The following is a 57,671-nucleotide window of genomic DNA, read 5'->3' as shown; positions in this document are numbered from 1 at the left end:
TCGATTGGGGAAGCAATCGGGGGACACTGGACACTTCTGCAGGACTAGTGAAGCATTCCAGCAAAGAATTCAGAATTGTAATGACAAACAGATGCCAGACTTCAAGTTGGCCCAATCCAAACAGCAGAGCTGTAATACCCACCAACAACCCGCGACCGGTATTCGTAATCACAATCACTTTCTTGGGAGACATGCGATCAACCAAAGCCCCGGCGAACAGACCCAGAAGGATATTGGGCAAAAAATTCACCGCCAGCAACGTACCCATCAACACTTTCGAACCGGTTAGAATGTAAACCATCCAACTGTAGGCAATCGAGTCAATCGAATCACCAAATCTGGATACAACTTTACTAAGCATAAATTGCATGTATGGTCTGATTCGTATTAACTCACCCATACCTTGCTTACCAACTGCTGTGTTATCACTCATCCCTTTTCACTCCTCAACGTTAAAATATTTTTCATGTTAATTTTATTTTAACGTAAGTTATGCAGAAATCAATACCTCCGTGAAAATAATTTTAACGACAAGTAAGTAAAGTAAAAAATCCGCTATTCTTTCAGAGAATTCGTAATCAACACAGGGACTTTTGGGACAACCTTTTTGAACAACCTCCTATAACACAAAAAAACAGACCACAAGTGGTCTGCTCGGCTGGACGTATTGTATTTGAACTGTCTTTATTTGCTGTCTACTTCTCAACACGCAATTGAAACCCAACCTGTTCAGCCTGTACCTCCAACATCAAATCACGTACCCGGCCTGCTTCATTCCCCAGTCGTTCTTCGCTGATTCGGTAGTTGGTCCATCTTAACTCTAGTGGAAGTTCAATCGTACCCGTCAGGCAATCCCACAATGCATCGAGATTACCGCCATAAAAATCCGGCAGTTTCAGCTTAACCTTTAATTGTTGATGAAGTTCAGCGCTACTCGCAAAGTCTTCTCCATCCAGAATCACGGTATTCATGGCTGCTCCTTCCTCTATTTCAAACGTGTAAATGATGCATAGTGATCTGTCGTTTTGTAGATGAGTCCATCATTGGAGTACACAATCCGATCCGAATTACGGAAGCCGGAAGTATAGTTAATATCCGCTTCGCGCCATGTACGTCCGCTGGCCGAAGGCAGAAGCCCCTCCCGATTGCCAAATGTATCCCCACCGATGCTTTTGCCAGGAGCAACTACAGCCAAGTTTCCTTTTGACGCTACCCAGCCAAGTCCTGTTGCCTGTGATTTGGTAATAAAGTTACATGGCAACGTTCCGTTTGCACTCAAATAATTTGCTACACCCGTAAACGTATTGATGATGGTACATGTTGCAGCAGATGCCTTCTGCTGTCCGACTGGAGTGAACTGTGAACCTGTGAGGAAAACAAACGTTAACAACAATGCCAGTAATGCGGTGGATATCAACTTTTTCATCAATCCGGCCTCCCGATCCCTCAAAGTAGATGAACGTTGTCACGATATGCGTTCTGCAAGCTGTAACAGTCTAGTTGTATGTTCTGCTAGATTATAGTAAACAAGTCATCTCATGACTATTTATATCACATCATTTTGGTAGAAATATCAAATGAAGACGTTTAAATTGTAAAATATTATAATTGTAACATTTTAAGACAGAAAAAAAGACTCTCATCCCTGAAGATGGAGTCTACTTTTCTAGTATGTTTAAACTGATTTGACCTAATCTAATCGATCAATTGCACACGTTGACGAGTTCGAGCCGATTCCAGGCATGCATCAATAACGCGCATGTTTTGAATGGTATTTTCCGGACTGAAAGGTAAGGCCTCTCCTTCAAGCACAGCCGTTGCAAACGTCTCCACCTGAAGCACATAGGAATTCGACACGGATACACGTTCCTCACGGCTGACCGAATCGGTGTGCACAATAATCTGAGGTGGAATATCGCTGTTCTCCCAGCCAAATACTTTTGGCAGTTCAATCCGCCCTTCCGTCCCGAGAATCTCCATCTCCGCTCGACCTGAAGCCCACATGCCACAGTCAAAAGTTAAAGCTACCGAATTCGGAAACTCTACCAGTCCCGACGCCATCATATCCACGCCATCATGCTCGTCCGAGAATAGAGCGTGAACTGTCACCGCTTCCGGTTCCTGTCCCAGATACATCCGGGCCGCCGAGATCGGATACACGCCAAGATCGAATAATGATCCGCCGCCCATCTCTCTTTTGAACCTTACATTCTCCTTGTCATCAGCGGTATTACAGGTAAAATTACCATGGATGGCTCTGACGATGCCAATCTCTCCACTAGCTATAATCTCTTGCACACGTCTGTGCTTGGGATGATATCGATACATAATCGCTTCTGCAAAAAGAACACCATGCTGATGACATACCTCGATCATTTCTGCCGATTCATCTGCATTCAAGGCAGCCGGTTTCTCACACAACACGTGTTTGCCAGCCTGTGCCGCTTTGATGGTCCATTCTTTGTGCATATGGTTAGGCAAAGGAATATAGACGGCTTCAATGTCCGGATCAGCGATGAGCTCTTCATAACTGCCATACGATCTGGCAATGCCGAGTTCTTCGGCAAGGGTTTCCGCTTTTTCTTTGCTGCGGCTGGCGATCGCCAACACCTCACCACGTTCAGACTGCTGGATCGCCGGAATGACTGCATTTTTGGCAATGGTTGACGTACCGAGTACACCCCACTGTAACTGTCTGTTCATGCTCATCTTCCTTTCGTACCGTAATTGTCCTCTTCTGCCTTGTGTAACATGCCGAGACAACGATCCAGATCCGTTTTGACCTGTTTCTTGTATAACTCAGCTTTTTCCGCACCATCATCCGTAAAATGATATAAAACGATTTCCTGAAAATCGACCTTTGGATCATTGCCCTTCAGCTTCTTTGTGCGATAAAATACACCCTGTTGTACCAATTCATGTAATGCCCGATATACCTCGCTCTGGGGTGGTACATAACCGTAGTCTTTGAATTCCTGCTTCATCGCCTCCAGCATCTCGTAACCATACCCCCTGTGCTGTTCAACCATCGTAATCAGATACAGCTTGATAAATGCCCGCTGTGCAATCATAAAAGCCACGTTCTTTCCCCTCCTGTCAGAACCTATATATCTAGTATTATAAAACTTATGTTCGGGTTCTGCCATCTTTCTCCGCTTTGCCTTCCTTTTATCTATCTTCAAGGAGGGCGAGCAAGAAATCGTGTGAATACGCGTTGACCTGGGGGAAGCACGGAAAAAGGTTTACTTTTGTGAATTTTTCATGTAATGAAATTTTAATTTATATTCAAAAGAATCAATTTCATAATACCTTTAGCTGCTTCAATCAAGGCTGGATATCGATCGAAACGGTTCAATTTGTCTATATCCAGTTACAGAAATTCATTTTTAGTGAGTTATGAAATTGATTCAAAAGTTGTTTATTTCAGGGCTCAGGGTGTCGTGAGATCGAATTTTAATGACAAGAAAGTCTGTGCAAAAGCTGTAAAAGCTGTAATACCTGTGCTCTGTATCTTGTGTTCGTATACTCTCGTACTCCCGTACACTTCTGTGCGGCTGTGGTGATCTATTGTGGATTTTTCATATGTTGATGGATTCATTTATCGCGGACAGACTTCGGTACGGTTCCCACAATCCATTTGCCCCAGCTTACACGCGAGATAAGCCATGTCACTACACAGGATAATGTAAGAGCCAACAACCAGGTGATGATCATTCGAACGACAGGGTTCCAGCCCATAGCAACGTAAAACAACTCATCCGGAATGTAGCTATACCGCAGCATCAACATATGCATCAGATAACCGCCATACGATACACCACCAATCCATCCCAGCAATCGTGTAGCCCTGAGGTTATGAAGTTTTCCGGCCAACTGGTACATGACCATAATGGAAGCGATCAGAAAGAGTGCCATATCAGGGCGGATCAAGCTGACCGTGTAGAACGTAATTTTGATTCCTTCCGGCTTCTGAAACTCTAGCATTAATAAATAAGTAAACCGCAGACCCAGAACAATAAACACTGTCCAGTATATCCAGCGCAATCGATGAATCCATTCATTCCAGTGCTGGACAGATAACCCCGCTGCTGCACCAAGTACAAAATAAATAAAGAAATAAAGGAAATTACGGTCTGCATACGTTGTAAATGCATCTGTCAGCACCGGGATATTCACCCGTTCCATGAACTTGGCGATGTTTCTTAATTGATCCGCAAGTACAAGATACACCACACCAGAAATCAATAATGCGATCAAGCGCCCCTTGGCCTCATATCGGTTATATACATAACGAATGGCTCGCAAAAAGAGCGGAAATAACAGATAAAACTGAATCAACATAATGATGTACCAAAAGTGTGAAGTCGTTTTGCCCGTAAGCAACTTCAGGCCCAGGTCTGGGATGTCATTCCATCCAAATCCGGTCCAGCCTCGCGGTGCAAGTGTAAAATAAATGAGTGACCAGATCAGGTAAGGCACGATCACGTCGTTTACTCTTTTTCTCATAAACTTGCCGTAATGCAGCTTGTCTCCCGTGTTATAAAACAGCACCATACCTGTTATGAATATGAATAAAGGAACTGCAAATTTGGAGAGCATCAGCAGTATGGCCAGTAACACGCCATCCTCCAGTCTCGTTTCCGGGACCAATGAGTAATGTGCGATGGAATGCTGGAGAACCACCGCTCCAAAGGCAATTCCCCTTAAGCTCTCTATTTCTGTAATTCGTTCTTTGCGAGGCATACATTCAGCCATCCTTTCTTGGTTTTGCGATAAAAACAAAGTACAATGAAGCCGTATATTTAATGAACGGAGTTGATTCACATTTCTTTAACAGACAAAGACGTAACCACTACCGATTCCAAGTATGTCCAGCAACATCTGGCTAACGAGCGAACTTTTCTGGCCTGGGTGCGCACGGGTATTGCCATGGCGGGCATAGGCTTTCTTGCTGCCGGATTTGGTTTCAATTCGTCGGCGTATGATCAACTTGCACATGTTGCGGCGATTATTACGGGTATCACTTCTCTGATTGGCGGCATATCCATCATTGTGTATTCGGCAGCAGCGTATCATCGGAAGCGTACACAAATCAATGAACAGACGTTTCAGGCATCGACCGGATTAATCCGGTTTCTTACCATGATGTTACTGGTGATTGGACTCGCTTTGGCTGTACTGTTATATGTATTGTTATTCCCTGCTTGACTGGGTAAAAACACCATCCGACATTATTGACACCCACCTATATGCAACACAGGGACAAAAGCCGGCTTCCCTTAAGGAAACCGGCTAATGACCATCTGGTGGATCATATATGTCATTCCATTTTGCAGATAATAAGTCCTTGGGTTTATTTCATATCGATTAAATTCGCGGCAAGATTACAGGAATGTATTGTTACCGAATCGCGCTGCCTTGTTTTGGGCTTCCAATCTGCGTTCTTCCATATCCAGATCCGGACGTTCGGCTGGCACATCTCCGCGATGAGCTGCTTCGGCTCTGTCTCGGTTAAGCTGGCTGTTGCCACTGAACACATCGTACACATCGGAGTCCCGATCCGTAGAATCTACGAGCAGCAGGATTTTACCATTCTGTACATACTCCTCATACTGTTTAGCGTCCTCTTCCGGAATACCAAGACCCACAAGTCCACCCACCAATCCGCCAGCTCCTGCACCCACAGCTGCACCGGTAAATGCTGCTGCGATAGGGCCTGCGGCCAGAATCGGTCCTATGCCGGGTATGGCTAGTGCACCGATACCTGCGAGCAGACCGGCTACGCCACCAAGGACACCACCTGTTGCTGCACCCGCAGCCACGCCTTCAGGGGCTTTGGTACCTGTCTCTTCCCGAATTGCCTTCAGTTCATCCCGATCCTGTGTAACAACGGAGATTTCGTCTGAAGTGAATCCTTGTGCTTTCAAACCCTCGATAGCCTGCGATGCTTCACGTTCTGTATTAAACACACCTACGATTTTCTTCTGCATAGTGAATCCCTCCTCATATTATTGAGTGGTTCGCTATGTTATTACCCGCCTAAGTTTCTTTTAAACGTTTGCAAGTCAATATACTATGTGTTGATAGTAAAAAATTGCTGAAGTTCATTCCTTATTAATCCTCATCAAGGTGTGCCTTCAAACTCAGGTATGTGATACGTTGTCAGGCATACTCTTACGTGGAAGGACGTCGGCGTCCAGAATATCTTGAAGTCCAGACTGGCTGATCCTGGCGGATTGTCCCAGGCAATTTTCTAAGGAACCGAGGACGTCTTATTTATCCTTCGGGCCCTCCTTATATTTTGTAAGGAACATGAGACACGTTATTTACCAAAATCACCTGACAAACCCGTTGTAAATGGCTGGTTATTCAAATATAGCGTGTTTTAGATTCCTTAGGTTACTGTGGGCGCTTCAAATCGCTGAATAAGACGTCACAAGTTCGTTAGCGCTCCGCTCCATGGTTCTGCTCCATGTTCAGCTCCCCAGGCACGTGCAGTTACGCTTCGGCTTCGGCAGGTTTGAAGATACGCTCTGGGGTGTACCTTCAACCTCTAAAGAAGCAGATTTTGCCGAATTCTCGTCCCATGCCGGAAGTTTTCGGCAGGCGTGCCGGGGCACGTCAAAGGAAAGTGACGCAGCATGGGACGAAAAGGCAAAGTGACGTAACATGGAGCGAAAAGATAGTAGAAGATGCACGTTAGCGAGTTTGGAGACACGTCCTGGTTAAAGGGTGATTCTTTAAGACAGAGAATGATTCGATCAGCTACAAAACTGACTGTTGTTCAGCAGAGTCTAACCCTGATGAAGAGCGCCCTTTGGGAGCCAAATCGTTGATGTCTTTAAAAATGAAATAATTCATCTATTTCCCCCGTGGTTTGGCCCGATTTGTGGCGACCGCTTCAAGTGGATTATCCGGCCAGTAGTGCTTCGGATAACGACCTTTCAGGTCTTTTTTGACGTCAAAGTACGTCTCTCGCCAGAAATTGGCCAAGTCTCGTGTAACCTGTACAGGTCGCTGAGCCGGTGATAACAAGTGGATGGTCAACGGGACTCGCCCACCCGCTATACGCGGTGTCTCCTGTTGTCCAAACATCTCCTGTAATCTTACTGCCAGCGCCGGGTCCTCTGGACGACTGTAGTCCACAGGAATACGTGAGCCACTGGGCACCTGTATATGCGTCGGCGCTTCATCGTCCAGTTGTTGTCGTTGCGTCCAGCTCAATCCACCAAGTAATACATCCTGCATCGACAATCTCTTCAGGTCGGCTGCCGAACGCATGCCTGTCAGATAAGGGGTAAGATGTTCTGCCAACTCTTCGGTCAGATCATCTTCAATCAGGTCAGGCCACTCAGGTAGATGGAGATGCAGGAACCGCAGCCTGTCCGCAAGTTGTCTGGATGTTTTTGTCCAAGGCAGGCAATCCAGCCCTTCCATTCGTATTCCGGTTAACAGCGCTTCCAGCACCTGATCTTCAGGTGGCTGTGCAATACTGCTCTCTTTAATCACAAGGGCTCCAATACGAAGTCTCTTATGTGCCCGCACGCTGCGGGTATTGGAATCCCAGGCCACTTGCACTTCATTGTGCAGCAAGTGCTGACCTGCCTGCACCAATGTCTGCTCCTGCAGCGGCGCAGCCAGCAGGATGCGCGCATCTGCGCCCTGGTCGTCTGCCTCAGCTGCGACCAGATACGCTGAACGGCTCAGCGATTCTGTCGCTGCGAGCCGTACGCCGCGGCCGCTGCTCAGCAGATAGCGGCCGTCCTCCCGGCGTTGCCCGATCCGGTCCGGATAGGCGAAGGACAGCAGCAATCCGCAGCTGTCCTCATCCGGCCGCACCGGATCGGCCGCCGGGCCGAGCGCCGAGCGTAGCTGGCGGCTCTCCTGGAGCATGCGCCGCACGGCCGCGCCGTCTGCGACAGCCGCTGCCGCTTGCGGCATGCCGCTGCTGTCCGCGGTCAGCAGCGCTTCTACGCGCGGGCGAAGGTCCGTGCCCGCGCCTGCACTGCCACTGCTGCGGAGGCCGGCAGGCTCCTGCAGCAGTGCCGCCAGCATGCTGGCGTAGCTGGCCAGCCCAAGCTCCGCTGCGCGGAGCAACATGCTGGCCAGTCGCGGATGCACACCAAGCGTGTTCATCCGCCGCCCGAAGGGCGTGATGCGGCCTGCGTCGTCCAGGCCGCCCAGCTGGCGCAGCAGCGCCTGTGCCTGGCCGTAGGCGGCGTCAGGCGGGGTGTCCAGCCATTGCAGCTCTGCTGGGGACTGGACACCCCAGACGGCAAGCTCCAGCGCCAGCGGCGCAAGATCCGCGGAGGTGATCTCCGGGCGAGCTGCCTCAGGCAGTCCCCCGTGAACCTCTTCGCTCCATAGCCGGTAACACACCCCCGGGGCAATTCGCCCTGCACGACCCCGCCGTTGATCGGCTGACGCCTTGGACACCGGCAGAGTGACAAGCCGGCTCATGCCCGTGCGCGGCGAAAATGCCGATGCACGACTCAGCCCTGCATCCACCACAATCTTAACCCCAGCGAGTGTAAGACTGGATTCCGCAATGGAAGTGGACAGCACAACTTTGCGCGACCCCTCAGCCGCCGGCCGTATGGCCTCATCCTGTTGTTCCACCGGCATACTGCCATACAGGGAATGAACTTTCACATGTCCAGGAAGAGAACCATTCGATAACTCCCGCTCTGTACGGTGTATCTCTCTTGCGCCAGGAAGGAAAACAAGCACGTCCCCCTCCTGTTCGGCTAATGCCTTGGTCACCGTCTGAGCCGTAAATTGTTCCAGTGGCATGGCTGCTGGTCTAGGCAAGTAACGTGTTTCTACAGGAAATGTACGGCCCGGACAATGAATTGATTTTGTGCCTTCACCTAGCAATGCACAGACCGGAACAGGATCAAGGGTCGCCGACATGACCAACAGTTTCAGATCCGGACGTAACATCGCTCGCGATTCCAAGGCTAGAGCCAGACCCAAATCCCCATGTAGATGCCGCTCATGGAATTCATCAAATATAATCATCGCCGTATCCTCAAGCCCCTGGTCCTGTTGCAACATCCGGGTCAATACCCCTTCCGTCACAACTTCAATACGCGTCGCCTGACTCACCCGGGTATCCATGCGTACACGATATCCTACGGTCTGACCCGCTTTTTCTCCAAGCGTAGCCGCCAGTCTCGATGCCGCTGAACGCGCGGCCAGCCTTCGGGGTTCCAGCATAATGATTTTCCGTCCCGCAACCCACGGCTCCTCCAGCAAAGCCAGCGGTACAACCGTCGTTTTTCCCGCTCCTGGCTCTGCAATTAACACACCTGTATCTTGATCCCGAAATAACTGTCTTAACTCAGGAATAATCTCTTGTATCGGTAACTCTATATGCATATAATCGCTCCTAATGAATGTACCCTACTGCTCTTCAGTATCTCTATTCGAATGTTAGCATTATAACAAAAAAAGCCGTTCCAGAGGAACGACTATCGCAGACACACCCTAAGACACACCTAAGTAGAAATGTATCCAGAATACTCACTTAGCTGAGCAATGACTCGGCACCGTCAATGACGATCTCTGCTCCGGTAATATGTCTGGATTCGGACGATGCGAGGAAACTTACCAGATCGGCAACATGTTCCGGTTGACCCGGCCCGTCCGCAAGTGGTTGCTGTCCTTCCGGGAACTCCATCGGAATAATGATCTGCTGTAGATCATCCGTTTTGACCGTACTTTGATCGATATTTGTCGCAATCGCTCCTGGGCAGATCACGTTTACACGTATCTTGAACTTCGCCAGCTCAAGCGCAGCCATCTTCGCAAAAGCAACCTGTCCTGCCTTGGACGTGCTGTACGCCGACATGCCAAAGCTTGAGAAGCGTTGATTGCCGTTGATGGAACTCGTAATGATAATACTGCCGCCACCCCGTTTTTTCACGTGAGGCAATGCATATTTAATCGTGAAAAACGTACCATTCAGGTTGGTCGTAATAATCTGTTGCCAATCTTCAACCTGAATTTCCTCAATGGGTGCCGATACACCGTTAATGCCCGCATTGGCAAAAACAATATCCAAACCGCCGAATAACTCAACGGTTTCCAGTACAGCCTTTTCCACACGTGCCGGGTCGGAAATGTCTACATCAAATGCTCTTGCCGCACCGGGGTGCAGCGCATTAATCTCTGCTTCCGTTTCCGAGATCCGATCATTCACCAGATCAAACAATGCAACATGTGCACCCTCTTTAGCCAGCTTGACCGCAGTGGCCTTCCCAATTCCGGAGCCTGCTCCGGTAATAATCGCAACCTTGCCTTGGAACCGTGACTTGCCGTTATGTTGTGTCATTATCCATTCCACTCCTTCATTTTAGCAATTATGTAAGAATGTACGTTCATACTCATCGTGAAAGCCAATTCTTCACAAGATTACCCAAAAAGAGTGTCTTTTAAATCAACACCAACAAGTTTTTTCACAGTTGATCTTCGCCGCTGTCACAGCTTCATCCGGATAGATCCACAACTTGATATCCCGCACTCACCATTCCAGCTCAATGAAAGCGGCATCATCTTCAAGACCGCCGGTATGTGTCGCATCCAGCAATACCTGAATGTGTTCATCCGGGACATAGGCTTGAATGGCATCCAGATCGTTCAGTCCATCCGTATATAACTGAAGACGCAGTGAATCTCCTGCGGACCCTTTCATCTCGCAGATGTGCGGCTTACCACCAACTGGTCCTTCAAGTGTAGACCAACGCTCATTTGTCTTGCAGTGAGTCTGAAATAATTCAGACTGTTCCTGACCATTACGCCACAGGCGAATACGGGAATCTCCTTGCCATGCAAGCCATACCCGGCTTTTGCGGCCGCCTCCCGTGAGCTCGATCCGCCCACACACATACATGGCCTGACTGCCCCGACTTCGCTTTTCCATCAACACTTCACGCAGCAACAAAGGGGAACTTTCCAGTGGCTGTAATTTCTCCAATTGCTCCGATGCGGGAAGGGTAAGATCATGGAGAAGACGCTCAACACCCTCTACCGTTGTGTGTTGCGTCGTTTCCAACCAATCCAACAGAGCATTCCCTAGAAAACGCGCTGCAAAATCGCCCAGGTAACTCATGCCTACGCCATCACACAAAACAAAATTGCAGATATTCCCTTTCATACGTACCGCAGCAAAGTCCTGTCCGGTATCTCCCTGATGTACCGTCTCAGCCGCTCTGCCATAACCATATCTGCACTTGAATGTGCCTTGATAGCGAGTTAGCGGCTGTTCCCCGGTCTGTACACTCACATAGCGAAAGTTGCCATGCCGTTGCTCAGCATGGCCCCCCTTATCTCCAGCAGACAATGTTGCCAAACGCATCGCTCTCATGATTCCCCTCCTATCTCACAGGCGTAGCAGCGGACATCTGGAACCCGATTGATACCAATTCTGCACATGTACCTGGCAGCATCATGAGTGCACCGGGTGCAAGCAAATAATCAGCTTCAACAAGCATTTCCCGATAACTTTCGGGCAGAACGGATGACATATTCCGCAGCTTCTCTCCATGCTCATCCTGTAGATTCGTTTCCGAAGAGATTCCCTTCCATCTTCGAGGTTCAGCAATTGGCCCTTCCAGCAGATGATCCGATATAAAAATATTCTCGACCAACACATTGCCGTCCGGCACACTCATGCCCATGATTCTTTTGGCAATCGGCTCGGGATCTTCACCTGTAGCCACCCCGTCGGTCATGTGGCATACAAGTGGCGCAGGACAATCCTGCATATTCGGAATTTCGGCCTGTAGAATCTTTTCCGCCTGCAGGAAAGCCTTCGCAGAATCTGAAAACCGTCTCGGTGTCAGGTCAGGCAAAGAACCAACGGCAGCGATCTCGTCAATTCCTTTGATTCCGTTCAACAAGTCATATACATCATCGCTGTAAGCCAATATGGCTATACGATAGCGAGGTGTCAGACGATTTCCCTTGGTAGACCGAAACACCATTTGGCGGATCGCGAGAGATAAGGCATCATAGACGACATCAATCCGTCGACGATTTTCCAGAACCATATTCATGGAGGCGCTAATATCAATTAAATATATAATAAGTGCAGGTGTACGCTGTGATGCTTGAATCGTGTAGTTCATCTAGGGTGAGTCACCTCCATCATTCACGTTATTTATAAGTTGGGCAACTTGTAACTGTTGTTGCTCAGGAATTTGTTAATGGCACTCATTCGAGCGGCTACTTTGCCAACACCTTTGAAATAGGAAGCATCGGTATTGTAAAGATTTTTGAAATCACGGGCATATGCTTCCGCATTTTCAATTTTTCTGCCTTTTTGCGCGTTATACGTTTTATTGTAATGAGCAATCAGCGTGACCACATTCTGAGCACGTTTTTTCTTCAGAGCTGCTTTCTGAGCAATCTCCTGTTGACGTTTAACTTCAGCTGCCGCTTTACGCTCCGCTTCCTGTTTTGCAAGCTTGGCATCATTCTCTTTTTTCCAGACCAGATAAGCTTCATATTTCGCCTGTTTATCGTATTTTTCCTGCTCCGCTCTCTTAGCCGCTTCTTTCTTCTGCTGTTCCTGCTTCACCAGAAAGGCCTCATATTTCGCCTGTTTGTCGTACTTGGCCTGTAACGCCTTACGTTCTTCTTCTTTTTTCTTTGCTTCAGCTGCCTTCTGCTTGGCTTCAGCAAGTTTTTTCTTTTCCTCCGCGTCCAGTTTTGCAGCATCTGCGGCCTTTTGTTTCTCTTGTTCTTCCTGCTGTTTGAGCGCAGCTGCCTTTGCTGCTTCAGCCTCTTCCGTAGCTTTGATATCTGCCAGTCGTGTGGCTTCCTGCTGTTCTTTCTGTTTCACCTCTGCCTGATCGGCGAGTATTTTGACCGTTGGCACGCCACCTGCCAGCAATACAATAAGTACAGCGGAGGAAATCATGAACTTTTTGGATCTGTAGAATGGCACAGGTACAGGTTTGTCTGTGTCTTCTTTTGGATTAAGCTTTGCATCCAGTTCCTTAATTGCAGCCTCGACTTCCATCTGCATCGCGCTGTTATGAGGAATAAAATGATAAAGCGAGCGGTACACTTCCAGTGCTGCAGCCGGTTTATCTTCATCCTCCAGGGCTCTTGCTTGCAGGAACAGACGGTTCACAACCGCTTCCTGATCGGGAGAGTGCGGCGTTTGAGGACGGTTCCCGTCTTGCGTATTCACCGGTTCACTTACTGGTTCTGAGCTCTTTTTCAGATTCACATCAGCTTCGGACGAATTGGCAGCTTCTTCTTCCGCTGTCACAGCAGCCGCTGCATTGGCCTGATCCACGTCTACCGCAGCCAATGCAACATACCACTCACCAAACGTTGGACAACTGCTCAGATCGTGACTTTCCCAAGCTCGAATGAACAGATCGGACAGTTTGGAACCCCAACGCTTCTCAAGGGACTCCCGCATGGCATAATACCGTTCACTCACCGTTTGCATTTCATGCTGATCAAAATAACTTTCGCCCCACGCTTTCTCTACAATCACAGGGTCGGACCAACTTAACATTTCAGCAATGATAACCGCTCCGGCAAATCGGTCAGCATATGAACTCCACAAACCGCTGTGCACTGTTCGATGAGCTGCATAACCGGGTGAACCGGCAAGCAGGGCATCCGGACGATCCATCTTTGAACCGTACATCTGCTCGACATCCACAAGTTCTACCGCAGACATCTTCCCCAGGTTCTCCACTTCGGAAAAAAACGGAATCATTACATTGGGAGCGGACATATCGCAATGAGCCAGTCCACGTTGTTCCATAGCCGAACCTGTTCCAGCAAGCGCTCTAGCCAGCTTCAGGCTCTCCTCAGCCGTCAACTGTCTCTGATCACTGATCACATCGAACCAGGTCTGACCTTGCACCCATGGCATCAACACCGCATATAACAGATCGGGATGTTTTCCAATGAGCGCTCCGTTTCTTTCCGGAGTGAGCACATCACGCTTGCATACCTGCAAACCTGGCAGTTCACTATAAGACTCCATATGCTCAGACTGATATACCATAGCCGGAATACGGAATTTAGGAAAAAATACTTTTAGTGCTTTAGCCCCATGAATGGAACCATTTCGGGGTAACAACTGATAAACAATCCCCTGCCTCCCGGCTTGGGCATAAGCCAGACCCGGCGCAGCCGGATGTTGCCCAATCGTATAGGCAATGTCGTTAATCACCACTTCATCCCCGGGATTTGGTTGAAAAGACATGCTTATCCCTCTCTCTGTCCTAGTGTCATAGTTGCAACAAAAACCGGGTGTTGTGAAAACGCCCGGTTTTTGCTGTAGTTGTACATCTTCAGCTTGCTATCCACCTATAATTCAGGACGAATTCAGACTTCACATCGGCCTGATCTATGTAAAGCAGATTAACGAGCTTGGTCAGCTGTACGGAATTTGTTAGCAATAGCTGTAAGTTCAGCGCTGATACTGTTCAGCGTTTGAACGAATGATTGCATTTGTTTGCTAGCTTCTTGGAACTCTTGGAAGAAGCGTTGCTTTGTCATACCTTCCCATTGTCCTTCCATGCTTGTGATGGATTGAGTCAATGTAGATACGATTTGCTGACTTTGCTCACCGCTTTGTTTAAATTGGTTGGAAACCTGATCAAGCTGCTCTGGGGTAACTAAAATACGTCCTGCCATTTGTAAATTCCTCCTTGGTTTGTGCAATTAAATTTTTACTTGTTCAAATTGTACTATACCAGGATCGATCGGACAAAAGCCGAAGGACCTAATCCTATTTACCCCATTTTCAGCACTTGAAACTTCTCCTAACAGCCTATTTACAAAAAAATATTCACTTTCTGCTGTTACTTTTAATCACCCTGTTCAGGAAACAACAGGCTCGGTCCCTCTTCTTCCCCGAAAGGAAGGATCTGTGAATCTCCATGCTACAGGCTCAGGCTGCATAGCCTGCACCAGTGTAGCCGGGGAGCCATCAGGCGGAGCGGCATCCTGTACACGATATACGGCCGCCATTGCGGAAAGGGGATCGGATACTACAGCTACAGTTGCAGAATGTGCAGGCATGATTTCTCCTGTACGATTGTTCTGAAGAACATTCAGCATATTGACCGCATTACCATAGGCTGTGTTCACATGACTCAGCACGGAACGATACTCCATGTCTGCCTGCTGGAATAACAACGCTTTGCGTCCCAGCTGTACGCTTAAGTCCATTAATCGACGCAGCGCATCCTCGCCCAGTCGTTTACTGTGATTCCATTCATTCATCACCGCTGCGCGGGATTCAACCTCCCACTCCAGCGAATGAATCGCCTGATCCAACACTGTCATCTTTTGCTGTATTTGCTCCGCTGCATACTGAATCTGCTTGCTCAGTGCCCGAAGCACATCCGGTTCCACACGAATGCGCATTTACCATCACCTTTCCTCTTCCCCTGCAGGCTGTTTAAGCCAGTCCAGCAGCATCTCGTGAAACTGTTCTCTAGTCGTTAGTGCTGCAACAAGCCAATCATCTGAAGCCGCAGTGCTCATCCGGAACAACCAGTTGGATACCGCACTTGCAACAAATGCTGCCGACTGCGACTTCCACCCGTCTTCATTCCATACAAGCAACCTAAGCTCCCCGTCTGACTCCTTACCCACCAGACAGCGTGCCAGTGCAAGTGAGCCCTCAGGATCACTTGTCTCCTGTTCGAGTTCCGCTGCTACGGTCTGTACTCCGCTGTTTTCGAGCTCATTCATGACATCATAAAATTTTTTCTTGGAGCACATTAGGGCCGGTTTCTCCGCAGGAGAATGGCCGCTCCATTTCATCCGCTCTATCAGAACATCGATGGCTTCACGAACACTTCCCAGATCGCTGAGCCGGAACGAGTCCGGTACGTCGTCAACACGGGAAACTTCAACGACCCGCTCATCCGTGCAATGGATATAACTCTCATACGACTTGCCGTTGATCGTGTAGCGAATCCAACAAGCTCTGTCGGACAATCCGGCAATGGCTACCCTGGAGAAAACGGTCGGTGTCATGATCAGCTCATCGGTATCCTGATCCCGAATCAGATATCCTTTGTCAAGCAGGGAGGTTTTGACACGCTCCCACTCCATCGCGATATCCTCCGCCATATAGCCGCGAAACGGATCTTCCACACCAAGCAGTCGGTCTGAACCGAGAATACCAGCCAGGAAAAAAAGTTCCTTTGTTTGCAACGTGACTACCTTTTGCTTAGAATCATGAACCGTCAACATTATGAGCCACCTCCCCTCAAACTACAACATGCCATCGGTCACGAATTTCAGAAATCCAATCGGTCATTTTCCAGCTGTCATCACATGGAACTGCACCTTTAACCCTGGAATATTTACGTTTTACATAATAACCTTGACCCGGAGGCAGTACCTTCAGCCCACCTGAACTACCTCCAGATTCGGAATAAGGTATACGGAAGAACGAGAGATCGTTAGGGTCTAAAGTCCCGAACAGCATTCCACTCTGGGAAGCCTTCACATCCGTTACCCAGTCAGAACCAAAGGTTGGGAAGTCTGCCGGAACTCCGGATAGAATCACGTGTACACCGCGATCCCTTCCTTGACGAACAATCGCTCCCAATTGATCTTTCACATTAAAATCGTTTAGCTGCTTGGACAAGGTGTCCGCATCGTCGATGACGAGCACAAGTTCCGGTCCACCGGAAATCTCGCCTCTTTTCAGAACTTCATCGTACAACTGTTGAATGACAGGTGCAAGCTGTTCTTCTCGCGATACATGTCCACGGACATGGGGCAAACTGCTGATTTCCCCCAGCCCACCTGAGCCATAACGCATATCTACTGTGTATATTTGCACATCTTCCGGAGAAGCATGATAAGCCAGTGATAACATCCATGTCAATAAAAATGTCGTTTTGCCGCCTTCCATCGGACTCGTTACCATGAAATGCGGACCTTCACGCAGATTAAGCTCGAATGGTTCCAGATCATCCGTAAGCAATCCCACAGGGACAGTTACAGACGATGTATCCCAAGCCTGACCATATGATCCTGTCCGAATGAGCAGATCCTTCAGTTTGATCTCTTCCGGAAGTGGAGCAATCTGCGGCGCTTCTTCCCCTGTCCAGCCTTGGCGAATCTCAGCAATCGTACGGCGCAGTGCCGATGAACGCTTGCCCTCATCTGCCCCTGAAGAAGGTAATGCCGCCTGGAACATTAATGGAGGCACTTGCCCTTTGACCAGGCCTCTTCCTGGCGGAAGTTGGCTTGGTGCCTTGGAAGGTCTTCCCACGGCATAATAATAATCGCTTGGATCGGATAACTCAAATGAAACCGCATTGGGAATATTGCTTCTGAATTTTTCAAATACATCGGTTACCCGATTGGCTGTGAGCACAAAGGTGATACCCAGACTTCCGCCTTCACGCAGGATCGTCTCCAGAAGTTCATTCTCTTCCGGATAGGCATTGCGGAATGAAAGATAACCATCGATAACGACCACAACCTGCGGGACAGCCGCGTGAGCTGTCCGGCGGTACGCCGAAATCGTTTTAACCCCCGCCTCCGAGATGATATCTTTGCGTTGTGCTGACAGCTTGAGAATATAGCGGAATAACCGCTTGATCCGGTCTTCCTCTTCAGCCATCATCACACCACCGATCTGAGGTAGTGCTGCAAAGTCTTTCATCATACGGCCCATGTCGATAATGTAACCATGCCAAGGCTCAGTTCTATGGGAACGAGCCAGAGACATAAGCAAGGTCTGAACAAATGTTGTTTTTCCCAGTCCTGGCATGCCGTACACGACCAGATGTCCTTGATCCACAGGCAATGCGAGCGGTTGTTGGCGCTGATTAGGGAGATCATCCAGCAAACCAACCAGTGGTTTCAGACCACTCGCTCCGCCATCAAGCAGCAGCTCCCGATTCTCTTCTTCCTGCCATTCCTGAAGACCTTCCCATTCCAGTGTCTCTGGTAAAGGTGGCAACCATGGTCCTGGCAAACGACGGATACCCGCATCCGCTGCAGACTGCGCAACATAATCAATAAATACCTGAAGCTGTTTCGGAACATCTTCACCTTTGAGAACGGCTCTGCGCTCTCCAGTTAACAGAGGCTCCCGCTTACCGTTCAGGCGCACTTCCATAACAGGTAATACCGTTGTTGAATCCTCCTGCTGGTTATAAGGTGCACCACTCCAGGCGAATTGCATTTCTTCAAACACTTCATCACTACCAACCTGGAAATATCCGCGACCAGGCTTTGTAATCCAGGCAGCATTTGGAATCTTGATCATATCCCTGCTATCTCCCTCACTCTGTACGCGAAGGCAGATCCGGAAGCGCGAATTACTCCATATTTTATCGTCCACAACACCAGCTGGCTTTTGGGTTGCCAGAATTAGATGAACCCCAAGTGTCCGGCCAATGGCCGCGATACTGATCAATTCATCCATGAACTCCGGCTGGTCCCGCTTCAATTGAGCAAACTCGTCAATGATAATAACCAGATGTGGAAGTGGCTGTTCATGTCTGGAACGCAGAATCTTGTAATATTCATCAATATGCTGGAGGTTTCCCGCATCATTTAATATTTTTTGCCTTCTGACCAGTTCGGCACGAAGTGAAATATTCGCCCGCTCGATCAAATTCCCATCCAGATTGGTGATTGTCCCTACCACATGAGGCAGATCAACAAAGGTATTGGACATCCCGCCACCTTTATAGTCAATCAGCATGAAGGCCAGATCATGTGGATGGAACTCAGCAGCGAGTGAAGCTACGATGGACTGGATGACTTCACTTTTACCTGAACCGGTTGTACCTGCAATCAGACCATGGGGACCATGACCCTGACGTTCAATTTTGTCATGCAGGTTTATCGCAATTTTTTTGCCGCCAGCGCGCACACCCATTGGTACAGGCAGCGTATCAGGATATCTCGTCTGTCCCCACCTGGACACCACATCGAGATCTTCCACGCGTGATGTGCTCAGCATATCAAATAACGGGAGCACTTGCGGGATATCCGAAGCAGATGAACGTTTCAACCGGATCGGTGACATATAACGGGAAAGCGCCTCTGCCATCTCTTTAGAGATCACATCAGGCTTGTACGTTTGTTGAATAACATCTGCATCTTCCGTTTTTTTGATATACACCCCTTTGCCTTTGGAGGCATCCATAATCAACTGGCAATGCATCGGTAGAGACTCCTTGCGATTAGCCAGTATGATGGTGCATACATCAATGTCATGAGCCGACTCCAGCAACAGCGGAAGCAACGGTTCTTCTTCAATTAATTGCGTATCGGAGAGAATTACAACGTAACATGGTGTTTGTATGCTTTTCTTGTAGCGGTCTTCCTTATTGTTACGACGCCGGTTCAACACGGAAAACAAGCTGTCCGCCAATTGATGCGCACCGCTGTGCCTGTCGGCCATATAGCGTTGTCCTTGGTCTTCATCCCAGATATGGGGCATCCAGCGAAGCCAGTCCCATTCCTTGCTGTCCTTTTCTTCATAGAAAGCAGCAAGCTTCAGTTCATCCGGGGAATGGCGTACCGCCAGTTGTGAGATGATGACTCGCAGGGAAGCAAGCACTTCCTCCCGATCACCGACAAGTCCCATAACCTTCGATTGGAACAAAGGCAATGTAATGGAAGCATCCGGTACCGTCTGGAATTCAGCCGCAAGTTCATGGGCCGCTTCAATCAGCTCATCCTTCTCGTAACCATCAATCCGCGGAACCTGAAGTTTGATGCGGAATGGAATCTCTCCCGTACCAATGCGTACCTGAAGGAAATCATCATCCTCTGGTGAACGCTCCCACAAGGAACTGTTCCGGTTCTTCACCACTTGAAGACACACACCCGGATCACCATGAATTTCGTATAGGCTCTTCACTTGCTCCGCCTGAGCTTCTTTCAGTTCTTCCCGGTGTTTGTCCAGTTGGGCAAGATACATTATTTTTCGTTCTTCCAATTTTTTGCGATATGATTTCTTATTGCTCAGATACACGAAGAATGGAATGGTGTAAGAAGTAAGCATCATCATGACCGTCATCATCTGAAACATCATATAACTGCTGTTATTCATTTTGCCGGTCATATTGATATATACGTAGAAACCAATGCTAACCATGGTCATCATGATCGGCACAATAATGGATATCATGGAAAACGTGGGTTTGCTCGGTTCTGTTGGAGGCCTGAGTATTTCGAGTCTCTCTTCCTTGAGAACCGGTGTCATTCTTGGAGAACGCTGATATAACACATTCACGAAGAGAAGACCTCCTTTAGTTCGTTCAATAATGAATATATACGTTCAAAAGCCCTATTCGTTGCTGTCCTGTTGAAACAATGAACGTCTTCCATATACAGGCGCTTCTTCCGAAGTTGTTGAAAAAGCCCGCTGGACACGTACGCAACTGCCTTGTCGTAGCCCCGTTTCCATTAACTGCTGTGCGTTCTGCGGAGAGAACCACAGACCTTCCGGAAACTTGGCTTCAAGGATGTACTGAATGCCGTCTCCCGGTGCCTGTCCAAAAATGCGAACGCCGAGTAATGTCTTCAAATGTTCGATGGTACATTCGTCCGGAACATCGATGTCGAACCATTCTCCTTCCTCGCGGCCGGAATGCACGGTTAGAATCATCCGAATCCCTCCCATGGTCTCATATGTAAATTGTCCTAATGTCAGATTAAATCAAAAAAAAGAGAATGAATCGTTATATCAACCCTATTTTCTTACATAAACACCCTGTTTGCAATGTACCACTTGTAATTTTGTTACATATGACCCACGTATATATTAAAATATCGTACATTCGACTCAGAACTTTTGTGGCAGTTATGCAATTTAATATTGCGAGGATACGAAAATTATCGTTTTTTGTTCCATTTAAATGGTAATTAAGTTACGTTTTTCAGGACTTTTATTCCTTCGCTCACAATTGAATTGTGAACACTTTTCAAACATTACCCACCTTTATGTTTTCATAAGCTGATTTTAAGGTAATTTTAAGCATTGGAATTTAATATTAGCTGTATGAAATAACAACCGTGAGGTGATTTCAAGTGAGAACCCTAATAACCTTTCAAAACAAATCAATCCCTGTATATTTTAATCAAGAAAACAAACAACCTATGCAGAAGACATTAAGATTGCTTAGCAGTGCTCTTGAGCATAAAATTAGCAACGGTAAACGCGCCATTCAAAAATGTCTGCATTCTTTAATTAGTATTGAGATTGTTAATGGAGAAGCCATTCTCCACAGTCGAAGTGAAAACGACTCCCTTGCTTTATCGTTATATTAAAAGGAGTCAACCAAGACACATTCATTACAAGACATGAAAAAGGAAGCTGTCGTCATAGACAAGCTTCCTTTTTTTGAGTTGTATACACGTTAACAGCGGATCACAATTATTATCAGCCATCGCTCAGTGCAGTTTGCTCAGGACATAGGCGGCATCATGTTCTTCCGCAATCTCGGCTTTACGAATACGAATGACAAACAGCCGAACCAAATTGGCACGTGTATGTTCTTCCTGACAGGTATTCAGTTTCCTCAGAATAAAGCGGTCAATGGACATGAATTTAAAGCCCCTTTGCCATTGGATTTACGGATCGATTCTTCCGTGTATCCATAAATAACCAGATAGCGTCAGCCCCAAACAGCTTTTCCACTCTTATCTTAAGCCGTATTTTGCTGAGGTGTAAAATTGTGCAAAAAGCCCGTCCCACCAAGCTGGAGACGGACTTTCGCATGATTTGTCGATCTTTTTGTAACCCACTCTAATCATTCATAAATGCCCCTGCTTGTTCACCCTTTTTCGACTTATTTTACTCCCGGATATTCCCGATATTGGTGCTGAATGCTGATCCAACGCGTACGTGTAAACTTCTCAATGGCCCAATCCCCACCGAAACGTCCAATCCCTGAAGCTTTTTCACCGCCAAACATCACATGCGCTTCATCGTTCACAGACTGATCATTTACATGCACCATACCTGATTCAATGCGCTGGGCAACCTGATATCCTCGATTCAGATCTTGGGTGAATACGGAACCACTAAGTCCATAAGGCGTATCATTCGCCAAACGTACAGCTTCCTGCTCATCATGAGCCTTCATGATCACTGCTACTGGGCCAAACAATTCCTGCTGCACGATATCCTGTTCAGGTTTAACATCGGCAAGTACAGTAGGAGACAGCACACTGCCTTTACTGGTCCCTCCGAGCAATAACCGTGCACCTTCGGCCTTGGTTTTGTTCACAAGCTCCAGCAATCGTTCTACCTCTTTTTCCCGAATGAGAGGACCCACCAGTGTTTTGGCATCCGCTGGATCACCTGCCTGGACATTCTTCGTTTTGGCTACAAATGAATCGACGAACTTATCGTAAATATCGGCATGCACAATGATACGATTCAGAGCCATACAGATCTGTCCCTGATGCAGAAACTTGCCAAAGACCGCCGCTTCGGCAGCACGTTCAATATCCGCATCTTCCAGCACAACCATGGCGTTGTTGCCACCAAGTTCCAGTGCCGTTTCTTTTAAATGTTCACCCGCCAGTTTACCGATCCCTTGTCCAACTTCTGTGGAACCCGTGAATGAAATTACTTTGGGAACCGGATGAGCGACAAAGTAATCCCCGATCTCGCTGCCACTTCCCGCAACGACATTTAGCACGCCCTCAGGCAGACCCGCTTGTTCAAACAAATCGGCAATGAGCCAACCTGCCGTAATCGGAGTGTCTGATGCTGGTTTAATCACCACACCATTACCAAGGGCAATCGCTGGAGCTACAGATCGCAGGCATAGATGCAAAGGGAAGTTCCATGGCCCGATAACACCAATCACTCCCTTAGGCTCACGAACCACACGGTTCTCTTTGCCAGGGGTATTGGACGGGATGATCTCACCCTTCATGCGATAAGGAAAAGATGCTGCTTCATCCACAATGCGTTTAGCGGCTGCAAACTCCGCCTCCGATTTGATCCGGGTACTCCCGGATTCCGTGATCAACAGTTGAATGATCTCCTCTTTTCGCTCTACCATCAGGGATGAAACTTTACGCAATACCTCTTCTTTCGCAGCAGGCAATGACTTCGCCCATTCAATCGAATTTTTCTGAGCTGACTCATAAGCCTTATCTATGTCTTTCTTATTGGAAGAGCGCCATGTGGCAATTACTTCTCCCGAATAAGGATTGATATTCTCCATTGTTTTCTCACCGGAGCCATCTACCCAGCTGCCATTAATATATTGTTTCGTCCATGTTGTATGTTCAGTGTCCATTAAAGTCATGTGAATACGCCTCCTGATCAAGATTAAATGTCACACCTGCATCACGGTGTAATACATCATTAACCTTGTTCAGAATTACGCAAACGTGAAGATCTGAATTAACTCTTCCATTCTTTAAACTTAAGGAAACAATACAACCCACACTATTCTCTCGCCATCTGGACGTCTTTCAACAGTCGGGCAGGCTCTTCTCTCCAAAGAGGCTCAAGTCTTCCCATCCGTAGCCAACTTCGATCAGATCTTGACCACCAAAGCGGAGGGACTGTGTCTGGACTGGAGTGCCTCCCATCTTTTCATAGAAGCCACAAGCTGAATTACGCTCCAAAGCCCATATGATCAAACGTTTCATATTGTGGGTCTGTAGATGATGAACGACATGTGTCGCCAGTTGCTGACCTATCCCCTTTTGTTGTACTTCCTTCAGCAAATATATAGCATACAACTCTCCATCATAAGGTAATTTTCCTTCACGCTCCTTACCCCCACAAGCAAATCCGACAATGTTCCCATCATCCTGTTCAGCTACCACCAAGATCTGATCCTTTTCGCCAGAACGAATGGCCTTCTCCCACTGGGGCAATCTTGATTCTATAGTCAAATGATCCAAAAAATCGTCAGGCACAATTCCCCGATACGTTGTTTTCCAACTCTCCGTATGTACATGGGCTATCCCCTGCGCATCCCCTTCACGCGCCCGCCTGATCAGCATAGCTATCACTCACTTTCTCTCGTAACTGCCGCAACTTTACCATATTATATGTTCTTCTTTCTATAATTCCAAATTCATCCACTTCAGTCCTGATGCCGCTAGGCATGATTCGTAATCAAAAGTGGACTTTTTGAACTGCCTCTTATAAAAGTAAAATCCGGCCCTACGGCCGGATCGTTACCCTAGTGCCTACAGATACCTTGGAAGACAGATCCAGTACATCCGAGTTGTACATGCGTATACAACCGTGGGAGACAGATTTGCCAATAGACCAAGGCTCATTGGTTCCGTGTATGCCATAATGGGGAGCAGACAGCCCCATCCACAACACGCCAAATGGCCCACCTGGATTCGATTGTTTGTTAACAATAGTGAACTCCCCGTTTGGAGTCTGCGTGAGCATCTTGCCGGTGGCCACAGGATAGCCCTTAATCACCTGATTGCCGTCCAGAAGATATAACATGTGGTCAGACAGATCTACAATAATCCTGTAATCTGGCATAATGACATCCCTCCTGACCTATCTTATGCAAGATACCGGATGATGCCCGCCTGATTTCAGGCTTCCTCCCACTCTTTCACACTACGGGAGTGCTTGGGTTTGCGACTATTGGCCGGTTTGCTGGAAGCGGTACGCCTTCTGGATGCCACTTCTTCCTTGCGCTGCTGATATTGCAATTCCTTCTGCATTTTCAGATAATTATTCAGTCTTTTTTCATCCAATGAACCATCCTGTATGGCCTCTTTCACTGTACATCCAGCTTCCCGTGTATGACTGCAATCCAGAAATCGGCACGTGGCGGCAAGTTCTTCAATTTCTCCAAACGCATGCGACAGCCCATCATTGCCCTCATCCCAGAGATTAAGCTCGCGCATTCCTGGAGTATCGATCAATACGGCTCCCTGTGGAAGTACAAACATCTCCCGGTGTGTTGTCGTATGTCTCCCACGACTGTCTCCCTCGCGAACGGATTGCGTAAGCTGCACATCCTCACCCATCATCCAGTTCACCAGCGTAGACTTGCCACTGCCAGAAGATCCTGTGAGCGCAACAGTCAGCCCTGGCTGCAAGTATCGTTCCAGTAAGGATTTACCTTGACCCTCCACTGCAGATATCGCAAGCACTTCAACGCCTGGAGCAATCCCTTCTACACTTCGGATCTGTTCTTCCACATTGTTGCACAGATCACTTTTGCTCAGAACAATGACTGGCCTTACGCCACCATTCCAAGCCATCAGCACGTATCTTTCGAGCCTTCTAAGGTTGAAATCATGATTAAGTGCTGCCACGATTAACAGTGTATCTACGTTTGCGGCGATTAATTGTTCCTTGGTCACTGGACCTGCCGCCTGTCTCGATACCCTGCTCCGACGGGGCACCAGATTGTGAATAATTGCTTCTTCACCTGCCTGACCTGTAATGGCCACCCAATCTCCAACCGCTGGTGCCAAGCTGGTCTCCAGACTATCATGACGCATTCGGCCCGAAATCCTTCCCCAGCATTCTCCCTCTTCTGTAATCAAACGTCGCAGATGTCCATGGTCTGCGATAATTCTGGCTGGCTTTTTCTCCTGCTCTTCCATCCCTGTCTCTTGCCACAGTTCCTGCCACTTTGCTGACCAGCCGTACTTCTCAATATGGTTATCTAAAATAAAAATTCCTCCCAAAATAAGTTTGTTTACTTCGTTCAATCCGAGTGAACAATCATCTCCGGTTCAGATCAAAACAAAAAACCACGAGTAGAAATACACCCGCGGCAATAGGTAGTTAGCCGAATCAAAGATCATCCCTTCTTGTAGATCTACCGGATAGAATACTTAACCCTCCGATATAAACCATTCAGGAACACCCTTTTATCGGCAAACAAAAAAGCCACGGGTGCGTCACCCGTGGCTTCATCTGAGCATGCGATACTTCACGTTACAATGGATACTGCTATCCAGCTAACGCAAAATTACATGCTTCGATCCGTTCCGGAGACGCTGTTCATATTCAAATTAACGTATACTGCATTTAAATTTGTCATAAACAATCGCCTCCCTTGTAGAATTATCCATTATGTTACACACTGAGCTTAACAGTTGTCAAGCCCAAACTTTTTTTTACCACCAGCTACTCTATTTGACCTGATCCCAGCGTGTCCACATTTCCTTCGGATTCAATTCGTAGATCTCCTCTTCCCGATACATGAACTGATGCATGATAAATTCCCGCCGAATCGTGGCAAAGTCTTCATGGTATTGCTTTATAAATGTATTGATTTCTTTTTCCGTATACTTCCGACCAAATTCAAGCTGCTCGACCAGATGACCAAGTACAATCAGTTTTTTCTTGTATTGAGCCGGAATCTGACGCAGTCGTCCATCTTTGGAGAAAAAATTTCTCATGACCGACGCTTTCAATGTTTCGTTCACATCACTCATATCCGCAACCTCCTCTCGATTAAAGATAAAATCAATCGAAGCCTGTGCATTCTCACGGATAAACGAAGGATTGAGTGTGAAATACACTGTATTTTTCTCCCGTCGTTCCTTAATCAGCGCCGCCTCTCTCAGCTTGGATGCATGATGTGTCACGGTTGGCTGTGACAGATTCAGCCGCTCGGCAAGTGCCTGTCCGTGCAGTTCACCCTGTGCCAATAACAGCAGCATGCGAAGCCGGGTTGGGTCAGCCAACGCTTTATGATAAGCCACAATTTTCTCCAGCTGCATCATCGTTCATCTCGCTTTCAATTAGATATACATCTAATTTGATATTAGTATTTTCTCCTCTACACGTCAACTCCTTTGGTTTCAAGTAAGCTTGTCTAATTAAACTCCACGCTTGAACTGGCATTGGCTCGTTATTTACGGTAGGATTATATTGCTTGAAATAAGGAGGATTAAGAACATGGAAGATGTCATTATTATCGGCGGAGGCCCATGCGGTCTGTCTGCTGCCATTGAATGTGAGCGGCTGGGACTGTCCGCTGTAATCGTTGAGAAATACAATATCGTTCAATCTATTTATCTTTATCCAACCCATATGCAGTTTTTCAGCACAGCCCCGCTGCTTGAGATCGGAAACGTTCCGTTCAGCACACCTAATGATAAACCGTTTCGTTATGAAGCACTTGCCTATTATCGCAGGGTAGCCGAACATTTTGGTCTGCGTGTTCATAACTATGAGGAAGCCCGTGAAATTAAACGCAAGGATGATGGTACGTTTGAGGTACATACGCTCAATCGCCGCGGGGAGGCCATCGTACATGTTGGACGCAATGTTGTTGTAGCTACCGGTTATTTTGACCATCCTAACTATTTGGGCATCCCTGGAGAAGATAAAGATAAAGTAACTCACTACTTCCGGGAAGCCCACCCGTATACCCGTACACGTGTCGCCATTATTGGCGGAAGCAACTCAGCCGTGGATGCGGCCATGGAACTGGTTCGGGTTGGAGCACATATTGATATGGTTTATCGCGGTAGTGGTCTGTCCCAGCATATTAAACCATGGGTACGCCCGCTATTCGAGAGCATGGTGACAAAAGGTCATATCACACTCCACCTGGAATCACGCGTGAATGAAATACTCGATGATTCGATTCGTCTGATACACACGGATGGTTCCACTCGGGAACTGGATAATGACTTCGTACTGGCAATGACCGGTTTCCGTCCAGATCGTCAACTACTCACGTCGGTAGGTGTGGAGATGTCTGATGATATGGATAAACCTCTATATGATGCACAAACGATGGAAAGCAGCGTACCTGGTGTATATGTGGGCGGAGTCATCGCTTCGGGTCGTAATGCCAATGAAGTCTTTATTGAATCCGGGCGCTGGCACGGACGTTACATTGCGGAACATATCGTTAGCAAACAACGTGGACAGACTGAAGGGAAATGAAAACAATGGATATGACTTCCCTGCTGTTGCTCGTATTTGCGGCTCTCGGGATTATCAGCAGCAACACACCTGTGACCGTAGCGATGGTATTTCTGTTGTTGCTACGAGTCCTGAACCTGAATCAGGCATTTCCATGGCTTGAAAAATACGGACTTACACTGGGCATTATCATTCTGACCATTGGCGTGATGGCACCTCTTGCCAGTGGCAAGATGAGTCTGCAGACGATCGGTGAGTCTTTCCTACACTGGAAGTCACTGCTCGCCATTGGCGTAGGATTACTGGTGGCATATCTCGGAGGACGTGGCGCTACGTTGATGGGTACACAGCCAACTGTCGTTGCCGGGCTGTTAATCGGAACGGTACTTGGGGTTGCCCTGTTCAAGGGTGTACCTGTGGGTCCATTGATTGCGGCGGGAATTTTATCATTGCTGCTGGGCAAATCCTGATTGAAGTTGTGAAGCTTGTGACCTGACATGCTATGCAGATTGGCTGTATTTCCCACCGTTGTGTGATATACTTCTATTCATGCAAATTATGTACACGAGTCTACAGCAGTATAATGCATATTAGAGGTTGTTCAAAAAGTCCGCTTTTGATTACGAAGGATGCCTAAAGGCATCCTCAGCATCGAAGATGGAATTCAGCCGAAATAAGCGGGAGGCTTACGAAGTATGTTTCCTTAGGAAACATTTTGGTTGCTCACGTAGTTTTCCCTACGCTCCGCTACTCCATTTCTAGCTTCATCCCATCTTCTCGGTACTGAAAACCGTCCTATTTGAACACGTACTATTATGGTTATGCTGTTGCATAAACGTATAGATTCACTTTGCAACTATTAATGGCGCAGGAGGATTAAGGAACCATGTCACGTCAGTTTATTACAGAAGCCGTGATGGTGGCCATTTACGGTCAATTGCTAGCGCCGCCCGCGCCTGTTGAATATATTGTTCCTTATACCACCATCCTTGAGCTATATGAATTCCAGACCAGTCCTGATCCCATGATGGATAACCCGGCAGATGATCAGCATGTGAAATCCAAAATCAATGAAATGATTTCTTATTTCGAGGAACCGCTGAATAAGAAAAAAATAGAGCGTGCGTTACTTGTTCCATGGGCCAAAAGCCCCTCCATTTTATTTGGTGACCAAGTATCCATTGCCATTATCAATGCAATAGATACGGCACAGTACGGGGAGTATTTCGATCCCATTGAGACCGAACTGCTACTGACATCTCAGCGCCTGAGTATCCCGATTCTCACCGATCAGGTTGAACTGATTGCACGCATAATTGAGTCTGAATCACCTGTACAGGTATTTGATATTGATGATTTTGATTTTGCGATGGATGATGAACCACTGGATCAGGTGTAATTCATGCTCTGAGCACCAGAATCGGATTTTTAAAAAAATGACCTTGGCATCCACTTTATCGTGCATGCCAAGGTCATTTTTTTGCGGTCAACACTTATTTTATTCTGCAATATCCCGCGCTAACAGGATTCGGCTAATCTGATTAAGAGGTGGTAACGACTCCAGCGCAAAAAACTTCAGACCTGCATCACTATTTACACGCGACTCCACAAGGTTATCCTGAATGATCACTGTCCGAAACAGGGCAATGACATAATACTCTTCATCTCCGCTTGAATGCAGATACCGAAGGTCAGGCCCCGAATAGAGACCTTCCAGTGTCATGGTATCAGCAGTCCAACCTGTCTCTTCCCATAACTCCCGATGTGCAGCATCTTCAATAGCCTCACCCGGGCGCATCTCACCTGCTGGCAACCGCCAGTGACCATGTTCAGCATGCTGAATCAGCAGTAATTCACCTTGTTCGTTCTCAGCCCGCACCGCCGCTTTTACAACAATATGAGAGCGTTTTGCGATATACTGGGCCAAATCTCGTGGTGGCAGATTCACTGCTTATCCCCTCCTCCTACTCGGAAGCCGGTGGCGACCTGTAATCCATCTATTGCTTAGACTTCCGTGTAACGATATTCGATATCCTGACCTTCATCAACGATGTCCACATGCAGTTGGTGCCCTTTCAGATACCAATAATCGTGATCTTCCATGAAGAATTGAATCCCCGACACTTCGGTTTGATCCGCAGGATGTCTTGGTTTCTCCACAGCAATACCTAGGGAAAATCCAGGGTGAAGACCTCCGCCCGAGCTATAACGTGCAAAAAATCGAATGCTGTCTCCCTCGTTCAAATTCAGTTCTTCCTTGTACCAGCGAGCAGCTTGATCGGATACATGTATGGTACTCATTTGGTGTCAGCTCCTTCTGTATATATATGTTCCATCATATCTCGACAGGGACTTGAATACAAACCCGAGTGACCACATAAAGACAAAATAAGTTGTGAAAAATGTTTGACAGATTGTAAAAGCCGGTGTTAAGATGCAAACATACGAGGTCTACATTGTATTTATTTCCAAAAAAAGAAAGGGTGATTACGGTGTTTAACAAACATATGATAGGTCAATTCAGCACACAACTAAATACCGGAGCACACCCGAAATCATTATTCCGTTCATAAGTCGGCATGACAGGCGATCTTTCATTAGAACCTCTGTGATGTATACTCACAATCGAACTTATATATGGTGACGGCTCTGTTCTCTGAGCCATGCTGCCGTATGATTATATGAAGACATACCGCCTGCGTGCGGTATGTCTTTTTTTGTGGGTACATTTCGGCATTCATGAACGGAATTTGCATTTCTCGGACATCGAAAGGAAGGGATAACACTTGTTCTCTGTACTTAAAAACCTGGCCTGGTTCTTCCGGCTGGAACGCAAACGATACCTAACCGGTGTCATCTTGCTTATTCTGGTGGGCATTGCCGAACTGCTGCCTCCTCGTCTTCTTGGTAATGCCATCGACGAGATTGTGCGCGGTTCCATTACCGGCACCTCACTTACGCGTTATATTTTGCTTATTCTAGGAACGGTCATCATTATCTATCTGGTTACATACGTTTGGATGCACAAACTGTTTGGTGGTGCCAACCTGGTGGAGCGGCTGCTTCGTTCACGCTTTATGGACCACTTGTTACGGATGACTCCTCCCTTTTTTGAGAAAAACAGAACAGGAGATTTGATGGCTCGGGCCACCAATGATCTTCGTTCCATTGCCACTACAGCAGGCTTCGGCATGCTGACCTTAACAGACTCTACAGCCTTTCTGGCCACCGTATTGTTCGCCATGGGTTTCCTGGTCAGTTGGAAACTGACCTTGGCGGCAATCCTGCCATTACCTTTTATCGCCATTGCCATGATGATCTATGGTAAAGCTGTACATCAACGTTACACCCTGGCACAGGATGCATTCGGAGATATGAACGACCAGGTCCTGGAATCCATCGCCGGAATCCGTGTCGTGCGTGCTTATGTGCAGGAACGTCTGGACGAGAAACGGTTCGCCGACGTGACCGAGGATGTGTATCGCAAAAACCTGGCTGTTGCCAGAATGGATGCCTTATTTGAACCCACCATCCGCCTCTTCGTTGGACTCAGTTATGTGATTGCACTTGCCTACGGCATATATCTTGTATTCCATAATGAAATTACCCTGGGGGATCTCGTATCGTTTAACATGTACCTGGGGATGATGATCTGGCCCATGTTTGCCATCGGTGAATTAATTAACCTGATGCAACGTGGTAGCGCTTCGCTTGATCGGGTCAACGAGACTTTATCGGTAGAACCTGCCGTACAAGATGTGGAGCAACCTGCCCACGTTACGAATCCGGAAGAAATTGCGATGCAGGATGTTACATTCCGTTACCCAAGTTCCACTGTCGACAATCTCAGTCACATCAGCTTTTCGCTACGACGGGGTCAAACATTGGGTGTTGTGGGTCGTACGGGTAGCGGTAAGTCTACTTTGCTCAAACAACTACTTCATGAATACCCTGCCGGTTCGGGTACATTAAGCATCTCGGGTCATCCGATTCAGGATATCGCCAAAGATGACTTGCACAGCTGGATCGGGTACGTACCACAAGAACAAGTTCTGTTCTCCAAATCTGTTCGTCAGAACATTCAATTCGGTCAACCTGGGGCCAGTGATGAAATCATCATGGAAGCCATTCGTACCGCCGCTTTTGACGGGGATCTGGGAACCTTATCCGATGGACTGGATACACTCGTTGGTGAAAAAGGAATCTCTCTGTCCGGTGGACAGAAACAGCGGGTATCGCTGGCGCGTGCCTTTATTGCTAATCCTGATATTCTGATCCTTGATGATGCCTTATCTGCTGTCGATGCACGTACTGAAGCCAAAATCATTGAAAATATACGCAACAAACGCTCGGGCAAAACCACGCTGATCTCGACTCATCGCCTGTCTGCTATTGAACACGCTGACCGAATCATCGTACTGGAGCACGGGAAAATTACGGAAGAAGGCACTCACCAGGAATTGTTAGCCATGAACGGCTGGTACCGTGAACAGTATGAACGGCAACAGGTCGAGTCCAATCTGTCCACGTAGGAGGTCAATTCATTGAAGTCTAATACAGGCAAAAGGCTGCTTGATTACGCCTTGAAAGCCAAAGGAACATTTATCGCTGCATTAATTATGCTTACCATTGGTGTTGCGGCCGAGCTTGCCGGGCCGTTCATCGCCAAATCCATGATCGACAATCACTTGCTCGCGATTGAGCAGCCTTTCTATGAGACGACAGCTTCAGATGAAGCCGCAGTCTACAACGGTAAGAACTACAAACGCGAAGGCTTGTTCGAACCGGATGAAAACAAAGGTTCTGAAGTGCGGGTATTACAAGCCGGCAGAAGTTTTTATTTTGTAAACGAACCGGTAAGCGCACCTGACGGGGACCGCACATATACGGATGGAACCCTCACGGTTACACGTGCAGGTGAGGTAACAGGCCAATATGCGGCAACACCCCTGTCCGCTGGTGAACTGTTTGCTTTTTACAAACCGGAGATGCCCAGCATCTATCAATTAATTGTGTATTACATGATCTTCCTCGTGATCTCGGTCATTATGGAGTTTGGTAAAACTTTCTGGCTGCAATCCTCGGCCAACAAGGTCATTCAAAGACTGCGTAACGATGTGTATGCCCATATTCAGCGACTGCCGGTGCACTTTTTTGATAACCTGCCCGCAGGTAAAGTTGTATCTCGGGTCACAAACGATACAGAAGCCGTAAAAGATCTGTTCGTTGCTGTTCTTTCGAACTTTTTCTCAGGAATCATCACGATTACAGGTGTGTATGTTGCACTCTTCCTGCTTGATGTTCGCCTGGGTCTAATCTCATTATTCGTTGTGCCGATGCTCATTACATGGATTGTGCTCTATCGCAAATTCGCTACTCGCTACAACACGATCATTCGATCCCGACTGAGTGAGATCAATGCAATCATTAACGAGTCCATTCAGGGGATGTCCATTATCCGCGTATTCCGCCATCAGAAACAAACCAAACAGGAATTCGAAGATCTGAATGATGACTATATGAAACACCAGAACAAAATGCTGAACCTGAATGCCTTCACCTCACACAACCTGGTTAACGTATTACGGAATATCGCATTTGCGGTTGTCCTGTGGTACTTCGGTTCCAGTGTGCTGGATGGCACAAGTATTATCTCCCTTGGTGTTCTGTATGCCTTCGTAGATGTTCTGGGTCGCTTGTTCCAGCCAATCACCGGTATGGTGAATCAACTCGCCAACCTGGACTCCTCCCTCGTATCTGCTGGACGCGTCTTTGAGCTGATGGATGAAAAGGGAGAAGCCGTAACCGATGGCTCTATGCCAAGATACAAAGGGAATGTTGTCTTCGATGATGTATCCTTTGCCTATAAAAAAGATTACGTGCTTCACAATATCTCATTCAAAGCATCCCAAGGTCAGACGGTCGCTCTGGTCGGTCATACCGGTTCAGGTAAAAGCTCAATTATCAACCTGCTATTCCGGTTCTATGATCCGCAAAAAGGCAAGATCACGATTGACGGTCAGAACGTCAAAGATCTGCCTAAACAGTGGATTCGCGAGCATATGGGGATTGTATTGCAGGACCCGTATCTGTTCACAGGCACCATTGCTTCCAACGTCAGTCTCGGCGATGAGAAGATCTCCCGTGAACGAATTGAACAGGCGCTGCGTGATGTAGGCGCTGAACGTATCCTGGCTCATTTGCCTCAAGGCTTTGACGAACCCGTCATCGAAAAAGGAAGCACATTGTCTGCTGGACAGCGTCAGTTGATCTCCTTTGCTCGTGCACTGGCGTTTGATCCGGCCATCCTCATTTTGGATGAAGCGACAGCCAATATCGATACGGAAACAGAAGCTTTGATTCAGAACGCACTCGAAGTCCTCAAAAAAGGACGTACCACCTTCATCATTGCTCACCGTCTGTCCACTATTCGTTCGGCAGATCAGATTCTGGTTTTGCATCGCGGGCGTATCGTTGAGCAAGGTGCACATGATGAACTGATGGAGCTTAAAGGCCGCTATTATAAAATGTATCAGCTCCAGCAAGGTGCGCAAGCAGCAGCGAGTGCAACCAGCGAGAATCCGTCGGGTGAGATCATTCCAACCTCAACCTCCTTTGCCGGAGGCAATGCATAACAGAGTAAAACAGAATGCTCTTTAAGTAACCAATCAAAATGATGTACTCGACGGCAACACAAAAACCGATCTACACAGCTACCTCAGGGTTTGCGGTGTAGATCGGTTTTTTGTATTTTCATCGGGATTCAAATTCCGTTACTGTTTATTTCGGCCAGACAAAAAAACAATCCGCGCGCAACCTCACGGCTGCTGCGGATTATCTATCCATCCTTTGATCGTATATCCCATGTACATCACGGTCTCTCTTGCGAGAAAAGGAAACTTGCTGCGCCAGGTTCGATACGCCGTAGTTCGTGTCGGAGAGGGTACGGCATCCATACCCAGTCCGGCAGCCAGCTTCATGGCCCGTTTCATATGTAAAGGATCACTCACAATCGTATAGGTTTGATAACCGGCCTGTTCACCAATTGGAATTGAATTGACCAGGTTCTCCTCGGTAATTCTGGATTTGGTCTCTATGCGAATGTCCGCAGGATCTACTCCATGTGCGATGGCATACTTCTGACCCACTTCAGCTTCCGTATGTTCTCCATCATCACCTGACCCGCCTGTGAAAAGCAGATTACGAACGGTACCCTGACGGTATAATTCAATCCCGTGTTCAATACGTTCGCGAAATACAGGTGAAGGGTTATCCCCCGCCACGGCTGCGCCTAGAATGATTGCTGCATCCGATATCCTGGATGAATCCTCATCCGTATATGTAGATATACGGATTGCGGTAACCACAGTCCACAGGATTCCAACCAATACTACAGCCAGAACCGTCTTTAATATCCAGCGTTTCGTTATCCGTTTGCTTGTCATTCATCCTCTTCCAAAGCCCTTGCTTGCATACTCTCGGTATGCATACGCTCCAGCGTTTGCAGAGCTGCTGCGGATTCGGCATCCAGACCAAGCTCTGCGATCCAGGCACCCGTATATTGCTGAAGACGGATCTCCAACTCCTGTGCACGGTCTTTGAAATCCTCCAATTCCTTAATCATACGTGATCGTCCTTCCGGACTGAATGTCTCATGGATTCGTTCCTTGAAGTAGTGATGTACGATACGGTTACGTTGCTGCCATAACTCATTCAATTGAAGAGTCTCTTCCTCGGAAAATGTAAAATGATGGCGCACTTCGTGAATGAGCTGCCCCAGTGAACTGCTCATCTTTCGTTCGTACAGATCTTCCAGATCCTCTTCAGACACGGCTTTGCCCTGAGACATTTTCATTAATAAAATCAGATTGACCAGCTGCTGTTCAAGCGCCTGCCCGTAGTACACTGCCAATCCGTAATAGGCAAACAATTCCCTGGAGTGTTCGCTGTCCAGCATGTCACCATTCTGGATATCTGTATTTTGCATATGCGAGCGCCCCCTTCAACCGTACAATGTTAACTATTCCATGTCCCTCTATCCTAACCAAACCAAGAGCAACATTCAAGTTATCGGGAAGCGCGTCTTCTAACTCCGCAGATCTCTTCTTCCGGACAGCCACACATGGATGATTAGTAACCCTAATGCATAGAGCACAGTCCACAGCATAACCGAAACAAAAGAGTCCATCTTTGATTCATCAAATAACATCATCTCACGAACCAGATAAAAGGCTGGTGGAAGAATGCGGTAAAGCCATTCTAACGATTCAGGCAAACGTTCACTTAAGGAACCTTGGATAAACGATAGTAATAATACAATAATGAGAGCAGGCATACTTCGACTAAGCAAGGGAATGTACGATTTTTGAAAGAATACACTAATGCCTAATCCAAGCAGTGATAACCCCATATGTCCTAACCAAGTCATCATCCACTCCTCACCTGTGGGTTGTCTCTCAAACATTCCCGCGAACACGGGATACAGCACAGTGATTACGGTGAGCATGAATTGCATTATCCAGGCACAGATGAGTTGACTTGTTACCACCTTACGCCTGCTTCCTGCATGAAGGACGAGTAATTGATACTGCTTTGCAGGTTCGGTATTCATCACCATTACTCCGAGCCAAGCAGCTGCCAGAAATAACAGCATAGCCGTGACACTGTAACTGTCCGCAATAGGGTTGGGTTTGTAGGAATAGATCAGCAGCATGGCGATGATATAAAAGATAACCGGTGCAAAATATTTCTGTGAGCGAATGTGATGCCTTAACAAATATCGGGTCAGATAGATCATTTGGCTTCTCCCCCCGCATCATCCATGGAAGAGCTTAAGTCCACAGATTCTGTGACACCTCTACGACTCGCATGTACAGCTGGATGTTGTCCTTCCAGCAGACTTTCCATATGTAATTGACTTTCTTCCTGTTGTACAGACACAACCGAACCTCCGGATGCCAGAATCATTCTGAGGACATCATCTGTTGATTGTTGAACCACTTTCCAATCCCACAACCAGGAATTGGATTTCTCCGAGTTTGTATTACGAACTAAAGACAGCACTCCCGGTTGTTGTACAATAGATAGATCGTTAACCAGATCCTCTCCAGCTTTCGTCAGACTTTGAATACGTACAACGGGTTCGCCAGCTTGAAGTATATCTTCACGACTCCAGTAGCGGAGCACGCTGCCTTTTTTCAACACAATCACATGGTCTGCCAAACGTTCAATTAGCAACGGTTCATGACAAGCTGTAACGATGGATGTCCCTTCATCCTTCCATTGTCCCAATAAGGATACCACTGCCTCTTGAGCTGGAATATCCAAGCCTGATAAAGGTTCATCCAGTAGCAAAAGACCACCCGGTCCAGGTAACAGGGCCTGAATCAAATTTACTTTTTGCAGTGTGCCCTTGGATAATAAGGGTAACTTCTGATCAATCGCGGTATCCAGATATAAAAGTTCACTAAGTTCTCTAATCCGCCCACGCAGTACTTCGGGGCTAATGCCCCGAATTCGACCCATGTCCCACAAGTACTCTCCAGAGGTAAAGGGCAAACGTGGCAGGCCATCTACTGCATACCCATCAGAACCCTTCATTGTGCGCTGGATCGATCCTGTATCGGGTAACAAAATACCTGCCAACATACGTAGCAACGTGCTTTTGCCCGAGCCTTTTCTGCCAACAAGCACAGCACATTCGCCCTGTTTCACTTCCAGATTAATTTGATTCAGTACCTGAGTACTGCCTAATCGCTTGCTCACTTGTTGAAGCAACATGCCTCGACCTGATGAGTCTGGTACATCTTGATTGGCTTTCTTGAAAAGTCCACGTGTACTCCTTATCACCTGGGATCACATCCGCTCTGGAGCTTGCACACCTAGCAAATGTAAACTGTACGCGAGGCGTTCGGCAGTCCGTTTGGCCAATGCCACCCTGAAGGATCTTACATCAGATGACGCATCCGCAATGCGTTCGGCGTGATAGAAGCGGTTGAACGCTTGAGCGACATCTATTGTATATTTGGCAATGACCGAAGGCTCATTCCGATGAATTGCTTTTTCCAGATACTCGGGATAATCACCAAGCAGTTTCAGCAATGCCCATGAGGTATCTCCGATAGGGGATAGAGTGGTTACTGTGTTATTCTCACCATCCGCAAGGCTGGGGTTAGGCAGAGGGTTTTCATTTTCCACGCGGATCGCCTCTTCTGCCTTGGCAAGCACACTTTGAATCCGGGCATGGGTATACTGCACATAAGGTCCGGTCTCTCCTTCAAAACTCACCGCATCCTCCAAGGAGAAGTCCACATCGTTTAACCGACTATTACGCAGATCACCGAAGACAATGGCACCTACACCGACCGCCTCAGCCACCTTCTGAGGGTTCTCCAGATTCGGGTTTTTCTCCTGAATAATCTTTAGTGCACGAGCGACTGCCTCGTCCAACACTTCCTGCAAAAAGACGACTTTACCGCGACGGGTAGACATTTTCCGTCCCTCAAAACGCATTAATCCAAACGGGATATGTTCACACTTCGCAGACCATTCATGCCCCATCCGGGATAGGACCGCAAATACCTGCCGGAAATGTAACTTCTGCTCACCTCCGACCACGTATAACAACCGATCTGCCTTCATCACCTCATGACGATAGACTGCCGTAGCCAAATCCCGAGTAGGATAGATTGTTGTTCCATCTTTTTTGATAATCAGGCACGGGGGCATGTTCTCATCTTCCAGACGTACCACGAGTGCTCCATCACTCTCTTCAAGTAAACCTTTTGCCTTCAGTTCTTCAACCACTGCACCCATCTTGTCATTGTAAAAGCTCTCCCCCAGCGTATGGTCGAACTGCACATTCAGACGTTCATACATCCGGTTGAATTCCTTCATGCTCACTTCCACAAAGAACGCCCATAACCGCTGTGCTTCATCATCCCCTTGCTCCAGCTTGCGGAACCAGTCGCGTGCCTCAATCTCCAGAGAAGGATCGTTCTCCGCCTCATCGTGGAAGCGCACATACAGTTCCAGTGACGTACGGATCGGGTCTGCCTGCAACGCTTCATCATTGCCCCACCGTTTGTACGCTGCGATCTGCTTGCCAAACTGGGTTCCCCAGTCTCCCAGATGATTCACACTTACAGAGGTATAACCCGCTTCGTTATACAACCGATACAGTGCTGCACCGATTACAGTAGAACGCAAATGTCCAATTCCGAAGGGTTTTGCGATGTTAGGGGAAGACATATCAATCACAACACGTGAACCTTGACCAAGCTGAAGCTTACCAAATGCCGCATTCCCCAGTTCTTTCAGCAGATTCGGCGCGAGCTTCTCCCGATTAAAACGGATATTTACATACGGCCCGGCGGGAGTCGCTTCAATTCCAGATGCCTGCAATCCCGTTGCGAGCTCGGTCGCAATGACTGCCGGTGCTTTTTTTAATGACTTCGCTAATGCAAAACAAGGGAATGCTGCATCACCCATCTCCGCCTGTGGTGGGACTTCCAGTAATCTTAGAACCTCTTCTTCATTCAATCCCGTTAAAGGGGCAATATCGGCCGCAGCCTGCTTCATCAACATCCCAAACACTCCTTATCCATTCATTATTGGCTGGAAATAAACACAAAAAAGCTCTCGTCTCTAAATAAGAGACGAGAGCTGACTTAACAGTTCCCGCGGTACCACTCTAGGTGAACAGCTTACTCTTAATATGCATCAACATGCATACCAATAGAACCTGTTCCGCTCGATGCGTATAACGGTCGCAAGCCGGGTTACCCTCAGACAGATATGGCCTATCCCCAATCGGGATACGTACATCTTTTCGGATAACCATCTCACGGGTGCGGTTCACTCAGGTCATGTCATACCGGCTTCCACCTCTCCCGGCTCGCTGTCATGTATGGATCTGGCTACTCTCCCGATCATTGATATTCTTCGTTTCAATTCATTGCCATCATTATACATACCACGATCAGACTTGGCAACCTGCATTAAAAATCCCCTACTGAAAGGCAACACATAGGCACATCGTCTCAGATGCCTGTGTTCACTGCCTTCCCTTAGGGGACAACGGTCATTATCGGTTTTAATTATATATTCCAGTGAAATAATATTTACGCCACTGCTGCCATCAACCGGCAAGCTTCTGCACATCTGCGGCAAGCCTCTGCACATGCTTGGCAGTGATCATGGTGGTGTTTGCCACACTCTGCGGCGCAAGCTTCACAAGCTTTCACACACAATTCACATATTTCAGCAATGAAATCACTTCCACGTGTCATCGCTTGTGCAGCAAAACTGCAGATCTCCGCACATTCCCGATTCAAACGAATGCAATCACGCAGCATCGCCAGATCATATTCTTTCAGACTCGATATGTAACATACGTTGCATGCATTCATGCACTCCAGGCAAGCATCGATACATTGTTGATATTGTTGTTGTGTCATTTAAAGTTACCTCCCAGGCAAAGTTTGCTATGCATCTTAATACCCAGTTCGGAGGAATATTGAATCATCTAACCTACTTTATCGCTTCCAATTCCAGTAATTGGTCACGAATGACAGTTTGGTCAAAATGTTCACCTATAAACACAGCAACATTAGGGACCTCTCCCTGAGGTGTGATCTTCATGTAATCCGATTCACGGTAGGCATACTGGAACCAGAAACGGCTCGCCGTGTCACTAAACGATAAGATGCCTTTTGCTCGATACACATCCCGTGGCAAAGCAGATACAAATTGTTCAAACGCCTCACTGTTCACCGGATGACTGAAATAATGCGTATACACCATAACATGTTCGTGTGAGGCATGAGGAGCAGAATGCTCGTGACCGTGGTCATGACTATAGCTATGAGATGCGTCAGTATTCGTAGCATCGCCTTGGACTGTATGATCTGTATGCTCATGTCCATGATTGCAGCCATGTGTACCACAAGCTTCCGTATGCTCATGATGCTCTTGGTGAGCCGGCTTACCTGCTTCAGAAGCTGAATCACGCACGTGTACGTCTGCCCCGCTGCGAAGCAACAGATCCATCTCCACCTCACATTTGACCGTAGGGATTACAGGTGCGAAGCCATTCCATTTTGCCAAAAGCTGCTCCAGATCTTGCAGTTCCTGTGCACTCACCCGATCCGTTTTATTCAAGAGAAGCACAGACGCACAACGAATCTGCTCCTGCATTAGCTTGAAGGTCTGCCCCTTCTGCTCCTGATACAGACCAGATAGATGTGCTGCATCCACAACGGTAATGAGACTTTTCAGTTCCAACCGTATGTAAAGTGAAGTCTCCGTTACCGCATCCAGAATCTCCATTGGATTCGCCGCACCAGTTGCTTCAATGATGATAACATCAGGTGATTCCTCCTGAACGAGATCGGCAAGTTGCAATCCCAAGTCACCACGTACGGTACAACAGATGCATCCACCTAACATCTCTGTCATCGGAACGGTGGAATCCACAATCTGACCATCCAGATTGACTTCGCCTAACTCATTCATAACCACTGCGGGACGCAAACCCTGCTGTTGCCAATGTTCGATCAACTGAACAAGCAGTGTTGTTTTGCCACTCCCCAAAAAACCTGACAGTATATATACAGGTATGGATTGTTCTTTTATAATCGTTTCATTCATGCGTATACACCTCTCTGATTGTCCTTCTTGTAACCTAGTCTATCTATATCTAGCGAGTGTACACCATCCCGCATTCGTTGTGCAATAACGTTCAACTCTTCCCCAGTACATTGCCTGATTCTAACGGATGGTCTATGCTATGAGGACATGTTGATTGAAGGAGGAAGTTTCATGACTAATTCAGTGGAACAACATCGCCAGGAAGCCCCTGACACGGTATCGTGCATGATTGTTACAGTGTCTGACACACGAACTAAAGACACCGATACCAGTGGCCAGCTCATGCACCAGCTTTTGAATGAAGCGGGTTATCAGATTGTTGAATACATCATCACACCCGATGAGACGGAGAACATTCGAAGCATCCTGCAAGATGCAGCTGTTCGTGATGATATTGAAGCCGTGTTACTTAGCGGCGGAACAGGGATTGCACCCCGAGATACAACTTATGAAGCAGTATCCTCACTACTCGACAAGGAACTCCCGGGCTTTGGTGAGATCTTCCGTTTTCTCAGCTACACCGAAGATATCGGTTCCGCTGCCATCCTGAGCAGAGCCGTCGCTGGAACGATTGGACGAACAGCCGTATTCTCCATGCCGGGTTCCAAAGGAGCCGTCAAATTGGCCATGGAAAAACTCATTTTGCCCGAGCTGCGGCATGTGATGCGTGAAATATATAAACCCGTCTGAAAGATCAGACGGGTTTTCGGGTTTATTTTCTGCTGTACGGTAAGAATTGAAAGTTTTCTGTGCTCCCATCTTCTCTTACCTTAGTTGCCCCAGCACATGTTGGAACACCTGCATAACATCCTGTTCATACTTGTCCTTTTCCCCACCGGAAGCTGTATATACGAGTGAGACGTACCCTTTGCTGCGAATCGTTGTTCGGCCAAGCGCATTCTCCAAGACAGCCTCATCACGATTCTCACTATACATTTGTTTCATGCTGGCCGCCCGGGTTGTCGCATCACTGAAAATATGGACTTTCACGATGTGTCTGCCACTTCCATTCAACAAATACATATAAGAGACCCCACCATGGCCGTCATCGGCAGACATGTTATTCATCAGTTGAATGCCTTTTGCTTCAAAACTCTTACTGATCTCACTCACCAATTCACCGTTTAATCCGTGTCCTTGACTCTGTGCCCGCACATTTCCTTCATCTGTCGCTTCGCGGGTGTAGACCTTCCGCTCCTGTTCAATGGATGATGCCGAACAAGCCACCAGGGACCAGACACTCGTGATCAACACGCCACTTACAAGTACCGACTTCATTGTTCTTCCAACCAGACTTCGGCCTTTTCTACCAAACCACATGCCAATCCTTCCTTTCCAGCCACGTGTACTGTGACCCAATCAGGTAGAATTAGCATGTCTAAGGACTTAGAATCTTATGCGGATGGAAGATCTGATATCGTATTGACCACCGTACGACCTACTGCACCACCTTGGAGTATCGTCTCCAGCGTATGAGGCAATTGATCTAGAGAGATCTCCCGGATTCCCAGTTCCAGTGCGCGCTCCGGTTTCCATTCTCCGCCGAGCAGTTTCCACAATCGTTCCCGACGTTCCATCGGACAATATACAGAGTCTATACCAATAAGCTGGATGCCACGCAAAATAAACGGAAGTACCGTGGATTCAAAAGCTGTGCCTCCAGTTAACCCGGATACCGCTACGGCACCTCCGTATTGAATCTGTTTCAATCGCTCCGCAAGAGCCGGTCCTCCTGTTGGATCAACAACTCCCGCCCATAGCTGTTTCCCCATCGCTCCTTTAGCTGGAGCATCAGCTTCTTCACGAGTAATAACCTCTGAGGCGCCCAAGTTTCGGAGCAATGACTCCTCCTGATCCTTCTTGCCTGTGCTGGCTGTTACTTCAAAACCAAGTTTCGCCAGAATGGCAACTGCCATACTGCCAACACCACCCGTTGCACCCGTAACCAGAATCTTGCCCATCTCCGGTGTCACTCCAGCCTGTAACAGCGCATCTACCGAAAGTGCAGCCGTAAAACCTGCAGTTCCAATTGCCATGGCTTCTTTCTCATTGAGACCCGGTGGCAGAGGCACCAGCCATTCACTGCGCAGACGAGCATACTCGCTGTACCCTCCGTAATGGGATACGCCAGGTTCAAATCCTGTACTGATAACCCGATCTCCTGGTGCAAAACGTCCACTGACCGACTCCTCTACCGTTCCTGCCAGATCAATTCCCGGTACCATCGGGTACTCACGAACGACACCGCCTTTCTCAAGGGTAGCGAGTCCGTCTTTATAATTGACACTGGAGTACTGCACCTGTACCGTTACATCTCCATTTGGCAGATCTTCCTTCTTCAGTTGCTCTATAGCAGCTTTCACTCCGCCCTGTTCTTCTTTACGGACAACATATGCGTTAAAATGATTTTTCATCGATAGCCACTCCTTTTTTGGATTTTATATATTTTTCCATTAAGCACATGAATTGTTCGCATTCAGCTTAACGGCTCCTTTTACCTGTGGAATTCTTCAAATATTGATGATCAAACTCTGTCTCTCCTGAGCGTCAACAGATAGATTAGTGGACCCACAATAGGGATGATGCCTGCCGCGGTCCAAGCTGCTGAACGTCGACTCACTTTAGTATCCCTGTATATCGCAATCATGGAAAGTAAGGTCAGCAGTACAAAATCAATCGTCATGATATGTACAAAGGCAGATTGATTGAATGCTTCCATATATACAGCCGGATGACCTTGCGTCACGGCATAGAATGTTGCCCCCAGCGTTAACAGCAGAAGGACTACATGCGTCAGTTTGTGGGCTGCTACCCGTCCAATTCCCGACTCCCGCTGACGACCAAAATGCAAGCTTGCGTAACCCGAAGCTCTATTTGCGGATGATGACCATGCATAATAGGGAAGCAGGGCAAAAGCACCCAGTCCGAAAGAAAGTATGACAAACGGCCAAGCCGGAACACGGCCTCGTTCTTTCGCAGATGTTCTTAACAGCATACAGGCATAAACTGCCGGGAAAATACCTAACCACGAAAACACCGTAAGTAACCAAGGTTCTTTGCTTTGCAGGGTGATCAGTTCTTTGAATATCGGATCACTTCCAGGTGACTGCCCCGGTGCCAACAACAATGCATAGGCAATAAAAGCGATCCAGACCAGTCCTAATATCCATCTCATGTCTGCACCTCCTCTTACTTTCATCCCCTACAGCTACGGGATTGAAACAATGCGATGCAGAATTTGGCGGCTCCTGCGCTTTCCCGAGAAATAATTACTGCTTTCCCCCTACAACCTCTTGAATTGGGGATGACTATTATCCAGTATAGCCTGCTACCTTGGCAGTCTGTCCATGAGATTTCTTACATCACTGGTCCATCCCATAAGGATCATATAAGAATAACGTCTATCAACTATCGACGTACTTTCACAGAAGACAGACCGCGTATAGCGGAAATTTTGCTTGCGATCATCGAATCGTTCAACTCCGCTAAGAACGTATACATTTTATAGGCATCAAAAAGGCATAAGCCAGTATACCTCACTGGTTATGCCTCTCTGTAATTCTTATATGTGAATTATTCCTCTGTGGATTTCACATGTTCCGCAATGAGCTTCTGCTTCATATTCCATGCCGCAGGGCTGATGTTCACACGGTAGATCTCCGGGTTGAGCTTCCGTTGGTATTCAGGCCAGAAGAGGTTCATCTGTTCCCGGTGATACGCACGAATCTCATCCAGATTAGGCAGTTCATACACTTTACGTCCATTCACAAAGATTGGCTCCAGCATATTCACCGCTTCGTAGCGGGTAACCGTCTTTTTCAGGTAAGGGTGTAGCGGGTTGAACAGCTTGAGCGGTCCGCCCTGTAGCGGCTGCTCTTCCTCTGAATAGCAGATATAATCTGCAATCGCCTTGCCATGTTTCGGATCAATAATCCGGAACACTTCCTTTTTACCTGGAGTGGACACCTTTTCAGGATTGGCAGATATTTTAATCGTAGGCAGCATGGCACCGTCCACTTCACGCTCCACCAATTTGTACACTCCACCCAAAGATGGCTGGTCAGAAGCGGTAATCAACTGTGTACCAACACCCCATGTATCAATCCGTGCTCCTTGAGCCTTCAAGTTGAAAATCGTATTTTCATCCAAATCATTGGATGCAACAATTTTCACATAATCTAAGCCAGCCTCATCCAACATCTGACGTGCCTGAATCGACAAGTACGCTAGGTCACCACTGTCCAGACGAATCGCATTCATCTTTTTGCCTTGGCTCTCCAACTTCTTGGCTGTTTTGATGGCGTGAGGTACCCCACTGTTCAATGTGTCAAAGGTATCAACCAGCAGTGTAACCTGATCAGGCAACACTTTGGCATACACGTCAAACGCCTCCTGTTCGCTCATAAAGCTCTGTACCCAGGAATGGGCATGAGTACCTGCTGTTGGGATTCCAAAGCGCTCTCCGGCCAGCATATTAGACGTTGCATCGAAGCCTGCTACATACGAGGCACGTGCGCCCCAGATGGCAGCATCCGCTTCCTGCGCTCGCCGTGTGCCGAATTCAAGCAACGTATCCTGCTGCGCTACCTGTTTGATCCGCGAAGCCTTAGTTGCAATCAACGTCTGATAATTCATGAAGTTAAGTATCGCCGTCTCCACCAATTGAGTCTCCATAATGGAGCCTTCTACCCGAATGAGCGGTTCGTCAGGGAAAACAATTGCACCCTCCTTCATGGAATGAATCGTCCCCTGAAATGAAAACTGGAGCAACTCTTCCAGAAAGACCGGATCGTAATTTTCCTCTTGTTTGGATAAAAATTTGATGTCGTCCATCGTAAACCGAAGCTGGCTGATATAGTTCACTATACGTTCCAATCCGGCAAATACCGCATATCCGTTACCAAAAGGAAGTTTACGGAAATAGGCTTCAAATACCGCCTTCCGCTTGTGAGTACCATTCACCCAATGGGCGTACATCATATTGATCTGATATTTATCCGTATGTAAAGCCAGGCTAGTTGTCTGCATTTGTCTCATCCTCTCTGACTTCCGCTCGTGCCCCCAGATTTCATCTGTGAACACGGGTTAACATATGGAGACTCATTCTTCATGATTCTGTTCATCCGTATTAAACAAACAAGTCTCCCGTAAAAAACTCTATACACCATTCACCACATTCATCCGGTTCCTAACATGGAGTCAACCAAACATGACTATGGAGTAAATTAAGCCAAGACTGTCTCGCTCGCCTTAACCACCGAAGCACCAAGGCTGGAACGAAAATGTCCAAGTGCCCACTCATGCCCTGCCGGATTGAAGCTGGCAACGGCATCTTCGTATACCGTAATATGAAAACCTTTATTGTAAGCGTCCACTGCGGTATGCAATATGCAAATATCCGTGCATACCCCAATCAGTGCAATATCCGTTATACCACGTGCACGCAGTCTGAGTTCCAGATCGGTCCCACAGAATGCACTATATCTCGTCTTATCCATCCACTGTATATCTGTTTTCCGTTCTTCCATCACTTGGGCAAGACGACCATATAACTGTCTTCCCTCCGTATTTCTGATGTTATGAGGTGGGAAAAGTACAGTCTCCGGGTGATACGGATCATTCTCTTCGTGCAGATCCACAGCCATGATTACCTCATGTTTGTTCTTACAATAGGCCTCGGTTACAGCTGCAATCGTCTCTTCGATCTCTACTGCTGGCTGACCTACAGGCAAAGAACCTGTCACAAAATCCTTCGTAAAATCAATGACAATCAGTGCTTTCATCGTCAACACTCCCTTAGCCCAGAAATGGTTGATCCTGATTCAATCAGATTGACACATCTACACCTTATTACGTGTAGATGGACAGGCGTGGTACGAGTTCTGTAAAACGATATAACTGCGCCGGACGCTGCGAGTACTGGTTGGAACTCACCAGGTTCCCCTCTTCATCTCTTACTTCTTCCACAATGCCTTTACGGCTGCGGGTTGACGTAATCTTGCGAATGAAGTTTGGTTCTTCAAAATCCGGTACAACACTTTGAATAACCTGATATAATTCACTTAATGTAAAATCACGTGGCAGGAACTGACGAGCAATCGTCGTTTCCAGCATCTGCTGTTGAATACGTCGATAAGCATCTTCAATGATTGTTCTGTGATCAAAGGCCAGTTCCAGTTCTTGCAGCGCCTCCTGAATCGTGAACAACCCAACATCCTCAGCATCATCTGCCGCTTGGCGTTGATCCAGCATCCATTCTTCTACAAGCGCGAAAAATGCGTGTGAGATAATCCAGCCCCTCGGGTCACGACCCGGCTGACTGTATACATTCAAGTATTCCAGATGTCCACCGTCTACACCTGTCTCTTCCATCAACTCACGCTTAGCTGCACCGTAGATGGATTCATTCTCCTGACAAAATCCACCGGGTAATGCCCATCTACCTGCAAAAGGCCAGCCTTTGCGCTTGATCAGCATCACTTTCAGTTCCCGAATGGGAAGTGTCTTCGTCACCGTCTTGCGCTCCCGCTTGGTTAAGGTGAACATAACGATATCCGCAGGAACACCATCGGGGGTACGATATTTTTGGGAACTATAAGCACGTGCTGCTTGTTCGTCGCTCTCTGCATTGAAGTGTTCGTAGTTTTCGCTCATGGGCACCACCGACTATTTTCATTTTGATAATTTCATTATGACATAATAATATCTTTTGTCAACCGCAGGATTCATGCGTTACGTTCTCGGGCGTGCTATGCGGAATGTCGCCGTAGCCATACATCCCAACGTGCCCGATGCATCACGAACCTCCGATTGAGTCGTAACACTGCGTCCTGCTTGATGCAGTACCGTAGCTGTCACCGTTAATTCCCCTTGTTTCATTGGTGCAAGAAAATGTACGTTCAGATTTGTTGTCACACAGCCGTCTACTTCCATTGCTGCTGTTGCAACCATACCCATCGCCTGGTCCATCAGTGAAGTCAATACACCCCCATGAATAATCCCCATGGAGTTGGTATGATGTTCGCCTGCTGTCAACGCAATCTGTACTTCTTTTCCGTCTCCTTTAATATAACGACAGCCGAGAAATCCCCAGAATCGTCCGTCTCCGTCTTCCACCATTTTGTCCAAAATACTCATTATTCATTTCTCCTTTATTCACTGTACGTATCAAGCTCTCTTGATGTCATGTGCCTTTATCATTAAAAATCAGCCGCGCCACACAAAATAACCCCACAGCGTGGAGCTTTGCTTGGAATTATATTCCGAGTACTTGGCGATAGCCACTCCACATTAACGGTTATGTAATGTCAAAAAAGGCGCGGACAGCGTCCGCACCCTTCCGTCATTTAACCGCAACTGGTCGGAGGTGAATCCGTTCCAGCCTCCACGTTTACTTTTTCAGAAACCGTATCCCGGATTACAGAGATCACTAGTTGAAGCAAGTAGTTGATGTCGCTCTGGCTCTGCTGGAATTCCGTAACCAATGGAATACTGTCCAGTTCGCTTTGGAGATCTTCAATTTCCTGTTCAATTTTGCTGACCATCTCCACATTTTTGAAGCTTTCAAAAGCAACAATCTCTTTTTGTTTTTTCTTGATCGTTGCAATCAACTGCTGGATGCGCTCATGATCCCGAATTTTGGTTTCAGCCTGTTGAAACTGTCTAACTTCCTCACTCGTTCCGAGCATATCAGCCAATTCTTTGGCTTTTCCCATAATGTCGTCGCGTATGACCAGATTGCGCGTATCGTAGGTTGGCATTCCATAATGGTTGTACTGCACTTCTTCCTGCGCCACTGAAATCGCTCCATTCTATGAGATGATATAAGATGAAAACTCAATGTTGCATTAAGCTCAGTCGACTGCTGAGTGACCGCTGCGGTGTCGGATCGTTCTTTTGATCGCTGTTGTCTCCGAATTTTTTCGATTAAGATTGTTCAAGGTTAAAATTCGGAGACAAAGGCGAACGCTTCGCTTCTACAGAATCGATTCCGTCACCTTCGCTACGCTCGGCGTAACCCCGCTAAGTGCAAAAAATCATTCATCTTATTTGTGTGTGTGTATTACTGATTGGCAGCTACCGGCTCGGAGAGCAGGTTGCCCCGAATATAAAAAGTCATCGGATCGGTGATTTCCACTTGTACGAAAGTACCGATCAAATCTTTAGGTCCTTCAAAATGCACCAGCTTGTTGCTGCGTGTACGTCCTGCCAGAACTTCGGAATTCCGTTTGCTCTCGCCTTCAACGAGCACTTCAACGATTTTGCCGCGTTGCTCTTCATTGCTTCGGTGGCTGTATTCGTTGATCGTTTCGTTCAAGCGCTTCAAACGTTCCTTCTTCACTTCCATCGGTACGTTGTCTTCCATCACTGCAGCCGGTGTACCTTCACGCGGGGAATAAATAAAGGTATAGGCAAAATCATACCCTACTTCACGGACAAGGGAAAGTGTATCTTCAAACTGTTCTTCCGTTTCCCCCGGAAAACCAACAATAATATCCGTTGTTAACACAACATCCGGGATGGCCTTTTTAATTTTGTCAGCCAGCTTCAGATAGTGTTCCCGGTTATACTTGCGGCTCATACGTTTGAGTACTTCTGAACTGCCAGATTGCACCGGAAGATGAATGTGCTCCACCAGATTTCCGCCCTTGGCCAGCACTTCAATCAAGTGGTCATCAAAGTCACGTGGGTGACTGGTTGTAAAACGTACCCGCGGAATATCAATTTGGCGAATGGCATCCATCAAGTCACCAAAACTGTAGTTCAGGTCGGTGAAGTCCTTGCCGTACGCATTCACATTTTGACCAAGCAGCGTGATCTCCTTAAAGCCTTGTCGTGCCAAATCACGTACTTCGGCAATGACATCTTCAGGACGACGGCTACGTTCTTTGCCCCGCGTAAACGGAACGATGCAATATGTACAGAACTTGTCGCAGCCATACATAATGTTCACCCAGCCGCGCATACCCTCACGTTTCTTCGGCAGGTTCTCAATGATGTCGCCTTCCTTGGACCACACCTCAACAACCATTTCTTTGCTGAACAACGCTTCCTGGATTAGATGTGGCAGTCGATGCACGTTATGTGTACCAAAGATCATATCCACAAATCCATGCTTCTGCATGATTCGGTTGACGACGCCTTCTTCTTGAGACATACACCCGCATACGCCAAGTAACAATCCCGGACGTTCGAGTTTCAGCGTTTTGAGGTGACCAAGCTCACCAAATACTTTATCTTCCGCATTTTCTCGTATGGCACACGTATTGAGCAGAATAATATCAGCTTCTTTGCGATTCTCTGTTGCCTGATATCCCATAGACTCAAGCAGTCCTTTGATGGTCTCCGAGTCATGCTCGTTCATCTGACATCCATACGTATATACAATATAGTGTTTGCCTTTCCCTATGTTTTTCAGTTCATCGGGAACGGCATTTTCGTAAAGCACCTGGACGTCTTCCTTGCCCCGTTGTTTCTCCTGACGATGATTGGGTTCCGATTTGATGTTAATCTCACGGCCCCGGATTCTTATCTTTTTGCTGAATTCATCTTGCGAAATTACTTTGGCATCGGAGAAATCAAAATATTGGGAGTAATCCTTTTTTGAGTCTTTAGCCATTTCCTTCGGTCACTCCTTACAGCCTCTATTAATAAAAAATCGTTCATTCATCCCTGTTCCACATGAAAATCTTGCTTGGAACATTAAAAGAGCATTACAGCAAATTATAGCATGAATTGGGCTGTAGTTCCACATCCAAAGCGCATGTCCCTTCGTCTAATCCGAACCATGCCATGCTCAGAAGAACACTCAGAAAACACAAAAACCTGAGCCTTGCCATCAGGGCTGGAATTAACCGGCCCCTGTTGGCTGTGCTCAGGTTTAAATGTTATTCAGACCGCCATAATTGGGGGCTGAAGCTATTACATGTAATTAATCGATGATTTCAGCAGTGTCGCCATTACGAGCGCCAGCAGCGTTAGCTTCATCAGTATCAATATGCATGTCCAGTGCAAAAGAATCGGATACACGAGCCAGTACATTTTCCAGTACAAGACCGCGATCTCCACCCAGACGAACTTTCAACATTTGTTTGTCCTCGATACCCCATTTAGCAGCATCAGAAGTATGGAAGTGAATGTGACGAGCAGCAACGATAACACCTTTATCAATCGTAACTTCGCCAGCAGGACCTTTAATTGTGATTCCTGGTGTACCTTCAATGCTTCCAGATTCACGTACAGGTGCTTTAACACCAATCGCAAATGAATCTGTCATGGAGATCTCCAGTTGCGTTTCAGGGCGAACAGGTCCAAGGATACGCACTTTATCAAACTGTCCTTTCGAACCAATTACCGCTACAGTTTCGTTAGCAGCGTATTGGCCAGGCTGGGACAGAGGTTTAAATTCAGTCAGTTCATAACCTTTGCCAAACAAAATTTCAACGTGCTCTTGGGATACATGAATGTGACGGGCAGATACGCCCACAGGTACTGTTTTACTCATTGTAAATTCACTCCTTGTTTATCTATGGCCTGTACTCAGGCTCTTAACAATCCAATGGTATTATACCCCTTTTTGGAGTGAAATGAAAACGAACTGGTGAAAATTCATGAAATACACTTATTTCACCATCATTCCCCTCCTTTATTTGGAAAACAAGTTTCAATTCAACCCATTCAACGCACACACCAGTTCACTATTTCATGGAATTCCCCTTCATCTGCATCTTCGGTTTGCTCTCTGGCAAGTGTTCCCCCAGATAACTCATCGCATTCCCCCACAACCAGCCACGAACCAGATGTTCATCATAATGCTTGAGCAGGATTTCCGTCAGTCTCGGATAATGTCCTGAATGTTCAAGTCTCTGAATATACGTTGAAATTCCATCAAAATCAGACCCCATCATCAGGTGATGCTGCCCGCCGAGAGAACAGAATTGCTCAATATGAGGCAGCAGATCTTCTATACGTACCTCACCCTCCTGCTTTACAAACCAGGGTACAAACGTCAGTCCAATCCGCCCTTTCCGGGCAATGATAGCCTGAATCTGATCGTCTTTCAGATTACGCACATGGGGACATACACTGTAACTGTTGGAGTGGGAGGCGATAAAAGGACGTTTACTCAAGTCAGCCAGTTCCCAGAAACCTTTCTCTGTCAGATGTGACACGTCGAGCAGCATTCCGATTTCATTACACTGGCGCACCAGTTCCTTCCCCTTCTCGCTCAGACCTGCTCCACGCTTCTCCATTACTCCGTCAGCCGCCCAATTGGCATAATTCCACGTTAGTCCAATAATTCGAACGCCCATCTGATAACATAACTCCAGATAGAACAGGTTGCCCTCCAGGCCATCCACACCCTCCAGTGTGATTAATCCCCACGGCCCCCCTGTTTGCCCCACCTGAGCCACCTGTTCACGCCATAACAACGTCTGTGTGCCGCCAGGCCGCTCCTGACTTCTCTCCACACGTCTACGATAAATCTCCAACTGCCCCATCACATGTTCAAACTTGCCTCTGCCAAGTACTTCGGGTAAATAGATGGCGAACGCCTGCAATCCTACATTCCCCTCTTTCAAACGTTGCAAGTTCACATCCAGTTGTGGAGCATTTTCAAATGAAAGGGCAGGCTGCATCAAAATTTTGCTCAGTGCATCACAGTGAAAATCAGCTACACGCCAATCAGACATGGACATCTTAAACCCTCCTCAATATGTGATTGCAAAAAAACGCAAAAAAACCTGTCTACATCGTAAACAGGTTCAATGCATACTGCATGTATTATCTGGGCTCCACAATCAGCTTAATGGCCGTTCGGTCCTCGCCGTCGATCACAATGTCTGTAAAAGCTGGAATACAAATCAGGTCAACTCCGCTTGGTGCTACAAATCCCCGGGCTATCGCTACCGCTTTAATGGCTTGGTTCAGTGCTCCCGCTCCAATTGCCTGCAGTTCAGCATTTCCACGTTCACGAAGAACCCCTGCAAGAGCGCCGGCTACAGAATTAGGATTGGACTTTGCTGAAACTTTTAATACATCCATGGTAAGTACCTCCCTGGGAATGTTGAAAGTTTGTTTCCACTTACTAGATGTTATTCGCGGGAGGCAAAAAAATTCCTTCTTTTTAGACGGGTTTCCCTGCAAATTGGGACAATACCCCTATTCCATGCGCCACTCGTCCTCCGTCAGACGAATTTTTTCGATGCGTGTTGCCGCACCTGTGGCTTCATCAATTTCAACAAAAACACCGTGGAAGTGCCATTTGCCATCATCTACAACGAAACGTACAGGTAGCTGGGTGTAGAACTTACGCAGCACGGCCTCACGCTCCATACCCAATATGCCGTCACGAGGTCCTACCATGCCCGCATCCGTCAAGTAAGCTGTTCCTCCAGGCAAAATCCGATCATCATTACTCTGTACATGGGTATGTGTACCTACAACGAGAGACGCACGTCCATCCAGGTGCCATCCCATGGCAATCTTTTCTGACGTTGCTTCAGCATGCATATCAACTAAAATACATTTATGGTCTTGGCGTAGCTCATCTACAATTTCATCAGCTACACGGAATGGACAATCCAGAGCAGGCAGGAACGTTCTTCCTTGAAGATTGACAATCGCTAGCTCTTTCCCTTCGCCTTTGACAACCGTGTACCCTCGTCCTGGTGTGCCTGGTGGAAAGTTCGCTGGACGAATCATGCGGGGCTCATCATCTATAAAATCAAAAATATCCTTATTGTCCCAAGTATGATTACCAAGTGTAATACCATGTACACCCCAGTTGAAAAACTCATTTGCGATTGCACCGGTAATGCCACGACCTGCTGCCGCATTTTCACCATTCACAATCACCACATGTGGCTTATACTTTGATTTCAGGTACGGTAAATTTTCCTTTAATGCCTTACGTCCCACGTTACCTACAATGTCACCAATAAACAAAACTTTCATTGATTACTGCCTCCTCAATTCCTGCAAAGTCCTCTTACTTCAAATGTTGAACCTTTGCAGGACTCTATCTCATGCTCCATAATGTGTAGTTGCCTTTTAACAGGCTATCAACAGGAAAAGTGGCCCACTACTGCGGCCACTTTTCCGTAATGCTCTATTTTGCGTATTCAACCGCACGGGTTTCCCGGATGACGGTGACTTTGATGTGACCCGGATAGTCGAGTTCATTCTCAATCATCTTCGTGATGTCACGGGCTAAGCGGAAGGCTTCAGCATCATCGATCTTCTCAGGCTGTACCATAACGCGAACTTCGCGTCCGGCCTGAATGGCGTACGATTTCTCGACACCTTCGAAGGACTCTGAGATTTCTTCCAGCTTCTCCAGTCGTTTGATATACGTTTCCAGCGTTTCGCGGCGTGCGCCTGGTCTTGCTGCGGAGAGCGCATCTGCTGCGCCAACCAACATGGCAATGACCGAAGTCGCTTCGCAATCTCCGTGATGGGACGCGATACTGTTGATTACAACCGGATGTTCTTTGTATTTCTTCGCCAGTTCCACGCCAATTTCGACGTGTGATCCTTCCACTTCGTGATCCAGCGCTTTACCGATGTCATGCAATAGACCTGCACGTCTTGCCAGAGTTACGTCTTCTCCCAGTTCGCCAGCCATCAGTCCAGCCAGATAAGCGACTTCCATGGAATGTTTCAAGACGTTCTGACCGTAACTTGTACGGAACTTCAACCGGCCCAAAATTTTGATCAGATCCGGATGCAGACCATGCACGCCCACTTCAAAGGTAGCTTGCTCACCGTATTCACGGATGCGCTCATCCACTTCTTTGCGGGATTTCTCAACCATCTCTTCAATCCGTGCCGGGTGAATACGTCCATCAGCCACCAGTTTCTCCAGGGCAGTACGGGCGATTTCACGGCGAATCGGGTCAAAGCCCGACAGAATAACAGCTTCTGGCGTATCATCGATAATGAGGTCAATCCCTGTAAGGGTTTCAAGCGCACGGATGTTACGTCCTTCACGACCGATAATCCGGCCTTTCATTTCTTCATTTGGCAGGGTAACAACAGATACCGTTGTTTCCGCTACGTGGTCAGCCGCACAGCGTTGGATGGCGAGTGTAATAATCTCGCGGGACTTTTTGTCCGCTTCTTCCTTCGCTTGTTGTTCAATGTCCTTGATCATTTGAGCCGTCTCATGACGAACTTCCTGTTCTACGTTGGACAGTATGATACTGCGTGCGTCTTCCATGGTGAGGTTGGATATACGTTCCAACTCTGTCACCTGGTTTTTGTAAATCATTTCGATCTGCTGCTGAGTCTCATCAATTCGTTTCTCTTTGTTAGCCACTTGCTCTTCTTTACGTTCGAGTGATTCCAATTTTTTATCCAGCGACTCTTCTTTTTGCAACAATCGTCTTTCTTGTCGTTGAATTTCATTCCGACGTTCACGAGTGTCTTTTTCAGCTTCAGCACGAATGCGATGGATTTCATCCTTCGCTTCCAGCACCGTTTCTTTCTTCAGTGCCTCTGCCTCTTTCTTCGCGTTCTCCACGATTTGTACGGCAGCTTGTTCCGCACTAGAGATTTTAGCCTCTGCAAGAGATTTGCGAATAAAATACCCTACTCCGAACCCAATGATTAGCGCGGCCACAACGAGAGCGATCATGATTGCAGGTTCCATACTGTTCACCTCCTCGTTGGTTCCTCCAAGGCATTCCTTGGGTTAATTTGCAGTTTTCAAACCTTACATATGTTTGGGAATAACGAATACTCACGGCGATCCCCCGCCGATTTTCATTTCACATGTACATGTTTCCACGTACTATTCACTGTTTCCAGCGAACCCATAATTAAGAATGGTATAAATCTTAAGAAACCGAAACCGCTTTTTTGGAAGGAAAAAGGGTTGTCCATTTCTTACAGACTCATGTCCATTTTAGTATTTGACGAAAGAAATTGTCAAGAGAATGCAGTATAGAGACTCTAGTCTGCTAATCCCATAACAACGCTTCGTCATCTTCAGGGTCCCCAGCCTCATCTTCTTCAATTAAACAATTCACGACCCGGCGCACCATATCCATTGAAAAACCACGTCTCATTAGGAAGGGAAGCGTTTTATTTTTCTTCTCTTTGACGTCCCCTTTGACCTGATTCCATTTTTTTCGTCCGGCACTCAAAGCAGTCTCAAATTCCGCATCTGTACTAATCCCTTCTAGTGCCTCAACAATGAGATCATTGGCAATGCCCTTTTGACGCAGCTCTTGCCTTATCCACAGTTTTCCCTTCCGCTTGCCCTCCATACGCTGTCTTGTCCATTCCTTCGCAAATAGATCGTCATCCACCAGGTTCTCCCGCTCAAGCCGATCCAGCGCCTCTTCAATCAAAGGTGCAGCAAACTCCTTCTGACGAAGTTTCTGACTTAATTCATGGCGTGTGCGCGGTTTATGCTCCAAAAAGCGCAGAGACTGTGCATACGTCCGCTGTCGCTCGTCAGCTAGAATGATATCTTCCAGATCCTTCTTCATAAACGTATTACCTTGAGTCATCCTGTATTTAATCATCACATCTTCAAGAACCGTAATGGAGTGGATGCCAAAAGTGATTCGATAACGAGCTTGCCTGCTCTTCGTTCGTTCTACACGTGTAATAATAAGTTCTTCGTTGTCCGGAAATTGGGATAGGCCATCCTGTTCTGCTTCTTCATATAAATCCTCGTCATGTTGATCCATTCTGGTCTCCCCTTTCATAACATTTTCATTCTGACTACGCCAAACACACCTTCACATAAGACAAAGAACACCAATAATACAAAAGACCGGGAACTCTGCCCGGCCTTTACTCCACAGTTAGCGTGCTAACAGCCCCTGTCCATTGGGACAGGGGCTGTTAGACAGCACGAGTACTCCCACTACAATCCATTATCCAGATTGATCCAAGCTCAATCAGATAAGTTTACGGAGTCCAGTGGGGAACACCCTCAGAGTCCTCCCTACAAGGGAGGTTTTGAGAGATTACTCGTTGATTTCAAACAGTTCTTGTTCTTCTGCTGCTTCTTTTTGTTGCTCTTCACTCGTTGGCGCAGGGACTGCAGTAACCAAATTACTGGCTACACGAATTTTTTGTTCAATGATGTCAGCAATATCTTTATGCTCTTTCATGAACTGCTTTGCGT

The 57,671-nt window shown here is 47.3% G+C and carries 58 protein-coding genes (2 of these 58 running past the window's edge); 8 read left to right on the top strand and 50 right to left on the bottom strand.

Annotated elements, in window-relative coordinates:
* The 6 genes from MHI48_RS12020 to MHI48_RS11995 form a co-directional block, all read right to left on the bottom strand.
* Window positions 1-433: the 5' portion of an MFS transporter gene (locus MHI48_RS12020; RefSeq protein WP_405144048.1), read on the bottom strand. It extends 857 nt beyond the left edge of the window; 433 of the gene's 1,290 nt are visible here — the first part of the coding sequence; it begins with the start codon at window positions 431-433; its stop codon lies off the left edge, out of view.
* Between the two features lie 262 nt (window positions 434-695).
* The gene (locus tag MHI48_RS12015) at window positions 696-971 is read right to left on the bottom strand and encodes a barstar family protein (RefSeq protein WP_340390152.1); all 276 of its coding nucleotides are present in this window, start codon (window positions 969-971) and stop codon (window positions 696-698) included.
* 14 nt (window positions 972-985) lie between these two features.
* Entirely contained in the window at window positions 986-1,426 is a 441-nt protein-coding gene (locus MHI48_RS12010) for a ribonuclease (protein WP_076318556.1), read from the bottom strand.
* Between the two features lie 269 nt (window positions 1,427-1,695).
* Window positions 1,696-2,703, bottom strand: a complete 1,008-nt coding sequence (locus MHI48_RS12005; RefSeq protein ID WP_076318555.1) for a Gfo/Idh/MocA family protein — start codon at window positions 2,701-2,703, stop codon at window positions 1,696-1,698.
* A 2-nt stretch (window positions 2,704-2,705) separates the two neighbouring features.
* On the bottom strand, window positions 2,706-3,080 hold the full coding sequence (locus MHI48_RS12000) for a helix-turn-helix transcriptional regulator (protein ID WP_036609188.1): 375 nt from the start codon (window positions 3,078-3,080) through the stop codon (window positions 2,706-2,708).
* 514 nt (window positions 3,081-3,594) lie between these two features.
* Window positions 3,595-4,743, bottom strand: a complete 1,149-nt coding sequence (locus tag MHI48_RS11995; protein WP_405144045.1) for an acyltransferase — start codon at window positions 4,741-4,743, stop codon at window positions 3,595-3,597.
* A gap of 72 nt (window positions 4,744-4,815) precedes the next feature.
* Between MHI48_RS11995 and MHI48_RS11990 the strand changes: the two genes are divergently transcribed.
* Entirely contained in the window at window positions 4,816-5,208 is a 393-nt protein-coding gene (locus tag MHI48_RS11990) for a YidH family protein (RefSeq protein ID WP_289392078.1), read from the top strand.
* Between the two features lie 176 nt (window positions 5,209-5,384).
* Here the strand turns inward: MHI48_RS11990 and MHI48_RS11985 are convergent, their stop codons facing one another.
* The 11 genes from MHI48_RS11985 to MHI48_RS11935 form a co-directional block, all read right to left on the bottom strand.
* Window positions 5,385-5,990 (bottom strand): general stress protein, encoded by a 606-nt coding sequence (locus MHI48_RS11985; RefSeq protein ID WP_017689064.1) that lies wholly within the window; start codon window positions 5,988-5,990, stop codon window positions 5,385-5,387.
* Between the two features lie 871 nt (window positions 5,991-6,861).
* Window positions 6,862-9,381 carry an ATP-dependent helicase HrpB gene (hrpB, locus tag MHI48_RS11980; protein WP_405144042.1) on the bottom strand — a complete coding sequence of 840 codons (2,520 nt, stop codon included), beginning with the start codon at window positions 9,379-9,381 and terminating at the stop codon, window positions 6,862-6,864.
* Window positions 9,382-9,529: 148 nt separating this feature from the next.
* Window positions 9,530-10,336, bottom strand: a complete 807-nt coding sequence (locus MHI48_RS11975; RefSeq protein WP_017689067.1) for an SDR family NAD(P)-dependent oxidoreductase — start codon at window positions 10,334-10,336, stop codon at window positions 9,530-9,532.
* Between the two features lie 189 nt (window positions 10,337-10,525).
* Entirely contained in the window at window positions 10,526-11,368 is an 843-nt protein-coding gene (locus MHI48_RS11970) for a protein phosphatase 2C domain-containing protein (RefSeq protein ID WP_036609194.1), read from the bottom strand.
* A gap of 10 nt (window positions 11,369-11,378) precedes the next feature.
* Window positions 11,379-12,131: a vWA domain-containing protein gene (locus tag MHI48_RS11965; protein ID WP_017689069.1), complete on the bottom strand. Its 753-nt coding sequence runs from the start codon at window positions 12,129-12,131 to the stop codon at window positions 11,379-11,381.
* Window positions 12,132-12,163: 32 nt separating this feature from the next.
* On the bottom strand, window positions 12,164-14,239 hold the full coding sequence (locus MHI48_RS11960) for a membrane protein (protein WP_036609196.1): 2,076 nt from the start codon (window positions 14,237-14,239) through the stop codon (window positions 12,164-12,166).
* 158 nt (window positions 14,240-14,397) lie between these two features.
* Complete coding sequence (locus tag MHI48_RS11955) at window positions 14,398-14,673, bottom strand: WXG100 family type VII secretion target (protein WP_017689071.1); 276 nt, start codon at window positions 14,671-14,673, stop codon at window positions 14,398-14,400.
* 186 nt (window positions 14,674-14,859) lie between these two features.
* Complete coding sequence (locus MHI48_RS11950) at window positions 14,860-15,408, bottom strand: WXG100 family type VII secretion target (RefSeq protein WP_017689072.1); 549 nt, start codon at window positions 15,406-15,408, stop codon at window positions 14,860-14,862.
* A gap of 6 nt (window positions 15,409-15,414) precedes the next feature.
* Entirely contained in the window at window positions 15,415-16,245 is an 831-nt protein-coding gene (locus tag MHI48_RS11945) for a hypothetical protein (RefSeq protein WP_036609198.1), read from the bottom strand.
* A 16-nt stretch (window positions 16,246-16,261) separates the two neighbouring features.
* Entirely contained in the window at window positions 16,262-20,266 is a 4,005-nt protein-coding gene (gene essC, locus MHI48_RS11940) for a type VII secretion protein EssC (protein ID WP_340390146.1), read from the bottom strand.
* A 54-nt stretch (window positions 20,267-20,320) separates the two neighbouring features.
* Entirely contained in the window at window positions 20,321-20,641 is a 321-nt protein-coding gene (locus MHI48_RS11935; protein ID WP_036609203.1) for a hypothetical protein, read from the bottom strand.
* 422 nt (window positions 20,642-21,063) lie between these two features.
* Between MHI48_RS11935 and MHI48_RS11930 the strand changes: the two genes are divergently transcribed.
* Window positions 21,064-21,303 carry a hypothetical protein gene (locus tag MHI48_RS11930; RefSeq protein WP_074094612.1) on the top strand — a complete coding sequence of 80 codons (240 nt, stop codon included), beginning with the start codon at window positions 21,064-21,066 and terminating at the stop codon, window positions 21,301-21,303.
* Between the two features lie 123 nt (window positions 21,304-21,426).
* On the opposite strand, the gene MHI48_RS11925 is transcribed toward MHI48_RS11930, so the two are convergent.
* The 6 genes from MHI48_RS11925 to MHI48_RS11900 all read right to left on the bottom strand — a co-directional run bounded on the left by MHI48_RS11925 (window position 21,427) and on the right by MHI48_RS11900 (window position 26,721).
* Window positions 21,427-21,579 carry a hypothetical protein gene (locus tag MHI48_RS11925; protein ID WP_164783094.1) on the bottom strand — a complete coding sequence of 51 codons (153 nt, stop codon included), beginning with the start codon at window positions 21,577-21,579 and terminating at the stop codon, window positions 21,427-21,429.
* 245 nt (window positions 21,580-21,824) lie between these two features.
* Window positions 21,825-23,300, bottom strand: a complete 1,476-nt coding sequence (locus MHI48_RS11920) for an aldehyde dehydrogenase family protein (protein ID WP_340390144.1) — start codon at window positions 23,298-23,300, stop codon at window positions 21,825-21,827.
* A 169-nt stretch (window positions 23,301-23,469) separates the two neighbouring features.
* A complete protein-coding gene (locus MHI48_RS11915) occupies window positions 23,470-24,009 on the bottom strand; it encodes a GNAT family N-acetyltransferase (protein ID WP_405144037.1) in 540 nt (179 codons plus the stop codon).
* A gap of 163 nt (window positions 24,010-24,172) precedes the next feature.
* Window positions 24,173-24,511 (bottom strand): L,D-transpeptidase, encoded by a 339-nt coding sequence (locus MHI48_RS11910; protein ID WP_253507579.1) that lies wholly within the window; start codon window positions 24,509-24,511, stop codon window positions 24,173-24,175.
* Between the two features lie 56 nt (window positions 24,512-24,567).
* A complete protein-coding gene (gene rsgA, locus MHI48_RS11905) occupies window positions 24,568-25,701 on the bottom strand; it encodes a ribosome small subunit-dependent GTPase A (RefSeq protein ID WP_405144034.1) in 1,134 nt (377 codons plus the stop codon).
* A gap of 426 nt (window positions 25,702-26,127) precedes the next feature.
* Window positions 26,128-26,721, bottom strand: a complete 594-nt coding sequence (locus MHI48_RS11900; RefSeq protein ID WP_405144633.1) for a metalloregulator ArsR/SmtB family transcription factor — start codon at window positions 26,719-26,721, stop codon at window positions 26,128-26,130.
* A gap of 178 nt (window positions 26,722-26,899) precedes the next feature.
* Between MHI48_RS11900 and MHI48_RS11895 the strand changes: the two genes are divergently transcribed.
* The 3 genes from MHI48_RS11895 to MHI48_RS11885 all read left to right on the top strand — a co-directional run bounded on the left by MHI48_RS11895 (window position 26,900) and on the right by MHI48_RS11885 (window position 29,276).
* A complete protein-coding gene (locus MHI48_RS11895) occupies window positions 26,900-27,898 on the top strand; it encodes a YpdA family putative bacillithiol disulfide reductase (RefSeq protein WP_076249782.1) in 999 nt (332 codons plus the stop codon).
* A 5-nt stretch (window positions 27,899-27,903) separates the two neighbouring features.
* Entirely contained in the window at window positions 27,904-28,347 is a 444-nt protein-coding gene (locus MHI48_RS11890) for a DUF441 domain-containing protein (protein ID WP_036609212.1), read from the top strand.
* A 416-nt stretch (window positions 28,348-28,763) separates the two neighbouring features.
* Window positions 28,764-29,276: a hypothetical protein gene (locus tag MHI48_RS11885; protein ID WP_036609214.1), complete on the top strand. Its 513-nt coding sequence runs from the start codon at window positions 28,764-28,766 to the stop codon at window positions 29,274-29,276.
* A gap of 99 nt (window positions 29,277-29,375) precedes the next feature.
* Here the strand turns inward: MHI48_RS11885 and MHI48_RS11880 are convergent, their stop codons facing one another.
* Both MHI48_RS11880 and MHI48_RS11875 read right to left on the bottom strand, forming a co-directional pair.
* A complete protein-coding gene (locus MHI48_RS11880; protein ID WP_282321827.1) occupies window positions 29,376-29,825 on the bottom strand; it encodes an NUDIX domain-containing protein in 450 nt (149 codons plus the stop codon).
* A 56-nt stretch (window positions 29,826-29,881) separates the two neighbouring features.
* Window positions 29,882-30,178, bottom strand: a complete 297-nt coding sequence (locus MHI48_RS11875) for a HesB/YadR/YfhF family protein (RefSeq protein ID WP_036609218.1) — start codon at window positions 30,176-30,178, stop codon at window positions 29,882-29,884.
* A gap of 485 nt (window positions 30,179-30,663) precedes the next feature.
* Between MHI48_RS11875 and MHI48_RS11870 the strand changes: the two genes are divergently transcribed.
* Both MHI48_RS11870 and MHI48_RS11865 read left to right on the top strand, forming a co-directional pair.
* Window positions 30,664-32,409, top strand: coding sequence for an ABC transporter transmembrane domain-containing protein (locus MHI48_RS11870; protein ID WP_340020032.1), 1,746 nt, complete (start codon window positions 30,664-30,666; stop codon window positions 32,407-32,409).
* A 12-nt stretch (window positions 32,410-32,421) separates the two neighbouring features.
* A complete protein-coding gene (locus MHI48_RS11865; RefSeq protein ID WP_127543710.1) occupies window positions 32,422-34,512 on the top strand; it encodes an ABC transporter ATP-binding protein in 2,091 nt (696 codons plus the stop codon).
* A 183-nt stretch (window positions 34,513-34,695) separates the two neighbouring features.
* Here the strand turns inward: MHI48_RS11865 and MHI48_RS11860 are convergent, their stop codons facing one another.
* From MHI48_RS11860 to MHI48_RS11820, 9 genes are all read right to left on the bottom strand, one after another.
* On the bottom strand, window positions 34,696-35,322 hold the full coding sequence (locus tag MHI48_RS11860) for a YdcF family protein (RefSeq protein WP_047842529.1): 627 nt from the start codon (window positions 35,320-35,322) through the stop codon (window positions 34,696-34,698).
* Complete coding sequence (locus MHI48_RS11855) at window positions 35,319-35,864, bottom strand: hypothetical protein (protein ID WP_051447120.1); 546 nt, start codon at window positions 35,862-35,864, stop codon at window positions 35,319-35,321. Before MHI48_RS11855 ends, MHI48_RS11860 begins: the two co-directional genes overlap by 4 nt.
* 99 nt (window positions 35,865-35,963) lie before the next feature.
* Window positions 35,964-36,674, bottom strand: coding sequence for a hypothetical protein (locus tag MHI48_RS11850; protein WP_405144031.1), 711 nt, complete (start codon window positions 36,672-36,674; stop codon window positions 35,964-35,966).
* The gene (locus tag MHI48_RS11845; RefSeq protein WP_405144029.1) at window positions 36,671-37,726 is read right to left on the bottom strand and encodes an ATP-binding cassette domain-containing protein; all 1,056 of its coding nucleotides are present in this window, start codon (window positions 37,724-37,726) and stop codon (window positions 36,671-36,673) included. Before MHI48_RS11845 ends, MHI48_RS11850 begins: the two co-directional genes overlap by 4 nt.
* A 6-nt stretch (window positions 37,727-37,732) precedes the next feature.
* The gene (gene argS / locus MHI48_RS11840; RefSeq protein ID WP_405144027.1) at window positions 37,733-39,463 is read right to left on the bottom strand and encodes an arginine--tRNA ligase; all 1,731 of its coding nucleotides are present in this window, start codon (window positions 39,461-39,463) and stop codon (window positions 37,733-37,735) included.
* A gap of 106 nt (window positions 39,464-39,569) precedes the next feature.
* Window positions 39,570-39,737 (bottom strand): hypothetical protein, encoded by a 168-nt coding sequence (locus MHI48_RS11835; RefSeq protein WP_165790056.1) that lies wholly within the window; start codon window positions 39,735-39,737, stop codon window positions 39,570-39,572.
* Between the two features lie 5 nt (window positions 39,738-39,742).
* Entirely contained in the window at window positions 39,743-39,877 is a 135-nt protein-coding gene (locus MHI48_RS11830) for a hypothetical protein (protein WP_256704105.1), read from the bottom strand.
* A 122-nt stretch (window positions 39,878-39,999) separates the two neighbouring features.
* Window positions 40,000-40,335: a four-helix bundle copper-binding protein gene (locus MHI48_RS11825; protein ID WP_036609230.1), complete on the bottom strand. Its 336-nt coding sequence runs from the start codon at window positions 40,333-40,335 to the stop codon at window positions 40,000-40,002.
* A gap of 73 nt (window positions 40,336-40,408) precedes the next feature.
* Window positions 40,409-41,527 (bottom strand): CobW family GTP-binding protein, encoded by a 1,119-nt coding sequence (locus tag MHI48_RS11820; RefSeq protein ID WP_405144024.1) that lies wholly within the window; start codon window positions 41,525-41,527, stop codon window positions 40,409-40,411.
* Between the two features lie 171 nt (window positions 41,528-41,698).
* On the opposite strand from MHI48_RS11820, the gene MHI48_RS11815 reads away from it, so the two are divergent.
* Window positions 41,699-42,217, top strand: coding sequence for a molybdenum cofactor biosynthesis protein B (locus MHI48_RS11815; RefSeq protein WP_036609234.1), 519 nt, complete (start codon window positions 41,699-41,701; stop codon window positions 42,215-42,217).
* 75 nt (window positions 42,218-42,292) lie between these two features.
* On the opposite strand, the gene MHI48_RS11810 is transcribed toward MHI48_RS11815, so the two are convergent.
* The 16 genes from MHI48_RS11810 to recA form a co-directional block, all read right to left on the bottom strand.
* Window positions 42,293-42,847 (bottom strand): hypothetical protein, encoded by a 555-nt coding sequence (locus tag MHI48_RS11810; protein ID WP_405144022.1) that lies wholly within the window; start codon window positions 42,845-42,847, stop codon window positions 42,293-42,295.
* 74 nt (window positions 42,848-42,921) lie between these two features.
* Window positions 42,922-43,941 carry an oxidoreductase gene (locus MHI48_RS11805; RefSeq protein ID WP_405144020.1) on the bottom strand — a complete coding sequence of 340 codons (1,020 nt, stop codon included), beginning with the start codon at window positions 43,939-43,941 and terminating at the stop codon, window positions 42,922-42,924.
* A gap of 110 nt (window positions 43,942-44,051) precedes the next feature.
* On the bottom strand, window positions 44,052-44,702 hold the full coding sequence (locus tag MHI48_RS11800; RefSeq protein WP_405144018.1) for a hypothetical protein: 651 nt from the start codon (window positions 44,700-44,702) through the stop codon (window positions 44,052-44,054).
* 398 nt (window positions 44,703-45,100) lie between these two features.
* Window positions 45,101-46,555 (bottom strand): nicotinate phosphoribosyltransferase, encoded by a 1,455-nt coding sequence (locus tag MHI48_RS11795; protein WP_405144016.1) that lies wholly within the window; start codon window positions 46,553-46,555, stop codon window positions 45,101-45,103.
* Between the two features lie 197 nt (window positions 46,556-46,752).
* Window positions 46,753-47,310 carry a cysteine hydrolase family protein gene (locus MHI48_RS11790; protein WP_036609245.1) on the bottom strand — a complete coding sequence of 186 codons (558 nt, stop codon included), beginning with the start codon at window positions 47,308-47,310 and terminating at the stop codon, window positions 46,753-46,755.
* Window positions 47,311-47,377: 67 nt separating this feature from the next.
* On the bottom strand, window positions 47,378-48,181 hold the full coding sequence (locus MHI48_RS11785) for an NUDIX domain-containing protein (protein WP_036609248.1): 804 nt from the start codon (window positions 48,179-48,181) through the stop codon (window positions 47,378-47,380).
* A 78-nt stretch (window positions 48,182-48,259) separates the two neighbouring features.
* Window positions 48,260-48,664 (bottom strand): PaaI family thioesterase, encoded by a 405-nt coding sequence (locus MHI48_RS11780; RefSeq protein WP_036609249.1) that lies wholly within the window; start codon window positions 48,662-48,664, stop codon window positions 48,260-48,262.
* A 209-nt stretch (window positions 48,665-48,873) separates the two neighbouring features.
* Window positions 48,874-49,287, bottom strand: a complete 414-nt coding sequence (locus MHI48_RS11775) for a RicAFT regulatory complex protein RicA family protein (RefSeq protein ID WP_197997748.1) — start codon at window positions 49,285-49,287, stop codon at window positions 48,874-48,876.
* 302 nt (window positions 49,288-49,589) lie between these two features.
* Window positions 49,590-51,146, bottom strand: a complete 1,557-nt coding sequence (miaB, locus tag MHI48_RS11770; protein ID WP_036609253.1) for a tRNA (N6-isopentenyl adenosine(37)-C2)-methylthiotransferase MiaB — start codon at window positions 51,144-51,146, stop codon at window positions 49,590-49,592.
* 312 nt (window positions 51,147-51,458) lie between these two features.
* The gene (gene pduL, locus MHI48_RS11765; RefSeq protein ID WP_017689107.1) at window positions 51,459-52,031 is read right to left on the bottom strand and encodes a phosphate propanoyltransferase; all 573 of its coding nucleotides are present in this window, start codon (window positions 52,029-52,031) and stop codon (window positions 51,459-51,461) included.
* 193 nt (window positions 52,032-52,224) lie between these two features.
* Window positions 52,225-53,226, bottom strand: coding sequence for a dipeptidase (locus MHI48_RS11760; RefSeq protein WP_340032691.1), 1,002 nt, complete (start codon window positions 53,224-53,226; stop codon window positions 52,225-52,227).
* Window positions 53,227-53,311: 85 nt separating this feature from the next.
* Window positions 53,312-53,572, bottom strand: a complete 261-nt coding sequence (locus tag MHI48_RS11755; RefSeq protein WP_007430104.1) for a stage V sporulation protein S — start codon at window positions 53,570-53,572, stop codon at window positions 53,312-53,314.
* Window positions 53,573-53,689: 117 nt separating this feature from the next.
* Window positions 53,690-54,484 carry a TIGR00282 family metallophosphoesterase gene (locus MHI48_RS11750; RefSeq protein WP_036609256.1) on the bottom strand — a complete coding sequence of 265 codons (795 nt, stop codon included), beginning with the start codon at window positions 54,482-54,484 and terminating at the stop codon, window positions 53,690-53,692.
* A 154-nt stretch (window positions 54,485-54,638) separates the two neighbouring features.
* Entirely contained in the window at window positions 54,639-56,180 is a 1,542-nt protein-coding gene (gene rny, locus MHI48_RS11745) for a ribonuclease Y (RefSeq protein ID WP_339169623.1), read from the bottom strand.
* Between the two features lie 310 nt (window positions 56,181-56,490).
* Window positions 56,491-57,228, bottom strand: a complete 738-nt coding sequence (locus MHI48_RS11740; protein ID WP_074094594.1) for a regulatory protein RecX — start codon at window positions 57,226-57,228, stop codon at window positions 56,491-56,493.
* Between the two features lie 282 nt (window positions 57,229-57,510).
* Window positions 57,511-57,671, bottom strand: the 3' portion of a protein-coding gene (recA, locus tag MHI48_RS11735) for a recombinase RecA (protein ID WP_036609261.1). The gene runs 904 nt beyond the window's last position; only the last 161 of its 1,065 coding nucleotides appear in the window; the start codon falls outside the window, past its right edge; it ends in the stop codon at window positions 57,511-57,513.

It is taken from the genome of Paenibacillus sp. FSL H7-0942 (assembly GCF_045040715.1).
Taxonomy (GTDB): domain Bacteria; phylum Bacillota; class Bacilli; order Paenibacillales; family Paenibacillaceae; genus Paenibacillus; species Paenibacillus amylolyticus.
Note: the sequence above shows the minus strand (reverse complement) of the source record. Positions and strands in the feature narration are given on the sequence as shown.

Excerpts from the sequence above, each read along its gene's own strand:
- MHI48_RS11910 (WP_253507579.1), bottom strand. The coding sequence starts at position 24,511 with ATGCCAGATTACAGGATTATTGTAGATCTGTCTGACCACATGTTATAT.
- MHI48_RS11920 (WP_340390144.1), bottom strand. The coding sequence starts at position 23,300 with ATGACTTTAATGGACACTGAACATACAACATGGACGAAACAATATATT.
- MHI48_RS11900 (WP_405144633.1), bottom strand. The coding sequence starts at position 26,721 with ATGCAGCTGGAGAAAATTGTGGCTTATCATAAAGCGTTGGCTGACCCA.
- MHI48_RS11960 (WP_036609196.1), bottom strand. The coding sequence starts at position 14,239 with ATGTCTTTTCAACCAAATCCCGGGGATGAAGTGGTGATTAACGACATT.
- miaB (WP_036609253.1), bottom strand. The coding sequence starts at position 51,146 with ATGGCTAAAGACTCAAAAAAGGATTACTCCCAATATTTTGATTTCTCC.
- MHI48_RS11935 (WP_036609203.1), bottom strand. The coding sequence starts at position 20,641 with ATGATTCTAACCGTGCATTCCGGCCGCGAGGAAGGAGAATGGTTCGAC.
- MHI48_RS11970 (WP_036609194.1), bottom strand. The coding sequence starts at position 11,368 with ATGAGAGCGATGCGTTTGGCAACATTGTCTGCTGGAGATAAGGGGGGC.
- argS (WP_405144027.1), bottom strand. The coding sequence starts at position 39,463 with ATGTTGATGAAGCAGGCTGCGGCCGATATTGCCCCTTTAACGGGATTG.
- MHI48_RS11995 (WP_405144045.1), bottom strand. The coding sequence starts at position 4,743 with ATGCCTCGCAAAGAACGAATTACAGAAATAGAGAGCTTAAGGGGAATT.
- MHI48_RS11925 (WP_164783094.1), bottom strand. The coding sequence starts at position 21,579 with ATGTCCATTGACCGCTTTATTCTGAGGAAACTGAATACCTGTCAGGAA.
- MHI48_RS11820 (WP_405144024.1), bottom strand. The coding sequence starts at position 41,527 with ATGAATGAAACGATTATAAAAGAACAATCCATACCTGTATATATACTG.
- MHI48_RS11790 (WP_036609245.1), bottom strand. The coding sequence starts at position 47,310 with ATGAAAGCACTGATTGTCATTGATTTTACGAAGGATTTTGTGACAGGT.
- MHI48_RS11895 (WP_076249782.1), top strand. The coding sequence starts at position 26,900 with ATGGAAGATGTCATTATTATCGGCGGAGGCCCATGCGGTCTGTCTGCT.
- MHI48_RS11800 (WP_405144018.1), bottom strand. The coding sequence starts at position 44,702 with ATGAGATGGATATTAGGACTGGTCTGGATCGCTTTTATTGCCTATGCA.
- MHI48_RS11775 (WP_197997748.1), bottom strand. The coding sequence starts at position 49,287 with ATGCCAACCTACGATACGCGCAATCTGGTCATACGCGACGACATTATG.
- MHI48_RS11755 (WP_007430104.1), bottom strand. The coding sequence starts at position 53,572 with ATGGATGTATTAAAAGTTTCAGCAAAGTCCAATCCTAATTCTGTAGCC.
- MHI48_RS11950 (WP_017689072.1), bottom strand. The coding sequence starts at position 15,408 with ATGCGCATTCGTGTGGAACCGGATGTGCTTCGGGCACTGAGCAAGCAG.
- MHI48_RS11795 (WP_405144016.1), bottom strand. The coding sequence starts at position 46,555 with ATGCAGACAACTAGCCTGGCTTTACATACGGATAAATATCAGATCAAT.
- MHI48_RS11785 (WP_036609248.1), bottom strand. The coding sequence starts at position 48,181 with ATGAGCGAAAACTACGAACACTTCAATGCAGAGAGCGACGAACAAGCA.
- MHI48_RS11750 (WP_036609256.1), bottom strand. The coding sequence starts at position 54,484 with ATGAAAGTTTTGTTTATTGGTGACATTGTAGGTAACGTGGGACGTAAG.
- pduL (WP_017689107.1), bottom strand. The coding sequence starts at position 52,031 with ATGAGTAAAACAGTACCTGTGGGCGTATCTGCCCGTCACATTCATGTA.
- MHI48_RS11875 (WP_036609218.1), bottom strand. The coding sequence starts at position 30,178 with ATGAGTACCATACATGTATCCGATCAAGCTGCTCGCTGGTACAAGGAA.
- rny (WP_339169623.1), bottom strand. The coding sequence starts at position 56,180 with ATGGAACCTGCAATCATGATCGCTCTCGTTGTGGCCGCGCTAATCATT.
- MHI48_RS11815 (WP_036609234.1), top strand. The coding sequence starts at position 41,699 with ATGACTAATTCAGTGGAACAACATCGCCAGGAAGCCCCTGACACGGTA.
- MHI48_RS11975 (WP_017689067.1), bottom strand. The coding sequence starts at position 10,336 with ATGACACAACATAACGGCAAGTCACGGTTCCAAGGCAAGGTTGCGATT.
- MHI48_RS11955 (WP_017689071.1), bottom strand. The coding sequence starts at position 14,673 with ATGGCAGGACGTATTTTAGTTACCCCAGAGCAGCTTGATCAGGTTTCC.
- MHI48_RS11965 (WP_017689069.1), bottom strand. The coding sequence starts at position 12,131 with ATGAACTACACGATTCAAGCATCACAGCGTACACCTGCACTTATTATA.
- MHI48_RS11760 (WP_340032691.1), bottom strand. The coding sequence starts at position 53,226 with ATGTCCATGTCTGATTGGCGTGTAGCTGATTTTCACTGTGATGCACTG.
- MHI48_RS11985 (WP_017689064.1), bottom strand. The coding sequence starts at position 5,990 with ATGCAGAAGAAAATCGTAGGTGTGTTTAATACAGAACGTGAAGCATCG.
- MHI48_RS11855 (WP_051447120.1), bottom strand. The coding sequence starts at position 35,864 with ATGCAAAATACAGATATCCAGAATGGTGACATGCTGGACAGCGAACAC.
- MHI48_RS11915 (WP_405144037.1), bottom strand. The coding sequence starts at position 24,009 with ATGCTGATCAGGCGGGCGCGTGAAGGGGATGCGCAGGGGATAGCCCAT.
- MHI48_RS12005 (WP_076318555.1), bottom strand. The coding sequence starts at position 2,703 with ATGAACAGACAGTTACAGTGGGGTGTACTCGGTACGTCAACCATTGCC.
- MHI48_RS11740 (WP_074094594.1), bottom strand. The coding sequence starts at position 57,228 with ATGGATCAACATGACGAGGATTTATATGAAGAAGCAGAACAGGATGGC.
- MHI48_RS11825 (WP_036609230.1), bottom strand. The coding sequence starts at position 40,335 with ATGACACAACAACAATATCAACAATGTATCGATGCTTGCCTGGAGTGC.
- MHI48_RS11830 (WP_256704105.1), bottom strand. The coding sequence starts at position 39,877 with ATGCAGGTTGCCAAGTCTGATCGTGGTATGTATAATGATGGCAATGAA.
- MHI48_RS11780 (WP_036609249.1), bottom strand. The coding sequence starts at position 48,664 with ATGAGTATTTTGGACAAAATGGTGGAAGACGGAGACGGACGATTCTGG.
- MHI48_RS11860 (WP_047842529.1), bottom strand. The coding sequence starts at position 35,322 with ATGACAAGCAAACGGATAACGAAACGCTGGATATTAAAGACGGTTCTG.
- MHI48_RS11885 (WP_036609214.1), top strand. The coding sequence starts at position 28,764 with ATGTCACGTCAGTTTATTACAGAAGCCGTGATGGTGGCCATTTACGGT.
- MHI48_RS11805 (WP_405144020.1), bottom strand. The coding sequence starts at position 43,941 with ATGAAAAATCATTTTAACGCATATGTTGTCCGTAAAGAAGAACAGGGC.
- MHI48_RS12010 (WP_076318556.1), bottom strand. The coding sequence starts at position 1,426 with ATGAAAAAGTTGATATCCACCGCATTACTGGCATTGTTGTTAACGTTT.
- MHI48_RS12015 (WP_340390152.1), bottom strand. The coding sequence starts at position 971 with ATGAATACCGTGATTCTGGATGGAGAAGACTTTGCGAGTAGCGCTGAA.
- MHI48_RS11890 (WP_036609212.1), top strand. The coding sequence starts at position 27,904 with ATGGATATGACTTCCCTGCTGTTGCTCGTATTTGCGGCTCTCGGGATT.
- MHI48_RS11810 (WP_405144022.1), bottom strand. The coding sequence starts at position 42,847 with ATGTGGTTTGGTAGAAAAGGCCGAAGTCTGGTTGGAAGAACAATGAAG.
- MHI48_RS11850 (WP_405144031.1), bottom strand. The coding sequence starts at position 36,674 with ATGATCTATCTGACCCGATATTTGTTAAGGCATCACATTCGCTCACAG.
- MHI48_RS11945 (WP_036609198.1), bottom strand. The coding sequence starts at position 16,245 with ATGTTGACGGTTCATGATTCTAAGCAAAAGGTAGTCACGTTGCAAACA.
- hrpB (WP_405144042.1), bottom strand. The coding sequence starts at position 9,381 with ATGCATATAGAGTTACCGATACAAGAGATTATTCCTGAGTTAAGACAG.